Consider the following 55,785-nt stretch of genomic DNA (forward strand, 5'->3'; position numbering starts at 1 on the left):
TCTGTTCACTCATTAGTCGGTCTCCACACCTTTGTTTCTGTTGCCGAAGAGGATCCGCGCCGGATCCGCCTCGACCTGCCGGACTAGCCGGTCAAGATCGTTCATCAACTGGCGTCCCTCGACAAGGAACTCCGTCAGCTCATATAGCCCGGTTTCCGCGAAATCGTTGACCGCCTCGCGGTTCTCGGAAATCAGGGTCGCCGCTTCATCGGATGCCTTGCTGACATTCTGCAGCGTGTCGCGAAGATCGGCCGAGACAATCGCGATTTCCGCATCGACGGCCGAAACCGTGCCCCGCGTTGTTGCCATGGTCTGGGATATTTCCTCGCTCATCACCGAAATATCGCCGCTGACCTGCGCCACGGTCTCGTCCAGCACCAGCATCGTCGTATGGGCGTTCTCGATGATCTCTTCGATCTCGGTGCTGCGGTTGGCGAGAATGGCGGAAACGCTCTCAAGATTCTTCAGCGTATTCTGGATCGACGTTCTGTTCTTTTCGTTCAGTAGCTGGTTTGCCCGGTTCACCAGAACGACGAGCTGCGAGGCAATTTCCGGGGCAGCTTCTGCAACCTCCTGCAGAACCGACGCACGGGATTCCAGCACCGGCACCTCGTCGCCCGGACGTGTCGCCAGAAGCGGCGCGTCGTTCGAACCGCCGGCAAGCTGGATATAGCCAACGCCTGTCAGCCCCTGGCTCTCGAGAATGCCGTAAACGTCCTGCTTGATCGGCACCTTGCTGTCGAGCTCGACGCGTACCCGGATGATCTCGATATTGTCCGGATCGATGGCGATGTCGGTCACCTGACCGACCGGAATTCCCCGGTACCGGACCGGGCTTCCAACCGAAAGACCTGTCACCTGCTCCGCGAACTCGATCTCGTAGATAGAGACGTCCCGGTCGAGCTCGACCTTGCCGAGCCAGACGACGAAGCCCATCCCGGCCGCGAACATCGTGAAGACGAACAATCCGACGACGACATAGCTTGCCCGTGTTTCCATGGCAGTTCCGTCTCCCTCCCCTAGCCCTTGAGGCCCGGGGTTTCGAAAGCGGCCCGCGCGCGGGGCCCGTGAAAATATTCCTGTATCCAGGGGTGCGGGTTGGCAACCAGCTCCTGCATAGTCCCCACCGTCACCTGCTTGTCCAGCAGCACAGCGATCCGGTCGCAGATTGCCACCAGACTGTCGAGATCGTGGGTGACCATGACCACAGTGAGGTTGAGGCTGCTTTGCAGATCCCGGATCAGCATGTCGAAATTGGATGCGCCGATCGGATCGAGACCGGCCGTCGGCTCGTCCAGGAAGACCACCTGCGGGTCCAGCGCCAGCGCCCGGGCCAAGCTCGCCCGCTTGCGCATACCGCCGGAAAGCTGTGAGGGGAACTTGTCCGCCGCGTTCGGCGGCAGACCGACCATATTGATCTTCAGCAGCGCCAGCTCGCGCATCAGCAGCTTCGGAATACCGCCGCGCTCCCGCATCGGCGCCATGATGTTCTGCGCCACAGTGAGCGAGCTGAACAGCGCGCCATCCTGGAACATCATGCCGAACCGGCCTTGCAGCTTGCGCGTCGGCATCTCCCCACGTCCGGCTTCGATCCTCTCGCCCAGAAGCTCGATCTCTCCGGCCGCCGGGATCTGCAGACCGATGATGGTCCGGAGCAGAACGGATTTCCCGGTGCCGGACCCGCCGACAACCCCCAGCACCTCGCCGCGCCGAACGTCCAGATCGAGTTGGTCATGCACGACCTGAGTGCCGAAGGCGTTCCGGATGCCGCGCAACCGGATGGCTGGCTGGCTCGCGACGTCGCCGGAAAAGCTCTCGTCCGTCATCGCTGCCATGGCTCAGATCCCGATTTCGGCAAAGAAAACCGCGAACAGCGCATCCAGCACAATCACGATAAAGATGGACTCCACCACGGCCTTGGTGGTGCGGAAGCCGACACTCTCCGCACTGCCCGAAACTTTCAATCCCTGATGGCAGCCGACAACCGCGATGACATAGGCGAAGACCGGTGCCTTCAGCATACCGGTGCCGAAGTCCCAGAAATCGACTGCGCCCCGGAGCTGGGTCAGGAATTGCTGGATCGTCAGGTCCAAAGTCAGCACCGAGATCATGGCGCCGCCCGCAAGTCCGGCAATATCGCCAATGAAGACCAGGATCGGCAGGGCTATGAACAGCGCGATCAGACGCGGGATCACCAGCACGTCGACCGGCGACAGGCCAAGCGTTTCCAGCGCATCAACTTCCTGGTTCACCTTCATGGTACCGATCTGGGCGGTAAAAGCGCTGCCGGATCGGCCAGCGACGATGATCGCCGTCAGCAACACGCCGATCTCGCGCAACACGGAGACGCCGACAAGGTTGACGGTGAGGATTGCGGCGCCAAACCGTTCGAGCTGTAGCGAGCCCATATAGGCCAGCACCACGCCAACCAGGAAACAGAGCAGCGCGACGATACCGACCGCATTGAGCCCGACATATTCAAGCTGGCTGACCAGCGCCACGAAGCGGAGCTTCGTACGGCCAGTCAGCAGTGCCAGCAGCGAGACAATGGTGAGACCGAAAAATCCGAACAGATCGCGTCCGACATGGGCCATGTCGAACATCGCCTTGCCGGCACGGGCAGTAATCACGATCAGCGGGTTCGGCCGGTCTTCGTCCGTCGGCACGTCCGGGTCGGGGATAAAGGCCTTCTCCAGCAGCGCCTCAAATTCCGACTGCAAGCCGTCCAGCCGCACGTCGATGCCGCGCCCGGAGAAGGCCTCGGACGTCCGTCGGAGGACCCAGGCCCCGGCACTGTCCAGCGCCGTGACCTCGGCAGCGTCGATCACCACCTGACGCGGAGATGCTTTCACAGCCTGCCGGAATTGCCGGTCGAGCCGTGCGGCCGCTTCGACGGTCAGCGGCCCGGCAATGCCGACCCTGAGTTCCCCGCCGGCTTCCGTGATCGAAAGCGAGGTTTCGACTGCAGCCGCCACGTCTTGTTCCCCCCAGTCCAAGGACACCGGAATAAACCGGTCGGCGTGATGATTGTCCCCGGGCACATCCCCTGTGCCCGAAAACCCCAATATTGCACAAGATACTGGAATTCATTGCAACTCTCACCTATCAAGGCCGCTGCTTAACAGATCGCGCTGGAATCCGAGCATGGACCTCAAGAATCATATCCGCGAAGTGCCCGATTTTCCGAAGCCGGGCATCCTGTTCTACGATGTCTCGACCCTGCTGGCGCATCCGGCCGCCTGGAAGGCAACCGTGGACCGGCTGAAAACCGTCGTCGACAGCTACAAGCCCGACGTGCTGGCCGGCATCGAGTCACGCGGCTTCCTGGTCGCCGCTCCGCTCGCCCTGGAACTCGGCCTCGGCTTCCACATGATCCGCAAGAAGGGCAAGCTGCCCGGCAAGACCATTCCTTATACCTACGATCTGGAATACGGCACCGACACCATCGAGGTGCAGGACGGCGCCATCGAACCCGGCCAGCGCGTGGTCATCCTGGACGATCTGTTGGCCACCGGCGGCACGCTTGCCGCCGCCATCGAACTCGTCCGCAAGGTTGGCGGCGAAGTCACCGGCGCCGCCAGCATCATGGAACTCACCTTCCTGAAGGGCCGCGACCGGCTCGACATCCCCTTCACCTCCTTGATCGCCTACGACGACTGAGCGGCACTCACCCTTCCGGCACACTCACCGCACGCACTTCTTCCATAAGCCAATCCCGGAACGCGGCGATCTTTGGTGTATCGGCACGATCCTTCGCACTCAGCAGATAGAAGGAGAAGGTGAGCGGCGTACTGAGGCCGGGCTCGAAGGGGCGCACGAGGCGGCCCGCCGCGACGTGATCCGCCACCAGCAAATCGCCGACCAGAGCCACGCCGCGGCCATCGACTGCGGATTGAACAGCCATGCTTTCCATCGTGAAGCGCGGGCCACGGGCCGGGTCGATATCGTGCAGGCCCGCCGCCAGCAGCCACATACGCCAACTCGCCTCGACTTCAATCCAGTCAATATGCAGCAGGGTATGGTGGCGTAGATCCTCGGGCCGGCGCAAAGGATGCGCGCCCTCCAGAAGCGCCGGACTGCAGACCGGCGTATTGAGCTGGCCGAACAACGGGTCAACCCGAACACCCTCATAGCCGCCGGGGCCATAACGCACTGCCACATCGACATCGTCGCGCATCAGATCGACCAAGCGATCGGTTCCGTCGACGCGTATTTCGATGTCCGGATGCCTGCTGCGGAACCGCTCGAGCCTGGGAAGCAGCCACATGCCGCCGAACGAGGGGCTCACGCTGATGGTCAGAACCCCGCTCTCACAATGGCTGCGTATCTGGTCCACCGCCTGGGCCAGCTTGTCAAAGCCCTGCCCCAATGCTGGCAAGGCAGCCTGGCCCGCCTCGGTAAGACGAAGCGCCCGGGTCAGACGCCGGAACAAGGGCACCTCAAGCAGCTCCTCCAGTGCCTTCACCTGATGGCTGATCGCCGCCGGCGTCACGTTCAGCTCAGCCGCCGCTTTTGTGAAACTGAGATGCCGCCCGGCCGCCTCGAAAGCCCTGAGCGCATTGAGCGGTGGTTGCGGTCGCCCCATCATCTATACCCAAATTTTTCTAATACATAAGTCGAAATATTCTCGTTTGTCAGCATCCACAATTATCAATATTTCTTCAATTAATTCAATGAATACATCTTCACCTTCGGGTGAAACAGGGAACAGAAATATCAAATAATTCTGTTTCATAAAAATCGGCAAACGACAAAACCACGAGCCGTCGGAGGAAGTCATGCACCTACGTCACCACCAAACCGATCTCGCCTACGATTTCAAGCGCCCCCACCCCAAACATCCGTTTCTAAATACCCTGTCACGGCTCACCCGAGCCATGGAAACAGCGGTGCGACAGGGGCTCGGCAAAATCTCCCGCGAGCGACAGCGGCGCGACGGGGTCCGGGAACTTCACAGTCTGAGCGACCGCCAGCTTCTGGATATCGGTGTGGAGCGTTCCCAGATCGCCGAGACGGTCGAGAAAGTCCTCGAACAGAAAGCGCCGAAGTGACCGCTTGAAGTGCAGGCGGCAGGCAAAGCTGCAAGCTCTGCCCCCCTCAAGCCATCATCAAACGATTTCGACCATCTCCGTCTCGATGATGATTTCCGAATGCAAAGTCCGGTGGACCGGGCACTTGTCGGCAATCTCCCGGAGCTTTTGCCGTTGCTCATCATCGAGCGGCCCCTCAATCGTGATCTCCCGGCTGATCTTGTCGATCTTGCCGGCTTTCGTCTCACAGGCGGCACAGTCGTCAGCGTGAACCTTACTGTGCCGGAGCCGGGTCTCGAGACGGTCGATTTGCCAGCCCTTGCGTTCGGCATAGAGCGCCAGCGTCATGTTGGTACAAGCCCCGAGCCCCGCCAACAGAAAGTCATAAGGTGCCGGGCCACTATTATCGCCGCCGACACTTTTAGGCTCGTCCGCCCGCAGCCTGTGCCCCGCCGCAAGGACGGCTTGCGGGAATTTCCCCTCGCCAAGATGCGCGACCACGACCTCTCCCTCGCGTGCGGCGAGCTGCAGCGGCGCCTCTTCCGGAACAAGGCGGCCCGCCCAGGCGGCAATGACCGAGGCAACATAAGCCGCGTCGGCTGGCCGGGTGAGCAGATGGTCCGCCTTGTCGAGAGAGACAAAGCTCTTCGGATGCTTCGCTGCGGCGAAGATCCGGCTCGCATTCTCGATACCGACGCTCATGTCCAGGGGAGCATGGAAAATCAGCAGATCCCGTTTCAGGTTCGCGATCCGCTCTTCCAGGTCATGCGTCTTGAGATCGTCGACAAAGGACTTCCGGATCCGGAAATTCCGGCCGGCGAGCGACACCTCGGCTTCTCCCTCGCGCTCGATAACGTCAAGATCCGCGCCGAAATTATGCACGACATGTTCCGGGTCCGCCGGCGCCCCGATGGTCGCAACCCCCTTGACCTCCGGGATGTGAGCCGCCGCCGATATAACCGCGGCGCCGCCAAGCGAATGCCCGATCAGCAATGTCGGCGCCATCCCTTCCGCGCGCATCCAGTCCGCCGCCGCGACAAGGTCCTCTATATTCGACGCGAAGGTCGTATTCGCGAACTCCCCTTCGCTGTGCCCGAGTCCCGTGAAATCGAACCGCAGCACGGCAAGGCCCTGCGCAGCCAGTCCGCCCGCAATCTGGCGCGCGGCGGCAATGTCCTTCGAGCAGGTGAAGCAATGGGCAAACAACGCATACCCGCGCGGCTTGCCAACCGGTAGATCAAGGCGCGCCGCCAGTGCACTACCATGCGCCCCCGGGAAACTGACTTTTCTGGTCTCGACCGACATGGATACCCCTCACAAATCGACGTCATGGATAGATGGCATAACCGGTCATGGTGACAAGACCATAACCGCCCTGAGTGATATATGCAGAGCTGCAGGAATGAGGCGTCATATCCGCGTGAGCGGGGCGTCCTGAAACACTGAAGCAGCGCCGAGAAAACACGAGACCTGACATGCACCGCAACTGTGACGCACCCTAGCCCCCGAACCGTCATCCTGGCCAGAGAGCCGGGACCTAGATGATTATGGAGCCGCGCCCGCCCTCCGCCGGGTCCCGCATCACGTGCGTGATGACGATGTAGAGATGGGATGCTCGAAATGCGCCCGCGCGGCCGTCACCCACTCGCGCACCACGCACGCTTCCACATGATCGTTGATCAGCCCCGTGGCCTGCATGAAGGCATAGACCGTGGTCGGGCCGACGAATTTCCAGCCACGCTTTTTCAGCTCTTTGGAGAGCGCAATCGACACCGCTGACGTGGACGCCGTCTGCGGGGCGGCAAGATCCGCCGCGCCCGGCTCATGGCTCCAGAAGAAAGCCGCAAGCGAGCCTTCGCGCTGCACCATCTCCACCGCCCGGGCCGCGTTATTGATCACCGCCTCGATCTTGCCCCGATGGCGGACGATGCCCGCGTCGCCGAGCAGCCGCGCGACGTCCTTGTCTGTAAATGCAGCAACTTCCGCGAACGCGAAATTCTTGAAAGCGGCCCGGAAGTTCTCCCGCTTCGCCAGAATGGTTCGCCAGCTCAGCCCGGACTGGAAACTTTCGAGACAGAGTTTCTCGAACAATCGACGGTCGTCGGCGACTGGAATCCCCCATTCAGTGTCGTGATAGGGCAGAAATTCCGGGGCGCCGCCGCACCAGCGACAGCGCGGCTTTCCATCCGGCGCGATGAATAGGTCGCTCATACCGTCTGTCTCCTCAGACGGCGAGAAAATCGAGGCGAGGGTCTGTCATGGCCGTGGCGATTTCGATGATTTCCGGGCGGACCACATCTTCGGCCACGAACGGGTCTTCCGCCAGCCGTGCCTCTAGAGTTTCACGGTCAAGATTATACGCCAGAATGCCCCCGCCCGCTCCGGGAGGCAGGCTTCCAGCCATCAGAAAAACACCGTCCTCGAAGCCGCGTTTCAGCCAGGCCTTATGCCCGTCCATAAACTCACCGGCGCGATCTTTGTGTTCAGAGAATTTAAGCAAGGCGATAAACATCGGATCGATCTCCCGGTCAGTGCTGATGTATGGATGAAGGGGCGGAAGCGCCCGGCTCGGTTTCAGACGCCAGCCAGGCGCACATGGACGCGACTTCACGGTCGACAAAAGCTGCGTCCCGATAGGCGGCGGACAGCGTTGCGACGCCCTGACTGCGTACCAGTAGATGCATGGCGAGCGCATCCGCGTCTGCCGCCCGGCCAAGCCGTTCGAACTGCCGTCGGAGCCAGACCCGGAACAGGGTGAAGATCCGGGCCGCCTCGTCCTGGGCGCTATGGTTCAGCTTGGCGAGCTCAGTGCTGAGAGAGCCGACGGGGCAGCCGAACTGCTCGATCTTGTCCCGGTTGCGGATCAGGATCTGGATGAAGCTGCGAATGCGCTCCGCCGGATCTTCACCGGCACTCTCCCAGTCTTGAAGCATCTCCGAGGTGTTCGCCATACGGCGCGCGATCACGGCCTCCAGCAAATCATCCTTGGCCTTGAAGTGGTAATAGAAGTTACCCCGGGAGATACCGACCGCAGCGGCAATATCGGCGAAGGATGTCGCCTCGAAGCCCTGTCGGTAGAACAGATCGTTTGCACAATCGACGATCAGCGCGCGTGTGTCTTTGTTTTTCACGCCTTCAATCTCCGGGAACCTGAAGCATGCATCACAGAATTAGGGCAAGCGACCTAAAAAATCAACTGGCGCGAGGAGAGACGGGTTTAAGGCGCGCTTCGCGGTACATCAAATAGGCGGAGGAAGAAAAGATAATCGCCGCTCCCGCGAGCGTGTAAGGATCCGGTATCTCAGAAAACAGGATATATCCGAAACCAGCGGCATAGAGCAGTTTCGTATATTCAATATTACCGACCACGCTCGCCTCGCCGAGGCGCAGCGCCTTTACCGCGAGCCATTGCCCTGCGACAGCGACGAGCCCAATGGCAGTGAATACAAGCCCGTCCGCCAGATCTGGCGTCTTCCAAAACCAGAACATGGGAATACCGGAGAGCAACCCAACAAATATGGCCTGATAGGCGAGGATTGTGCCAGTGCTTTCGGTCTGCGCCAATTTGCGCACGGAAACCTGCGCAATTGCCGCGCCGAACGCGCCAGCAACCGGAATCAGGGCATGCAGGTCAAGGAGTCCGGCCACACCTGGCTGCATGACGACGACAACGCCGCAAAATCCGGCGATGATAGCGAAAATGCGATGCCGGTCGACCAGTTCCCCCAGGAAGAAGGCGGCAAGCAATCCGACAAAGAAAACTTTCGCAAAAGACAGGGTGATCGCGGTCGTTAGCGGCAGGACGGCAACCGCCCAGATTGCGGTCGACAGCGCTATAAAGGCGCCGATCAGCCGGGCCGCATGCACGCCCGCACGCTTCGTCTTCAGGCTACCCGGAAAATCGCGCGCCAGCGACGGCAACGACGAGGTAAAGACAAAGAGCTGACGGATAAAAAGAATCTCCAGCACGTGATACTCGGCGACCACGCTCTTCACCAGAGCTGCCTGCCCCGCGAACAGGGCGGCAGCGAGCAGAGCCCACAGAATGCCTTGCAGGTTTCCGGACATGATGTGACTCTTTGTTAGAGATTATTTTGTTACCTTGGTACCAACTTACTAAAGAGTCAATCCGCATGTATCGTTGCGGGGAAAGCGGTCAGCAATGGTGAATAAAACGACAACGATCGAAAGAGTGCAGACCGGGGTGCGGATCGAGAAGCGGATACTCAAGATCCTGAAGGCGGTCGCGGCGCATCACGACATCAGTCTCGGCGATCTGATCGAAGGCATGGTGTTGCATAATTTTGAAGGCAAAACGCCATTCGGACCAGAGACGCTGGCTTTCATCGAGACAATGCGGAAAGCCTACAAGCTAGATCTCACGTCAACCGATGCACACAGCCTGGCGGAGGGCTAGGCGGATCCGAAAAGGCCTGGCATCGACGCCAGGGCCCACCATGCGAAAGCAGCTGGACGTGATCGGCCGGTAGTTTGACGGCTCTGACCATGGAGCAACATTCATGAAGCGCATACTTATCGTGGGCTGCCCTGGTGCCGGTAAATCGACTGCCGCCAGGAGCCTCACGAAAATCACCGGACTGCCAGTCATTCATCTGGACGGGCATTACTGGAAGCCCGGATGGGTACGTCCGGGGCAGGATGAATGGCGCGCGAAAGTTCAGGAACTGGCAAATAGGCCGCGCTGGATTATGGACGGTAATTACGGCGGATCGCTGGACCTTCGTCTACCGGTCGCCGATACCCTTATCCATCTGGATTTCTCCACGGCGGTCTGCGTCACCCGTGCCTTGCGGCGCGCAATAACCGGGCTGGGCTCTCTGCGCGGGGAGGAGTTTGACGAGGGATGTCCTGAGCGCCTGGACTGGGCTTTTTTACGCTTCGTGTTGAATTATAGGCGCGGACAGAGATTGCCGGACCTTGAACGCCTGTCCCATTTCAGAGGGGAACAGCACCGGTTCACCGCACCCCGGCAGCTCAAAATGTACCTGGCGAATCTAGAGGCATCTCGTAGCAAAGAATAAGTCCCATGGACCCAATCCGGCCCCATCCAGATTCGTCATCCCCTCGCACGAGGGGACCCAGGAGAAGATAAGCTCTGCTTCATGATCCTCTGGGTCCCCGATCGGGGTCGGGGATGACGGTGTTGGTTATGGTCAGAACTTCAGCGCATCCACCCGAGCCACGTTCGGCAGCTTCTTCACGGCGGCGAGCAAATCTTCGCTGACAGCGCTGTCGACCTCGACCAGGGCCACCGCCTCGCCGCCCTCTTCCCGTCGTCCGAGATGGAAGGTGGCGATATTAACCCCGGCATCGCCAAGAGCAGAGCCCAGAGCGCCGATGAAGCCCGGCTTGTCGTAGTTTCGGACATAAAGCATGTGCTCGCCGAACTCGGCCTCGATGGCGATGCCCTGCACGTCCACAAGACGCGGCAGGTTCTCGGCGAACAACGTGCCCGCGACGGACCGAGTGCGCTCGTCGGTTTCGACTGTCACCCGCAGCATGGTCTGGTAGTCGCAGGGACGGTCATGCTTGATCGTGGTCACGGCGATCCCGCGCGCGTGCGCTTCCGCCGGGGCGCTGACCATATTGACCGAGGTCAGCGTCGGCTTCAGCACACCGGTGAGTGCGGCGGCCACGACCGGAGCCGGATTGATCTCCGAGGCCAGCCCTTCGAACTCGATGGAGATCGACTTGATCGCACTGCCGATCACCTGACCCGAGAAGGCACCAAGATTTTCTGCCAGCTTCATATAAGGCTTCAGCAACGGCGCCTCTTCCGCCGTGACGGACGGCATGTTGACAGCGTTGGTCACGGCACCTGTCAGCAGATAGTCGGACATCTGCTCCGCCACCTGCAGGGCCACCTTCTCTTGCGCCTCGCTGGTGGAAGCCCCCAGATGCGGCGTGGCGATGAAGTTCGGTGCGCCGAACAGGACGTTCTCCTTGGCCGGCTCCTCGACGAAAACGTCGAAGGCGGCGCCGGCGACGTGACCGGTCTCCAGCGCGCCGCGCAGGGCCACCTCGTCCACCAGACCGCCACGTGCGCAGTTGATGATCCGGACACCCGCTTTCATCTTCTGGATTGCGCCCGCATCGATGATGTTCCGCGTGGCATCGGTCATCGGCGTATGCAGGGTGATGATGTCCGCCTCGGCGAAGAGCTGATCAAGCTCGACCTTGGTAACACCAAGCTGCGCCGCCCGCTCGTCACTGAGATACGGATCATAGGCGGCAACCCGCATTTTCAGGCCGCGTGCCCGCTCGGCAACAATGGCGCCGATATTGCCGCAACCGATCAGTCCCAGGCGCTTACCGGTCAGCTCGACGCCCATGAACTTGGATTTCTCCCACCTGCCTTCCTGGGTGGAGCGGTCGGCGGCGGGAATCTGGCGGGCCAGCGCGAACATCATCGCAATGGCATGTTCCGCTGTCGTGATGGCATTACCGAACGGCGTGTTCATCACCACCACACCGGCAGCCGTGGCTGCGGCGGTATCGACATTGTCGACGCCGATGCCGGCCCGGCCGACAACCTTGAGGTTCGGCGCCTTGGCCAGAACCTCGGCCGTCACCTTGGTCGCGGACCGGATGGCGAGGCCATCGTAATCACCGATGATGTCGAGCAATTCCTCGGCGGAAAGGCCCGGCTTGAAGTCTGTTTCGAGGCCACGCGCGCGGAAGATATCCACGGCGGCAGGGCTCAGCTTGTCTGAAATTAGGACTTTGGGCACGGCATGCTCCTCGTGCGCTCGTATTTCTTCTGCAATCTCGGGAAAGACGCTCCCGGTCGGTTGCCGGGAGCATTCTTCGATCAGGCGGCCTGTGACCTGGCCTGCTTCACCTGACCGTAGGCCCAGTCGAGCCACGGCAGCAGAGCTTCCATATCAGAGGCCTCGACGGTCGCCCCGCCCCAGAGCCGAAGCCCGGCAGGCGCGTCTCGATACCCGTTGATGTCGAAGGCAACACCTTCGGCTTCAAGCAGGCTGTCGATCTGCTTCATGGCCGCCCGCTGGTCATCCTCGGACAGACCGTCGAACCATGGGTCGGAGGCGGAAATACAGATGGAGGTGCTGGAGCGCACGGCCGGATCGGCCGCGAGGAAGCCTGCCCAGTCGCTTTTTTCAACCCAGGCAGAGACCGCCGCGAGGTTGGCTTCGGAGCGGGCGATCATACCCTTCAGGCCGCCGATCCCTTCTGCCCATTTCAGTGCGTCGAGCACATCCTCGACCGCGAGCATGGAGGGCGTGTTGATAGTCTCGCCCTTGAAGATGCCCTCGATCAGCTTGCCGCCCTTGGTCAGGCGGAAGATTTTCGGCATCGGCCAGGCCGGAGCATAGCTTTCCAGCCGCTCAACAGCGCGCGGGCTGAGGATCAGCATGCCGTGCGCCCCCTCGCCGCCCAGCACCTTCTGCCAGGAATAGGTGGTGACATCGAGCTTGTCCCACGGAAGGTCCATGGCGAAGACGGCCGAGGTCGCGTCGCACAGGGTAAGACCTTCGCGGTCATCCGCGATCCAGTCGCCGTTCGGCACCCGGACGCCGGAGGTCGTCCCGTTGAAGGTGAAGACGGTATCGCGCTTGGGGTCGGCAGCGGAAAGATCCGCGATCTGGCCGTAATCGGCCTCTAGCACCCGGACATCCTCAAGCTTGAGTTGCTTGACCACATCCGTGACCCAGCCGGAACCGAAACTTTCCCATGCCAGCAGGTCGACGCCGCGGGCACCGAGCATGGACCACATGGCCATCTCGAAAGCGCCGGTATCGGACGCCGGCACGATGCCGATGCGATAATCGTCCGGCACGCCCAGCAAAGCGCGGGTGCGGTCGATAACTTCCTTGAGTTTGGATTTTCCGATCTTGGATCGGTGAGAACGCCCTAAAGCGGCGTCAGCAAGTGCAGCGGGGCCCCATCCGGGTCGCTTAGCGCAAGGTCCGGACGAGAACTGGGGAGCACACGGGGTTACCGTCGGCTTCATAGTATCATCCTTAACATGTAACCACTCGTTGGGGAGTGGCGGCCCGCCGCAGACGCTATGGATTTCGCCGAAACTGTCAACAGGGGAATTGTTGCCATTTAATGTTGCAGCGCGAAAACTCTGCTCCAACCCCTTCCGAAAATGGAAAAGATCGTTCGAATTCAGAAAGGATCAGAGGCGTTTCAATACGCCCCACGCTCCATTCATTACATTCAAAATTCGCTTAAATTACTTCAAATCGTTGCAAATTAATCACATCGCGGATGAGAAACCGGCTCATTCCAAATCGAGATCAATTTAACGAGATGAATGGGTTGCACCATAGAAATTTGCAGCATATATTGTGCACTGCAATACGGAGTGCCCAGCCGTATTGTTTACTTCTTGGGCGTTTCCTCCCTTAACTCGGGCCGCTGCAAAGCGGCCCTTTTTTCTTGCCTATAGGTCAGTTCTGACCGGCAGAAATCGCCTGTTCCGGCACAATCCCAGCCACCGGACAACCCGCCTTAATATTATTTAACCGTTGTAAATCAGCTAGATACGAACTGCCACCTATCGCCAACACATACTGGCCCGGCTCTTGCTCCTCTTGCTCGGACAATCAACGCAGCACCCGACAGCTGGAGCAAAAAATGGCAGACTTCGATTACCGCACCTGGCCGGCCCACGGCTCGACCATCGAGCATTCCGACGAGAACTGGATGAAACCAGCCGGGCGTTATAACCACGGGTTTTCGTCTGCCGACCAAGTCCACGGCGAAACGACGGCTGCGAACCAGAATTTCGGGATGCCTGCCTTCTCGCTGGCCGATCATCTGCCGGACGTCATCGTCGACGCGGTCGCCGAATGGGCCACTCATCTTCAGCACCAGACCTGGCGTCTGCGCCGGCGCGCCCTCTCACGCTTTGCCGAAGCCTTTGCCGACCAGTTCGTGGCACTCAACCCGGCCCTGAGCGATGAGGAATACGAGAGCCTGACCGACATCGGTTACACCTGCCTGCTTGAAAAGCTGGACAACGGGCAGCCCATTGCCGATCTGGACCAGGCACATTGCTACAAGCGCAGCGTCCATGACGAACACCGGTTCGCCGCCGATCTCTTCATCGAGATCAATGTTCCGACGGCAACCATCCACTGATTTCCCCCGCGCCGTCCCCCCAACGGCGCATCTCCCCTGCTAAGGGCCGCGAAAGCGGCCCTTTTTTTGATGCCGATTGTTCTTTTGGTTCTTTCGGGTCCGGTAACGGGCCTGAAAGCTGTGACGCCATATCCGGAAAATGACGTCAGCGAAGCAGATCTAAGATCGGGAGAGCTTTCGAGGGTGTCCTCACCCGAGCGCGTCGTCGCTTTGTTCAAGCCAGCGGCAAGCGTCATCATAGTCCTCGAACAGTCTTGTCGTCTGACCGTACCGACTTTCAGAGACCACGCGCCAAAGCTTGAGGAGCAGGAAGTCGGCGTCCTTGAGTGCCAGGACCGCAACACGAACAGACTGCCGTTTCGGCGTCTGCTCCATATAATTCAGCACGAACTTCATATCCTCGACCGAAAAGGCTGACAGATCAGCCTCGCGAAAATCCCAGAGTGCGTTCAGTCCGTCGGAATAGCCGTCGACCTGACGCATTTCAGTGATGGCTTCCACCATGGAAGCGCCGGTGACAGCGCCGTGGCAGATTCCTTCGACGAATTTCCCGTCAGGCCGTGTTCTGATTAGAAAGTGCATACTGAATTCACTGCAAGATAATGCCTGCGGCATAGACAGCCGCAGGCTTGGAGAAATTCAGACTCTCTTACTTTTTGCTATGCGTCGAGGTGCTTTTCCGGCACCCGTCAAAAATATCGGGCTAACGACGCTTCGACATGCCTGAAACAGAGATATCGCCCGCCTCGATAGCATCCCGCATGGCTTCGAAGCCCTGCGTCATTTCTTCGTACATTTCACGATAGAACTTGAGCTCGGCAATCTCCGCTTCCTGGAGGAAGCCCTGACGCGGTGCGCCCGCATCGAGCAGCTTGGCGAAATAGCGGCCACGGGCTTTTGCAGCCATCTGGGCGATGCCTTCAAGTTCACCGGAGGCGACCTCCATGACCGTTTCCTGGGTCAGATGCCGGTTCTGCTCATTCCTGTAACGATCAAGCTCACGGGCATATTGCTGCGGATTGACGCGCATCGCGTTGTCTTTGCCGTGCAGCCAGGGAGCATTCTGTTTCGCTGGCGCCGGTCGGGCCTGCTGGGCCTTCTGCGCCTGCTGGGCTGCCCGTTCAGCGGCAGCATTCGCGTTGGCCGGACGTGGCGTCCGTGCAGGAGCTGCAACAGCCGCGCCGGGACGATCCGCTCTTTCGGCGCGAAGCGGCTGTTTCGCCGCCGGAGCCGGCTGCGGCGCAGCCTTCGCGGGAAGCTTGGATGCAGCTGATTTACCGCCCTGACCATCTTCGGGATACGGGTCCCAGTCGGCACCAGTGCCATTGCCCGAAAGATCCTTCAGGCGGGAACCCAGACCCGCTTTCAACGCCGATGTCAGGGACATATGCTGCTCCTCTCATTCGTGGGCCGGTACTGCACCGGCATCTCGAAGAGGGATAAAGCAAAGAGCGTGCCGGTTTCGGATCAGGCAGCCAGAAGACGGGCCCGATCATGCGGTCGGTCGAAATCGAGCACCGGTCCCTTCGGCACGATGCCCTTGGGATTGAGGCTCTTATGACTGCCGAAATAATGCTGCTTGATGTGCCGCAGATTCACTGTTTCAGCCACGCCATCGATCTGGAACAATTCCCGCAAATAATTGGAAAGGTTCGGAAAATCGGAGATCATCTGGCGATTGCACTTGAAATGGGTGAAATAGACCGCGTCGAATCTGACAAGCGTTACGAAGAGCCGCCAATCCGCTTCCGTAATCCGGTCTCCGACCAGATACCGGTTCCGGCCCAGCATTTCCTCTAGCGTATCGAGGCGGGCAAACAATGCATCGTAAGCGTCCTCGTAGGCATCCTGGGTCCCGGCAAATCCGTTCCGGTAGACCCCGTTATTGACGTCACTATAGACGCCTTCGTTCACGGCATCGATTTCCGCCCGAAGACCTTCCGGATAAAGATCCAGAGCAGCATCCACACCGTCTAATCCGTTAAAGGCGCTGTTGAGCATGCGTAGGATCTCGGAGGATTCGTTAGAAACGATCGTGCCTTCCTTCTTGTCCCAGAGTACCGGCACGGTGACGCGACCCGTATAGGACGGATCCGCCTTTACATAGACCTCACGCAGGAACCTGGCGCCATTGACCGGATCTTTAGAGCCGTCCGGATCGTCCCCGAAGAACCAGCCATCCTCGCCCATATGCGGATCGACGACGGAGATACCGATATGCGGCACCAGCCCCTTCAGGGATCGGGCGATCAATGTGCGATGCGCCCATGGGCAGGCATATGACACATAGAGGTGATATCGTCCGGACTCTGGAGCGAAGCGCGCGTCGAGCGTATCTTCAACGGCATTGCGGAAGGCCGACTCCTTCCGCTGGAAGCGGCCGTTTTTCGTTTTCGCGCTCACATCGTCCGGCTGCCATTCGCCATCCACCAGCATACCCATGCCCGGTTCTCCCGCTCTGATTTCTATCTTTGAGATCTGGCGGCTGCAGCCATCACATCAAGGCTCGTATTTGGAAACGGTCCTGTTACCATGCTGGCCAATTACCATGCGGGAAGGGAAATTGGGGCCATGGTTGCGGTCATACGCGGGCTATTGAACAAAGATCAGGTGAAAACCATCGCGGCGAAGCTGTTTTCGGCGCAATTCATCGATGGAAGCTCGAGCGGCGGTCCGCTCGGCAAGGACATCAAGAAAAACACGCAGGTTCCGCCGAACAGCCCCGAGTACCGCGAAATGGCGGAACTGGTGATGGGCGCGATGAAAGCCAACGAGACGGTTGCCATCAAGGCCCTGCCCCGGCGCATCCTGTCGCCGATTTTTGCCTCCTACACCACCGGCAACAAATATGGCGAGCATATCGACGCCGCGCTGATGGGTCCCTATCCCGGCATGCGTACGGACCTCTCGATCACCATTTTCCTGAATAAACCGGATGCCTATAAAGGTGGCGAGCTGGTGCTCAGCACCGATTTCGGCGAACAGGTCTACAAGGAAGAGCCTGGCGACGCAGTGCTCTACCCGACACATTATCTGCATCATGTGAACCCGGTAACGTCCGGGCGCCGCCTCGCCATCGTCACCTGGATGGAAAGCATGGTGCCCGACCCGTTGAAACGGGAAGTGATCGGCGACCTTGCTGAAACGCAGGCGATCCTGACAGGCTCAGACGTGGACAAGCGTGCCGTACTGATGCTCGAGAAAGGCCGGCTCAACCTGCTCCGCATGTGGGCGCAGCCTTGAGCCCGCCGAAATACTAGATGAAATGTCTCGCGAGTCCGGCCGGCAACATGCCGCGCCGGGCGAGCGCATCGGCTTTCAGCAACATGGTCTGGGCAATTGCATCCACGATCTCTCCGCTGAGCGCCATTTCGACCGCCTCGCGCACCGGCAAGCAACGCACTTCAAGCCGCTCGCACGCTTCAGGCTCCGCCATGCCTTCTTCAAGATCCCAGGCGATGAAACCGATTGCCTGCTCGTCTGTGATGGAGTTCGAGAGATCCATCCGCAGAAGTTCCTGCCAACCACCAGCTTTCAGGCCGGTTTCCTCCAGCAGCTCACGTTCGGCGGAGCCTTGCGGGTCTTCGAAGGAGCCACCGCCTTCCGGCAGCTCCCAGCTATAATAGTCGCGTGGAAAACGCTGCTGGCCGACAAGCCAGGTCATTCCCTCGCCATCCACCGGCAGGATGCCGACCGCCAGCCCCTTTACCCGGACGACCCCATAGAGGCCCGGGTTGCCGTTCGGGTCGGTCACATCATGTTCGACAACGCGGATCCACGGATTGTCATACATTTCCCGTGTATCGAGCACCTGCCAGGTAGCCCGGTCCTGCCGTTCCGTCATCGCCGTTCGCTCCCATTTTCACGCGAGCAAACCCTATGCGAGCAGGGACAGGAACAAAAGAGCGATAACCGGTCAGGCACGCTCCGGATCAGCCAATGGGCGAACAGCCGGAGCTGCACGGAGGATAGGCGCAGGCTGGGGCATGCTGATCCGCACGTCCCGCAGCACTTCCGGGACCAGACTTTCCTCGGGAATGGCGCATAGCCCGAACCGGCGGAAAAAGCGGCCAAGCATCGGCATCGCGGTGACGACCGCAAACGGCACGGACAGTAACAGACCGGCAATCACAGGCGTCGCCCATGGCAGGATGTGTGGCGCGACCACTGAAAGCACCACAAGAAAGGCGGCGCCGAGTACCGTCTGCAGCCAAAGACCGCTCAGCGCTTCACCCAGCGTCACCCGCCTGTCGTCACGCTCCTGCGCGTCCCAGCGAATCCGCTTGCCGAAGAACAGCCCGAAAACGAAGACGGTCTGCGCCAAAGCGACAACAGGTGACAGAAGCAGAGAGAAGAGAGTCTCCAGCACGGTTCCGGCGGCAATCCGCAACCCTCCGCCATAAGACCGACGTCCCGCGCGGCGCAATGCGATATCGAGAATGCCGAACAGTTTCGGCGCAAAAGTCATCCCCATAACAGCGGCGAAGAGCGCCAGACCGAAACCGGGCGCTCCCAGCGCGGGAACGCTCCCACCATTGGATGCTGCCGTCAGACACAGATCCGTCAGGCCCAGCCCCATGAAGGCGTACCAGAGCGGCGCGCCGGTATACATCATGATGGCGAGCAGCAATTGCAGCCGCCCCATCGGCCGGACGCCGCGAATCAGAGAGGGATGCCGGAACAGTTTGAGATATTGCATGTTGCCCTGACACCAGCGCAGATCGCGGGTCAGGAAATCCGGCAGCGTCGTCGGGTTCTCCTCGTAACTGCCGTCTTCGAGCGGCAGCACCCGGACTTCATAGCCGCCCCGGCGCATGAACACGGCCTCGACCTGATCGTGGCTCAGGATCTCGCCACCGAGCGGGCGTGTTCCCGGCAGGGCTGGAAGCGCGCAGTTCCGGCGGAAGGCTTGCAGCCGCAAAATGGCGTTATGCCCCCAATAGGGCCCGTCCGGGCCCTGCCACCAGGCGCTGCCCGTCGTATAGGAGCGCATGCCATGACGCATACCGAACTGGAACATGCGGGCGAAGGCACTGCTGGCAGGCATACCAGTCACCAAAGTCTGCAGGATGCCGAGCGCGGGGTTGTGCTGCATAAGCCGAACCAAGCGCAGGATTGCCGGACCGGACATCACGCTGTCCGCATCCAGAACGATCATGAAATCGAAGCCGTCGCCCCAGCGCGTGCAAAAATCCTCGATATTGCCGACTTTCTGACGGATGTTATCCGTCCGGCGACGGTAATGCAGCCGGTCCGGGCGCTCGTTTCCGTCCCGCCACGCTTCGAACAGGCTCTGCTCGCGCAATGCGATGTCCGGATCGGTCGTATCGCTCAAAAGGAATACATCGAAGGTATCGGAGAGGCCGGTCGCATCCAGACTGTCAATCACGGCTTTCAGATTGCCGACGACCAGATCGGGGCTTTCATTATGAACCGGCATAACGATTGCCGTGCGGCCGCCGATCGCGGACGTCTCGTCCTCCAGACCGGAAAGGCCGGTCACAGACCGTAGCCAGTCACGCTTGAAATGCAGCAGGGAGAACCCGATCACCGCATTCCAGAAGCCGATCACCATCCAGGGCGTGTTCAGGGCAAAGACCGTGATCATGGCAATTTCAATGGCCCGCAGGCCGTCCGCCGCGAACACGTAAGTGAGCGCTGACACCAGGGCAAGAATGGTGCTTGAAACCAGCCCCAAAAATAGGATACGCCGCGCTGTCATCCTCCGGCTCGTGACCGAGAGTCCTGCCCCCATGCGGTGTCCTGTATCCATAGCCCCTAGCCCCATCGGCCTGCTGCCACTCAACGCGAGCTCAACGACGGCCGTGCCGCTGCCCGTGCATTACCACCTGATCCATTGGACCAGGACGATGTCTTTTTTATGATTGCGGAAGAAAGGACATCGTTCTTTTGCCCGCCGCAACATTTCAGACATTTGATCCGGAGATGCCTCCGCGTCAGCAAAACAAGCTTCACAAAGACGCGAGACCAAATTGACTGGAGTTCCGCGGCGTTCCACCGCTTATTACCTCTATGGCACGATGATAACGGTATGCGGTTTTCGCTGCCGGTGAGTGGAGACCATGACAGATCAACCGACCAAAACACGGCGGCAACGCGACCCGAGGCTCGATTTCTTTCGCGGAGTCGCGATGCTGATCATCTTCGTGGCTCACATCCCGCAGAATCACTGGTCGAACTTCATTCCGGCGCGCTTCGGGTTTTCCGATGCGGCCGAAATGTTCGTCTTCTGCTCCGGCTTCGCCGCGGCCATTGCCTTTGGCGGCACTTTCATCAAGGCCGGGTTCTGGCACGGAACCGGCCGCGTGCTTTACCGGATATGGCAGCTTTATACGGCTCACATCCTTATCTTTTTCCTGATCGCCGGGCTCATGCTTGCGGGGAATGCGACCTTCGCCGAGCCGGATTATGTCGGCCGGCTGAACCTGCATTTCTTCTTCAATGAGACACCGAAAGCCCTGCTCGGCCTGCTGACGCTGACCTATGTGCCCAACTATTTCGACATCATGCCGATGTATATGGGTGCCTTGCTGATGATCCCGGTCTTCATGGCTTTGGCGCGGGTCGATCCCCGGCTGGCCATTGTCTTCTCCGTCAGCGTCTACTGCCTGAACTGGATCTATGACGGCGGCCTGCCTGCCCATCCGGATCACGCGCACATCGAATGGTTCTTCAATCCGTTCGGCTGGCAACTGGTATTCTTCACCGGTTTCGCCATCTCGCGCGGCTGGCTCACCCCGCCGCCTTTCACCCGCACCCTGATGGCGGCCTGCACGATCTTTGTCGTGGCCGCCGCGCCGGTTTCCCACTGGTGGTTCTTCGTCGGCTATCAGGACAGCCTGCCGTTCCTCGCCGAATGGCGAGAGCTGACCTTGCCGTGGCGAGCCAAGACCGATTACGGCATCCTCCGCTTCATCCACTTCCTGGCGCTGGCCTATATCGTGGTCAACCTGGTGCGTGGCCGCGAACACCTGCTGCTGCACAAAGCCTTCCACCCGGTCCGTACGGTCGGTCAGCAGGCACTTCCGGTCTTCCTGCTGAACATGTGGCTGGCTCAGTTCGGCGGCATGGTGCTGGACCAGCTCGGCCGCAGTCAGGCGACCTGGGCGCTGGTGAACCTCAGCGGTCTCGCCATCGTGGTGCTGTTCGCCTATCTGGTCACGGCGATCAAAAAGGAATGGTGGAGGAAGGCAATAGAAACCCGCGCCACCAGACCGGTGGAGCGAAGCAGCCCGGCAAGCCCGGTCCTCTCCCCGGCAGAATGACGACCCGGCGCTATCTCATTCAGCCAACCGTCGCGCTTGTTGTCTTTCTTCTGACGGCAGCGAACGCTGGCGCCGAGCTCAGGGAAAGCCTCTCTGTCGAGAGTCCGGCGCTCAGCGGGTCGCTGAAATACTCACTGTTCCTGCCTGAAGACCGGAGCCCGTCCTTGCCGGTGCTCTATCTGCTGCACGGGCTCGGCGGCCATGAGCGCGACTGGCAGACGCTCGGTCAGATTGAACAAACGGCAACGCGCCTGATCCGGCAAAAAGCCATTCCGCCCATGGCCATCGTCATGCCGGACGGAGCGAACAGCTGGTATGTGAATTCAAAGAAGCACGGGCTGTATGAAGACGCCCTGCTGAAAGACCTGATACCGGAGACCGAACGGATCCATGGTTTTGGCGGCGACCGCTCCCGAAGGGGCATTGCCGGACTCTCGATGGGAGGATACGGAGCTTTCAGGCTGGCGTTCAGGCACCCGGATCAATTCGCGATGACAGCCGGTCTGAGCGCCGCGATCTTCCCGGATCTTTCCAGCAGGGATGATGTTTCCCGTCAGCAGATCGGCTTTTTCAAGGGGGTATTCGGTGAACCGTTCGACATCGTCGAGTTCAACCGGCAGAATTTCTTCGCGGATATCCGGTCATTGAAAGCAGCCAGCGAGAGACCGGCAATCTGGATCACCGTCGGGGACGATGACGGGTTCGGCCTCTATGAAGGCAATATCGCTCTGTACCAGGCGCTGAAACGGGCCGACATCCCGGTCGAGTTCCGGATGACAGACGGTAATCACACATGGCGGCTCTGGCGTTACGAAATAGAGAACGTCCTGCGCTATTACGGACGTATTCTGACCGCCAGGACCGAGTAGCCGTCTTTAGTTGGCCTGCATCAGATCCAGATCGAGCAACGCATCATCGTCATCGCTCAGCGACCAGTCGTCGCCCAGGACCTCGACCATCTCGCTGCCGTCATTGAACAGAAACGCCGCATCGAAAGCATCGTCGTTGCTGCTCAAACCGTAATCGTCTGCGTGTTTCGGAATGTAACGCATCATCTTCTCCTGCTTTTGACCGTTAGGCGTACGCTTCACTCACTCCCAAACTGATAATTCAGTCACAGCAATTGCCATGCCAGTTTTGGCTTAATTTTAGTGGTGATTACGAGCGGCGCTCTGGTCAGTCGACGCGACCTGCTGCTAGATTTCCCGCGGCCGACGCAAGATCGGCGGGGAGGACTTGGATGAATCAGGCAGCATTACTGGCGCAGGTCGCGCGGATCCATGGCGATCGACCGGCGATTTCCTATGGGCAGCGGGTCTGCCGGACCTATGCGGAACTCGGCGACCGTGTGTCCCGCCTTGCCGGCGCCCTGCGGGGTGAGCTCGACCTGATGCCCGGCGACCGGGTTGCGCTGGCGATGAAGAACGATCCGCTCTATCTGGAAATTCTCTATGCCATCTGGCATGCCGGGCTCGCCGCTGTGCCGATCAATGCCAAGCTGCATCCGAAGGAATTTGCCTTCATCCTCTATAACAGCGGCGCCAAGGCCTGTTTCGCGACGCCGGACGTCGCCGGGACGCTGGCTGACGTGAAGGCGGAAGCCCCTGACCTTGAGCACCTGATTGCCATCGATGATCCTGATTTCGAGGACTTGTTTGCGGCACCACCGGTCCCAGCCGCGACTGTCGACCCGGACGGGCTCTGCTGGCTGTTTTACACCTCCGGCACCACCGGTCGGCCGAAAGGCGCGATGATCACCCATCGCAGCCTGATGTTCGCCACCACGAACTATCTTGCCGACGTAGACCAGATCAGCGAGCAGGACTGCATGATCCACGCGGCGCCGATGAGCCACGGGTCCGGCCTCTACGCCATGCCGCATGTGGCACGCGGCGCGAACAACGTGGTGCCGCAGAGTGGCGGCTACGATGTCGAGGAATGCCTGGAGCTGATCCGGCACTGGCCCGGCGTCAGCTTCTTCTTCGCGCCGACCATGGTCAGCCGCCTGCTGAACCATCCGGGCACGGCCACCGCCGACCTCGCGAACCTTAAGACCGTCGTCTATGGCGGCGGACCTATGTATCTGGAGGATACGCTGAAGGCGCTGGAGATACTCGGCCCGAAGCTGACGCAGATCTACGGCCTCGGCGAAGCGCCGATGACCATCACCGGCCTGCCGAAATCCGCCTATCTGGACAGGGATCACCCGCGCTATCTCGCCCGCCTCGCTTCCGCCGGCTTTGCCCGCACCGGTGTCGAGGTCCGGGTGGTGGACGCGGACGGCAAGGAGGTGCCATACGGCGAGACTGGAGAGATCATCTGCCGGGGCGATATCGTCATGGGAGGCTACTGGCTCAACCCGGATGCGACGGCGAACACGCTGCGGGACGGCTGGCTCTGGACCGGCGATCTCGGCGCCATGGACGCAGACGGTTACGTCACCCTGAAAGACCGCTCCAAGGACATGATCATCTCAGGCGGCACGAACATCTATCCGCGCGAAATCGAGGAAGTGCTGCTGCGCCATCCGGATGTCTATGAATGCGCCGTGGTCGGCCGCCCGCATGCGGATTGGGGTGAGGAAGTCGTCGCTTTTGTCGTGCCCCAACCGGGACAGGAAATCGACACGGCCGAGCTGGACAAGCTTTGCCTCGACAATATCGCCCGCTTCAAGCGGCCGAAGGAGTACCGGCTGGTCACCGCCCTGACGAAGAACAATTACGGCAAAATCCTGAAGACAGAGCTTCGCGACTTGCTGGCGGCGGAAGCAGAAGGCTAAGCTGCCTTCTCCTTTCTCGACCTTCTTTCCGGATATTCAGATGACTTCTGGCTCGAACGCCTTTGCCGTTGCTTCCGAGTATGGCGTCCTCAAGGACGTCTATCTCTGCCGCCCCGATAATTTCCAGTGGTCCGACGTTGCCAAGGAAGACACCACCGCCAATGCCGTGGTCCGGGCGACCCTGCGCGACGGCGTTCCGTTCGACAAGGCGGCCGCCCTCTCCGGCTATCAGGAATTTATCGCCGCCTATGAAGGCGCCGGTGTCACTTGCCATTTCGTCGATACCGATCCGACTTTGAGCTACCAGATCTATACCCGCGATCCGTCCGTGATGACGCCGTGGGGCGTGTTCCTCGGCCAGATGTACCGCCAGCAGCGCCGGGGCGAAATCGCCACCACCTACCGGTTCTACGAAAAGCTCGGCATCCCGGTCTGGAACTGGGCGACAGCAGGACCAATCGAGGGCGGCGATATCCACCTGATCAAGCCGGGCGTTGCGGTCATCGGCTATACCGGCCAGCGCACCTGCGAGCCGGCGGCAAAACAGCTTCAGGCCTGGCTTCAGGCCGAGGGCTGGGAATGCCGCATCCAGAAATTCGCCGAACATTTCCTGCATCTCGACCTGCTCTACGCCACGGTGAACGACCGCCTCGCCCTGATGTGCCTTGAGGTGCTGCCGGATGATTTCGTCGAATGGCTGGCCGGACACGGCATCAAGCCGGTGCCGGTGACCTACAAGGAGGCGATGCTGCTGCAATGCAACTGCATGTCTCTCGGCAATGACCGGGTGATTTCCTCGAAGAGCGCCACGCGCGTGAACGAGGCCCTGCGCGCGGAAGGCATCACCGTGCTCGACCCTGATTTGTCGATGTTTACCCAGGCAGGCGGCGGGCCTCGGTGCCTGTCTATGTCGCTGCTGCGGGAAGCTGTTTAACGCGGAAAAGTCACCGCCTCGATCTTGTTGCCGTCCTGGTCACGGATGAAGGCGCCGTAATAGGTGGTCATCTGAGCCTGCCTATCCGCTGGCGCTCCGGCGTCGCGACCGCCTTGCGTTAGCGCTGCCGCGTGGAAAGCGTCCACGGCGTCCCGGGAGCTGGCACGCAGGCAGATATGGATTCCGGTTCCGTCTGGAACCGCTTCCATACCGGGGCGGAGATTGAGCCAGAATTCCGGGTACTGCTTGCCGAAACCGATGGTCCCCTCCCGCTCGGCCAGACGGGTGAAGTCTAGCGGCGCCAGGACCGCGTCATAGAAGATCGCACTGCGCGCGAGATCGGAAACGGCGATGGAGACATGGTCGATCATGGCCCGAGCCTAACCGGGCCCGGCCACTTGCGTCACGCAAGAAACCAAGGATTGAGCCCGGCCCAGCTAGCCGAAAGCGTGCCCATGTTATGAGCGTAGGCATAGACGTCGTTGCCTTGGAAACGGGCGATTTCATTGTCCCGGATCTGGTCTTCGTAGCTCTTGCTCATCGCGACGAACCGCGCGTTGGTCCCGTCATCCGGCACAGCCCCACCGTTGAGCCCTGCGTGCATTTCCTCTACCGCCGCCAGTACATCGTCCGGGGAACAATCCGTGGCCCGGAAGCCGTGTTCCGTATACCAGTCCTGGTCCGGAAGCGGCCCTGACACCAAGCGGTTCGGCAACATGCAGGAAAGCTGTTCCTCATAGGAAAGCGGTGATGCGCTGTCTCCACGATAGAGCGGCTTGAAGAGGAAAAGATCGCAGTCGAGATGGTGGCTCATCACCGTCGGCAGGAGGTTGGTGTTGACGCTCGGACGACCGAACGCGCGGGCCAGGGCTTCCGGGCCGGACTGACAGTTCAACGAGAAACTGCATGTGGCCATCAGATATATGTCGAGGAAATCCTCGGCGCGCGGATCATGGGCCAGATCAATCACCATCCCGGAGGGATGGGCGAACGGCTCCGAGTTCGCACCTCCCAAACGGAAAACCGTGTAACCGGCCTCGACCAGCCAATCGACGGCCGGACGGAAGTTTGCGGGGTCAACCGTGCGCAGCTTCCCGTAGGGCGCGCTGCCGGCATCATGCGCGTAGCCTTCCTCCCGCATATGCAGGGTGACGTAAGGGCTGCCCGGCTCCAGACCGATTCTTGAGAGCCAGCGTTCCCCCGCCGCACGCATTTCATCGTCGAGCTTGAGATGCACCAGCGGCTTCCGCGCCGCCCGATGCTGCGTATAGGCACGGTAGAATTTATGGGTATGCACAAGACAGAGATCGAACGGCCCCATCCGGACGATTCCCCGGTCGAGATCCCGCAGCAACAGCAAGGGCGCATGCTGGGTTTCCGCCATGCCGAAATCCCGGGCCAGCAGATCGTAGAGCGGGCGCTTCATCGTCGGCACAGCGCGGGGCGGTGTCAGCAGCACGATCCGGTCGTATTCAGGACCATAGAGCGAGGCGAGATAGTGCGGCTCCGGCGCCAGGTGGCCGATCGCGTCCGCATAGGGCATCGGGTAGACCAGCGTCCGGGCACCGTTCTTCAGATGCGGCTCCAGCGCGCGGCCAAGGAGTGTCAGCGTCTCCGGCTTGCGCAACTCGGCAAGCAGGGTTTCTGTATCCATCCGGTCAGGCAGCCCGTTCCATCAGATTTCCAAGGTATCCGTCCAGCGCCTCGCGGAACGGCAGCAGGCTCTTGTAGCGCTGCATACCCTCCGGCATGTCCGCGACGGCGCCGCGCAGGCCCATGGCGAGATCCGGCCGCGCCTCAAGCGAGGAAAGCGGATCGACGAAGGTCCGGATGGTGAACAGGATATCGCCGGATTCCGGCAGCCGACGCAAAGTCTGCCGTTCGACCCGGAGCCAGAGCCGGTCACCCGCATTCTCCGCCGTGATCTCAACCTGATCATCATTCCGGAACTTGCCACTGGTCTGAAACAAGGCCGGATCGTCGATAACGGACCAATTGAGCCGCACCACCGGTTTGTCCGCCTTAAGGTGGGTAAAGAACCGGTCGACCGGCTTTCCCAGCTTTTCGGCATAGCCGGAGACATGTTCATGGATGCCCATCATCGGCTGGCCGAGTTTCTCACCGAGCACCCAGCGCGCAGGGAAGCAAAGCGAGGCCGCATGCAGCACGTAGCCCTCCTCTCCCGGCGTCATCAGGCATAGATCCTCCTGCACCAGACGGCCGGCAAGATCGAGGGCATGATCGGTAAAATCACTGAGAGAATAGGACTTTCCGGTCTCTGGCACCCGGACCGTCCCCTCATCAAAGGTGATCAGACCGGGATGACAGCGCTCCAGATTATCCAGCAGCAGCATCAGCACTTCGCGCTGGGCAGGCTCGCTCCCCGGCAAATCTCCAAATACCGCGTCGTGCTGGCTGGCCAGCAACCGCTCTTTCTCTCGCAACTCCACCGCGCGGTTATGATCGACATCGAACCAGTCATTCAGGTCGAGCGCGACCAGCCCCATGGCCATCTGGAACTTACCGCTGGCATAAGGCGCAAACCGTGGCGCCTTGGTCTCCGTGATCGCATTCATCGCAGCTTACTTTTCCACCGGGTTACCGGCTTCTATCCAGTTATTCATGCCGGTCGCGTGATTGTAGACCTTCGCGTAACCGGCCTGGTCGGCCATGGCGCGTGCCAGCGCGAGGGAGCGCCGACCGCTGCGGCAGATCAGCACGACTTCGGCATCCTTGTCGATCAGCGCGCCGAGCGCATCCGGGAAGCTCGGGACAAACTGTCCGTTTCTGTCGAACGCCGTCAGCCGTTTCACACCTTTGATCGTTCCCGTCTCCGCCCATTCTTCGGGCCGTCTGATATCGAGAACGCTCACGCCCCTCTGCATCAGGCTCTTCAGCTCGTCATTTCCGATCGCCTTGAACTTCGGTGCCGAGACCGAGATCAGCTCCACCTCAAACCTCAGGGGTGCGTTCGGCGGGATCACACCGCCTGCCCCGCGTGTGCCATAAGCAAGCTTGGAAGGAATGACCAGTTCACGCTTGCCGCCGACCTTCATGCCGACAACACCTTGGTCCCACCCCTGAATCACACGACCGGCGCCGAGGGTGAAGGTGAAGGGTTGATTGCGATCGTGACTGGAGTCGAACTTGGTCCCGTCCAGCAGCCACCCCGTATAATGCACCGTCACCGATGCGTTCTCGGTTGCTGTCGTTCCAGTTCCCGGGACCATATCGAGAACTGTCAATCTATCCGGAGGGGATTCGTCATTCGCTTGCGCTGGCTGCCAGCTCAAGGCAAATGCCGCAATGGCGACTGCAATGAATTTCATCATCGGATCGATCCTCATACAACAAAGGTCGGGCATCAGGGTAATGGGACCTGCGGGCGAGTCCAACCGAAGCCGGGCAGATTTTTATTCGGGCAGTGTCATGCGCCAGGCTTCGGCGCGTTTCAGGGCTTCCGCCTGGCCCTTGTCTTCGAGCGCGCCACGGACGGCATGCATGGCCGGCGCAACACTTTCGGCATCCGCACGCTCCGCCAGGATGAGCCATTTCAAGGACTCAACGAGATCCTGTTCCACCCCGTCACCCCGGGCATAGAGAATGCCGAGCGGCAGGAAGGCCTGCCGGACGCCCTTGCCTGCGGAGATTTCATAGAGCCGGGCCGCTTCCTCGGGGTCGCGCGCGCCGCCCGCCCCGGTTTCCAGCATGACCGCATAATTGAATTCGGCTTCGCGAAGCCCGGCTTCGGCAGCAGTACCGAACCATTTCCGTGCCTCGGCGAGAGATCGTTCAACGCCCTGGCCTATCTGGTAGAGCACCCCAAGACGATATTGAGCGAGCGCGTAACCACCTTCAGCCGCTTTCTTGTAAAGCTCGACGGCCTGCGCCTTGTCCGCATCGCGCCGGCTGCCCTGCGCACCGCGCTCCAGGGCCAGCCCATAATAGAACTGCGCCTTGGCGTCGCCAGCTTCCGCCTGCGCGCGGTACCAGTCCATGGCTTCGCCATAGGTCTGACGCTTGCTGTCCGCCGCGAGGGACGGAGCGGAACACAGACAGAGGAACGCGCATGCTGCGAGGAGAGGCGGGAGTACCCGTTTCAAGGAATTTTCCGTCAAATCAGGGGATGCGAACGCCGTTACGGCGAAAGGGGCCCGGTCCCGGCGTTCGGACGCGGCGCCGGCCCCTCATATCCTACAAGGCGGTTCGCTTCCGAGCCATCAAGGGGCTGAGTGTAGCAATTAACCTTCCCGATTGTCCTGTAGCAGTAGCGGGGTTCCGGCGCAGGAGCCAGTTCCGGTTGCGCGCGCGCACTGGTTTCGAACGGCAAGTTGGCACATGCCGAAACAAAGAAACAAACCAGCAGTATCAGCGTTCGTACCGCCACCAAAGTATCCAATGGTTGGTCAAGTCACTCTGAATGTGACTTTTTTACCCGTATTTGGCAATTGAAAAGCGGAAAAGGCGAAGATGTGTCGCATCCCGCTTGCTCAACTATTTCAGAAGGGTCCGTGAATTGTCGCCGGAACGCTGCGGAGGATATCAATTATGAAGCCGGACTGGCCTCGCTCGCAAAAGGGCGTCGGTGATCGGTCAACACCCGGACGGCGGGATTTTTAGTGCCTGTGAGGACCCGATGCCTGAAAACATTTCCATGAACTTCCGGGATGCCCAGCCCGAGGACGTGAAGACGATCCTCGCATTGGTGAGCGCCGCCTATGCTAAATGGATCCCCGTCATCGGCCGGGAGCCGAAACCGATGAACGCCGACTATGAAAAAGCCTTACGGGAGCATGATTTTGCGTTGCTCTGTATCGGAGAGGAGATCGCCGGGCTGATCGAGACAATGACACGCGACGATCATATCTGGATCGAAAACGTCGCGGTGTCCCCGGCGCAACAGGGAATGGGGCTGGGCCGGCGGCTTCTCCAACATGCCGAAGAGATCGCCAAACGGTCAGGCCGAACCAAACTCTCCCTGCTGACAAACGCGGATTTCAAAGCGAACGTCACGTTCTACGAGAAGGTTGGATACGTCACCACTTCGACGGAACCCTTCATGGGCGGCACGACGGTCTACATGACCAAGACACTTGAAGGCGACGCTCAAAGCCCGACAGAGACCGACTAACCATTGCACCGCGGGGCATAATCGCCTGCAATGCCCTCACCGCTCATCGCCTCAACCCGCCGGGAACATCTCATGTCATCGCACGGATACGAAACGGGCCGCCTCAACCTGCCTTTCGTCGGCATCGCAACCTTCGGCAAATATCCCTACCAGCAGGACTGGGACGCCATCGAGGCGGATGTCGCGGTGCTTGGCGCGCCGTTCGACTTCGGGACCCAGTTCCGCGCCGGCGCCCGCTTTGGCCCGCGCAGCATCCGTGAGGCATCTACCCTCTTCTCCTTCGGGCACGGCGGCGCCTACGACCACGAGGATGACATCACCTATCTGCCGGCGGAGACCACCCGGATTGTCGATCTGGGCGATGCGGACATCATCCATACGGACACGGAGCAGAGCCACGCCAATATCGAGTTCGGCGTGCGCAAGATCCTGAAAGCCGGCGCCATTCCGGTGGTGCTGGGAGGCGATCACTCGGTGAACATCCCCTGCATCAACGCCTTTTCCGACGAAGAACCTGTGCACCTGGTGCAGATCGACGCCCATCTCGATTTCGTCGACGAGCGGCACGGCGTGCGCAGCGGCCACGGCAACCCGATGCGCCGGGCGGCGGAGAAGCCCTACGTCACCGGGCTCAGCCAGATCGGCATTCGCAACGTGTCATCGACCGCGCGAGAGGGATACGAAGACGCCCGCTCCATGGGCTCCGATATCCTCTCCGTCCGCCAGTTCCGCAAACTCGGTGTCGAGGGCGTGCTGGAACGCATCCCTGCCGGTAAACGCTATTACGTCACCATCGATATCGACGGCTTCGACCCCTCCATCGCCCCCGGCACCGGCACCCCGAGCCACGGCGGTTTTACCTATTACGAAGGGCTGGAACTGCTGGACGGGCTGACAAAGCGCGGGTCAGTGGTCGGCGTCGATCTGGTTGAGGTCGCTCCTGATTACGATCACTCCGGCAGTACAACGACCCTGGCGGCGCAGTTGCTGCTGAATTTCATCGGCCGGATTTTGCATCACCGTAAGTGAATTCCGAACCTAGTCGGCCAAAACACTCTCAAAACCGCTCATATACCGAATAGCGATACAGGCAATAACGCCAATCGCATTTAACGATATCGGTCATGAGCAAAGTCCAGTACACTGCCACCGCGCTGAAGCAAATGAGGAAACTGGCGCCGGAAACCCGAGAGCGGCTCCGGTCCAAAATCTCCGAATTTGCCGAAACAGGAAAAGGCGACGTCACGGCAATGCAGGGCGAGCCCGTATTCCGGCTCAGGGTTGGCGATTACCGTGTTGTCTTCAGCGATGGCCCAGCCGGCATTTCAATTTTGCGAGCCGGGCATCGCCGCGAAATTTATCGGTAGGACATCGTCAATATGAGCACAATCCAGATCATCACCTCACCGTCCGGCGAGCAAATGGTCGTCCTCTCCAAGGAGGAATTCGACCTGATGGCTGCCAATCAATTCGATGAGGATGCGGAAACCTTGCGCATCTATCGGGAATCCATGGCCGCCATCGAACGCGGCGACGATATCGCCTTGCCGGAAGCTGTCTGGGACCGGCTGGAAACGCACGAAAGCCCTGTCCGCGTGCTGCGGGAATTCCGCTCCATGACCCAGAAGAAACTGGCCGAGACCGCTGGCATTTCCCAGAGCTATCTTTCCGAAATCGAACGCGGCACGCGCGAGGGAACGCTCAGCACGATCAAGGCGCTCGCCAAGGCACTTGCCGTACCGCTGACGGTACTGACCGAGGATTACTAACCGCAAAAGGAAAAAGGGCGAGCCCGAAAGCTCGCCCCTTCCCTATTCATTATTCGTTCAACCCGTCAGATCGACTGCTTGAACAGTTCCGTCAGGTTTTTGACAGTCAGCTCGACCGGGTTGCCGCCGCAGCTCGGGTCCTCGATGGCCATGGCGGCCAGCTCGTCGATCCGGTCGGTGCCGACGCCGAGGGCGGACATCTTGTCGGGGATCGCGAGGTCCTCGCGCAGCTTCAGGACATACTCGAAGAAGCCGTCAAAGCCGCCGGAGATACCGAGATAGGCAGACGCTTGGGTCAGCCTGTCCTCGATGGCCGGACGGTTGAAGCGCAGCACCGGAGGCATGACCACGGCGTTGGTGGTGCCGTGGTGGGTATTGTAGACGGCGCCCAGCGGGTGGGACAAAGCGTGGATGGCACCGAGGCCCTTCTGGAAAGCCGTGGCGCCCATGGCGGCCGCACTCATCATGTGTGCGCGGGCTTCAAGGTCGGAGCCGTCCGCATAAGCGCGCGGCAGATACTCATTCACCAGCCGCAGGCCTTCGAGCGCGATGCCCTGGCTCATCGGGTGGTAATGCGGGCTGCAGAAAGCTTCCAGGCAATGGGCGAAGGCGTCCATGCCGGTGCCGGCCGTGATCGGCTTCGGCATGCCGACGGTCAGCTCCGGATCGCAGATCACCACGCTCGGCAGAACCTTCGGATGGAAGATGATCTTCTTCACGTGGGTTTCCGAATTGGTCAGCACACTGGCGCGGCCAACTTCGGAGCCGGTGCCCGCCGTGGTCGGCACGGCGACGTTCGGATAGATCGCGTCGGCGTTGGCGCGGGTCCACCAGTCGCCAATATCCTCATAATCCCAGACCGAGCCTTTCTGGTCCGCCATGAAGGCAACCATCTTGCCAAGGTCAAGGCCGGAGCCGCCACCGAAGGCGATGACACCGTCATGATTGCCCGCTTTGAAAACCTTGATACCGGCTTCGAGATTTTTCTCGTTCGGGTTCGGATCGACCGCCGAGAACATGGCGCGGCCGAGCCCGGCTGCTTCCATCAGATCGAGCGTCTTCGTGGTGATCGGCAGGCTGGCCAGCCCCTTGTCCGTCACCAGCAGCGGACGCTTGATGCCGGCGGCGGCACAGGCCTCACCGATTTCGGCAATACGTCCGGCACCGAAGCGGATCGCGGTCGGGTAGCTCCAGTTGGCTTTGATGCTCATTGCACTCAGGCTTTCTTAAGATGGTATGATTTTGGACGGGTCAGGTTCTGGAAACCGATGACGGACAGCGCGCCGCCACGGCCGGTATCCTTGCAGCCGGTCCAGCACAGGCCGGGATCGAGATAGTCGGCGCGGTTCATGAAGACGGTGCCGGTCTCGAGCTGCGCGCCAATGGCGGCCGCCCGGTCGGTGTCTTTTGTCCAGAGCGATGCGGTCAGGCCGAAATCGCTGTCGTTCATCAGCCGGATCGCTTCCGCGTCGTCCTTGACCTTCATGATGCCGACGACCGGGCCGAAGCTCTCCTCCCGCATCACCCGCATCTCGTGGTTCACGCCGGTCAGGATCTGCGGCATCAGATAGGCGCCGCCGTCATCTTCCGGGAACTGTTTCGGGTCGATCAACGGTGTCGCGCCGAGGGCGACCGCCTCCTTGGTTTGCTCACGGACCAGAGCGGCAAAGCGCTTGTGCGCCATCGGGCCGAGCGTAGTTGCCTCTTCCATCGGGTTGCCGAGCTTGTAGCCTGAGACGATGGCGACCGCTTTCTCGATGAAAGCGTCATAGAGGCTCTCATGCACATAGATGCGCTCGATGCCGCAGCAGCACTGGCCGGAATTGAACATGGCGCCGTCGATCAGCGTATCGACCGCCGCGTCGAGATCGGCGTCTTCCATCACATAGCCTGGATCCTTGCCGCCAAGCTCAAGACCAAGCCCGGTGAAAGTTCCCGCCGCCGCCCGTTCGATGGCACGGCCGCCACCGACGGAGCCGGTGAAATTGATGAAATCGAACTCGCGGGTACCGATCAGTGCCTCGGTCGTGCCGTGATCAAGGAAGAGATTGACGAAGAGCCCCTTCGGCAGCCCCGCTTCCTCGAAGGCGCGGACCATACGCTCACCGACCAGCAGAGTCTGCGTTGCATGCTTCAGCGCCACCGCGTTACCGGCAATCAATGCCGGAGCGACGGTGTTGATGGCCGTCATGTAGGGATAGTTCCAGGGCGCAATGACGAAGACCAGTCCATGCGGCTCCCGCATGATGCGGCGCTCGAACTTGTCCGAAGCCTCCACCACGATCGGCGCCAGCGCCGTTTCCGCAATATCGGCCATGTAGGAGGCACGCTCGTCGGTGCCGCCGAACTCGCCGCCATAGCGCACCGGGCGGCCCATCATGTGGGCCAGCTCCGGCACCATCTCGGCCTGCATCTCGCCGAGCCGGGCAACCCCGGCGCGGACGGTTGCGACCCGGTCGGCCAGCGGCCGTGCCGCCCAATCGCGCTGAGCGTCACGCGCCGCCGAGAGGATCTCGCGCGCCGCCGCCGGCTCGATCACCGGACGTTCCGCGAAGACGGAGCCGTCGATCGGCGAAATACACTGAAGCATCTTGGTCATTGAAGTGTCAGGCCCTTTCAAACCCGCGATTGACTTCCCAGTCAGTGACGCGGCGGTCATATTCCACCTGCTCCCAGCGGGCGGCATGGAGATAATGGTCGATCACTTCGTCGCCGAAGGCCGACCGCAGCATTTTCGATCCTTCGAGCGCGTCGGTTGCGGCACGCAGCGTCGCGGGGACCTCTGGGACGTTCGTGCCGCCATAAGCGTCACCCTTGAATTCGGGCTCCAGTGCCATCTTCTTCTCGATCCCGTCAATGCCCGCCGCGAGCAGCGCAGCCATGGCAAGATAGGGATTGAGGTCGGAACCACCGATCCGGCACTCGACGCGCACCGCCTTGGTGCCGTCGCCGCAAACCCGGAAACCGGCCGTGCGGTTATCCATGGACCAGACGGATTTGGTTGGCGCGAAGGTGCCCGCCACGAAGCGCTTGTAGGAATTGATGTAGGGCGCGAGGAAATAAGTCATCTCCTCGGCATGCGCCAGCAGACCTGCGACATAGTTCTGCATCAGCTCCGACATGCCGTATTTGGCATCCGGGTCGAAGAACAGCGGCGTGCCGTCGAGCGACCAGAGAGACTGGTGCACGTGCGAGGAATTGCCCGCATAGTCGTAGTGCCATTTCGCAAGGAAGCTGATCGCGTGGCCCTTGGCCCAGGCGATTTCCTTGCAGCCGTTTTTGATCAGCACATGCCGGTCCGCCATGGTCAGCGCCTCGGCATAGCGGACATTGATCTCTTCCTGGCCGGCGTCGGCCTCACCCTTGGAATTCTCCACCGGGATGTCGGCGCCGTGAAGACCGTTGCGGATGGCCCGCATCACCCCCTCTTCCTTGGTTGTCTGGAAGATGTGGTAATCCTCGTTATAAGGGCTGATGACATCGAGGTTGCGATAGCCTTGGGCGTGCGCTTCCTCGAAGCTCTGTTTGAACAGAAAGAATTCCAGCTCGGTGGCCATGAAGGCCTTCATACCCATCGCTTCCAGCCGGGCGACCTGCTTCTTCAAGATCGCGCGCGGCGAATGCGGAACTTCCTCGTGCGTGTGATGGTCGAGCATGTCGCAGAGCACCAGCGCCGTGCCTTCCAGCCAGGGAATGCGGCGCAGCGTGGAGAGGTCCGGCTTCATCGTGTAATCGCCGTAGCCCGCTTCCCAGCTGGTCGATTTGAAACCCTCGACCGTATTCATCTCCATGTCAGTCGCCTGGAGATAGTTGCAGCTGTGGGTTTCCTTGTAAGCACTTTCGCAGAAGAACTCGGCATGGAAGCGCTTGCCCATAAGCCGGCCCTGCATGTCGATCTGTGCCGCGAGTACGGTGTCGATTTCGCCGCTCGCGACCGCCGCGCGCAGTTCCTCAAGGGTGAGTTTGCCTGCCATGCCGATACCCATCATTCCTGTGTTCGGGGATGATCCCGGTGAGTGTCATCTGTCAGCGTCCAGGCCCGAAGGCCCGGGACGAGATCCGGCCGCCGTCTTCCCTTTCCAGGGCATCAGGCGGCCGGTATTCGTAACTCCCGAAAAGGGAGTCAGGTCTTAGCTATACCGGTACGGCTTGCCGGCCTTTTTCATATCCGCCGCATATTGCTTGAAGATCTCGACCACCTTCTTCGTCCGCGGCGTCCGGTCGGCAATTTCCTCCCAGAACTTCTCGGCCTCGTTCTCGACGGTCTTCCACTCGGCATCGTCGATGGAGGTGAGCTTCAGCTTGGTGCCATGGACACGCAGCTTGGCTTCACCGCCCCAATACCAGTGCTGGCGGTAATAGTGCGAGCTGTCCATGCAAAGACGGAACAGCGTCTTCAGATGCTCCGGCAGCTCGTCCCAGCGTTCGGAATTGGCGAAATAGGAACCGCACCAGGCGCCGGAAATGTTGTTGGTCAGGAAGTAGTTGGTCACATCCGCCCAGCCGACGGTGTAATCCTCGGTGATGCCTGACCAGGCGATACCGTCCAGCTCGCCGGTCTGCACTGCGACCTCGATGTCTTCCCACGGCAGGGTGACCGGCACCACGCCGAAGCGGGACAGGAACTTGCCTGCGGTCGGGAAGGTGAAGATCCGCTTGCCCTTCAGGTCGTCCAGCTTGTTGATCGGGTCGACCGTGTTGAAATGGCACGGGTCCCAGGCACCGGCACTGAGCCAGGTCACGCCGTCGACCTCGCCATAGGCTTCTTCCCAGATCTCCTTCAGGCCGTACTGCTCGAACAGCACAGGCACGTCGAGGCTGTAGCGGGTGGCGAACGGGAAATAACCGCCGAACACCGAGATATCGACCGGAGCCGCGATGGAATCGTCATCGCTCTGCACCGCGTCGATGGTGCCGCGCTGCATGGCACGGAAAAGCTCGCCTGTCGGGACCAGCTGGTCGGCGAAGTAGAGCTCGATTTCCATCTCACCGTTGGCGACTTTGTTGAAGGCGTCGATGGACGGCTTGATCACGTGCTCGGCAAGGGCCGGGCCCGCATAGGTCTGCAGGCGCCACTTGATGGTCTTGTTGGTGGCGGCCTGAACGTAAGGCGCACTCAGTGTCGTTGCGCCGGCCCCCGCCGTCGCGACGGCAGCCGTCTTCAGAAAATCGCGTCTGTTCTTCATCTCACCAATTTCCCTCTTTGATGGGGTTCATTTGAACCCGTTGCCCCGATGCGGCGGCTGAAAACAACCGTCGCATCTCCCTGTTGCGGCGCATCGCGCCTTCCTTCCCCGTTTTATTTCTTTTGCATCACGGCCTGGCTGCTAACGACCATAGAAGGTCTTTGGCAACCAAAGCGCGATCTCAGGGAAGATCATGACCAGAATGAGCGCCAATGTCATGACCAGCACGAAGGGGCCGATGGACCGGTAGATGTCCGACAGCGTTACCTCCGGCGGCGCCATGGCGCGCATCAGGAAGAGATTGTAGCCAAAAGGCGGCGTCATGTAGGCGATCTGGCAGGTGATCGTGTAGAGCACGCCATACCAGACCAGATCGAAGCCCAGCAGCTTCACCAGCGGCACATAGAGCGGCGCGACGATGACCAGCATTGCGGTGTCGTCCAGAAACATGCCCATCAGGATGAAAGAGAGCTGCATCAGGATCAGGACTTCCCAAGGGCTGAGGCCGAGCTTGCCGATAAAGAAACCTTCGATGGCTTTCACCGCGCCCAAACCGTCGAACACCGACCCGAAACAGAGCGCGGCCAGGATAATCCACATGAACATGCAGCTGATGCCCAGCGTCTTGCGCAGGGTCTCTTCCATGACATGTGCGGTCAGGCGGCGCTTTACCAAAGCAGCCACGGTCGCGGCGGTGGCGCCGACGGCGGCGCTCTCGACCAGAGACGTGACTCCCATCAGGAACAGGCCGGTCATGGAGAAGAAGATGAACAGCGGCAGGATGCCGGCCTGCAACAGCCGGAATTTCTCCGCCCAGCTGATCTCTTCGCGCTCTTCCTTGCTGAGGGACGGGCCGAGGTTCGGCTGAAACCAGCAGCGGATGACGATATAGGCGATGAACATACCCGCCATCATCAGCCCCGGGAGCGCACCGGCGAGCCAGAGCTGGCTGACCGGCTGACGGGCGATCATGCCATAGAGCACGAGCACAACACTTGGCGGCACCAGAATGCCGAGCGAACTGCCCGCCTGGATCACCCCAGTCACCATGATCTTGTCATAACCGCGCCGGAGCAACTCCGGCAGCGCGATGCTGGCGCCGATGGCCATGCCGGCGACCGACAGACCGTTCATGGCGGAGACCGCAACCATCAGCAGGATTGTGCCTATGGCGAGGCCACCGTTCAGTGGCCCCATCCAGACATGGAACATCCGGTAGAGATCGTCGGCAATCCGCGACTCCGACAGCATGTAGCCCATATAGACGAACAGCGGCAGGGTCAGCAGCGGGTACCATTTCATCAGCTTCATGGCCGCACTGAAGGCCAATTCCGAACCGCCATCGCCCCACATCAAAAGCGCTGCGGCAGAGGCGACGAAACCGATAGCCCCGAAGACCCGCTGCCCCGTCAGGAGCAGCAGCATCATCGAGGAGAACATCAGGAGGGCGATCAGCTCATAGCTCATCAGAGCTCCTCCCCGCGTGCGGCGGCAATGTCCTTGAAGAGTGTCGCCAGTGCCTGCAACAGCATCATGAAAACGCCGAAGGTCATGACGATTTTCACCGGCGCCATATAGGGCGCCCAGGCCGAGTAGCTCTGCTCGCCATACTGGATTGCGTAGGAGGTCGAGGAATAGCCGCCATAGAGCAACAGGCAGAGATAGAAGATCAGGAAAAGAACCGTAATCGAGTCGACCAGAGACCGGGTGCGCGGCTTCCAGGTCGAGTAAAGCAGATCCATCCGCACATGATCGCCAAGCTGCATGGAATAGCTGCCGCCGAGCAGATAATAGGCCACCATCAGGAACTGGGCAGTCTCAAGGGTCCAGTGCGCGGGCAGGAATACGGTTTTTGAGAAGGACGAATAGAGCAGCACGCCCAGCATCGCGAAGATCAGATACATCGCGCACCGGCCAATGGCCCGGTTCACCTTCTCCACATACCTGACATAGAGCCGTATCGCTTTAGGCATCCCCGACCTCTTGCGTCTTGTGAAGGACTGGATCCCCGCCTGCAATTCCGGCAGACCCGGTGCAGCGGCCAATCGCATCCCCGATCACGTCCGAAAAAACCTGCGCCATCGCCGTCTGCTCAGACGGCCCGCGGATCACATCGTTGCGGATTTCGATCATCACATTGAGCAGGCCGCGCGGCAGCGCATGCCTCTGCAATGTGTGCGTTACCCCATCCACCGGACCGTAAGGCTCGTTCCGCCGCACATCCAGACCTCCGAAAGCCTCGGCCCTTTCGAGCATGGCTTCAGCAAGCCTGGCATCCTCGTCATGCAGGATGCCGATCTCGAACGGGCGCCGGGCACCGTGATAGGTCGGCGTAAAGGAATGAATGGTGACGATTACCGGCGCAGCACCGGCCGCAAGCCGCCGCTCTATGACGGAGCTGACCGCAGCATGGAAAGGGTTGTAGATCCGCTCCACCCGTTCCCACCGCGCTTCATCCGAAAGGTCCTGATTGCCTGGGATCGGGAAGATCTCACTGACGGCCGGCATTGCACTTTCCGCGCTCGGCGGCCGATTGCAGTCATAGACCAGTCGCGAAATGGAGGCGGCTACTAACGGGCAATCCAGTGTCGTCGCGATTACGCTCGCTACCGCCAGAGCACCCGGATCCCAGGCCACATGGCTTTCGCAAACATCCGCTTCGAGGCCGAGATCGTTCAATTCAGGCGGGATAAAATTCGTGGCGTGCTCGCAGACAATGATGGCGGGCCCACGCCCGTTCTCATTGGTTACCCGCACCGGATTACCCCAAGCGGATGCACCGGACATTGGCTGAGCCGTCGTCGCCACTCGTATTCTCCCTGCCTCTTGCAGGCATCTTTTTCAGCTTTGACCAGCCAGTCAAGATTATTTCTGAAAATTCTTCTTCTCTGATTTTCAGAATGTAGCATTATTTTCAGAGCAAAGAATGGCGCTCAAGTGCCGACCGGGAGGATCAAGTGTCGGAAACCTCATCAGGAACCGTCGCGGAACGCATCAGCCGCCTGTTTGAAACGCTGACGCATGCGGAGCGCAAACTGAGCAATGTGATGCTGGAGAACTATCCGGTCTCCGGTCTCGGCACGATCACAGCGCTGGCCGAAACGGCGGAGGTATCGGCGCCCACCGTGGCCCGGATGGCCCGGAAGCTGGGATATGGCGGCTTCCCGGAATTGCAAACAGCACTCCGGACAGAGCTGGAAGCAACACTCTCCAGCCCGATCGCCAAGCATGACAGCTGGGCTGCGAACGCACCGGACACCCACATCCTGAACCGCTTCGCCGAGGCGGTAACGGACAACCTGCGCCAGACGCTACAGCAACTGGATCTGGAGGATTTCGATGCGGTGGTCGATCTGCTTTCCGATCCATCCCGCAATATCTATGTCGTCGGCGGCCGTATCAGCCGCTCCATGGCGGACTACCTCTTCACGCATATGCAGGTCATTCGCGACCGGGTGACGCTGATCCCGCCGAATTCGAACACCTGGCCGCACTATGTCCTGAACATGACGGAAGGCGACGTGCTGGTTGCGTTCGATATCCGGCGCTATGAACACGACACACACCGGCTCGCCGAGATGGCAACCGAACAGGGGGCCCAGCTCGTCCTGTTTACGGATCAGTGGGGCTCGCCCGCGGCAAGACATGCCAGCCACGGTTTCCGCGCCCGGATCGAGGCGCCATCCGCCTGGGACAGCTCCGTCGTTATCATGTTCATACTGGAAGCCCTGATCGCAGCGGTGGAGACAGAGCGCTGGGAAGAAACCCGGGACCGGATGAAAACACTCGAACAATTGTTCGACCGGACGAAACTGTTCCGCAAATTTACCTGAAGCGGCCCGTGCTATCGCCGGAAAGACGCGAGCAGTTCCAGATACTGACGGACCACGGTGTCCTCGCTGAATTTCGCTTCATATTCGGCCCGTCCGGCAGCAACCATCGACGTGGCCAGCGCTTTGTCGGCAATCGCTGTTCTCAATTGAGCCGCCAATCCTTCCGCATCTTCAAGATCGGCCAGCAGACCAGTCTCGCCATGGCGGATCAGGTGCACCGGCCCCTCGCTCCGGGCCGCGACCACAGGGCGCCCCCGTGCCCAGGCTTCGATGACGACATTGCCCAGCCCCTCAACTCTGCTGGAACAGACCAGAATGTCTGCCGTCTCCAGAAGGTCCGCCGTATCGTCCCACCAGCCAAGAAAGACAACGCGCGACCCGACACCGGTCTCCGCCGCCAGCGCCTTCAGCGCCTCCTCTTCCGGCCCCGTTCCGGCGATCCAGAGATATGCATCGGGCACATTCGCGAGGGCGCGGATCAGAACGTCAAACGCCTTGTTCCGGTGCAACCGGCCGAGCGCCAGCAACAACGGTGCGTCCTTTGGCGTCCCGAAGACGCCACGGTCAAGAACCGCCCCCGGCTTAGCATCGACGAAATTCGGCAGGTAATGCGCCCGCTCGGACGGCCAGCCCTGGCCGATTATATGGTCGATCAGCCCCGGTGCATTACAGATCAGCTGATCGAAACCGCGATAATACTTGATGTCGTAATAACCACCGATCCGGCCGGCGCGGACATAGTCTCCCGGCGGGGTTTTCGACGCAGCCCGGTTCATCCAGGCGAGCACGACATCAGGCGCGAAAGCCCGAATGTCCTTTCGCAATTGCCAGGGCGTCAGAAAGTCGAGCGCGCCACCAAAGCTCAGTTCTGTGAAATCGACACCGCCTGCCCGCAAAATCTCGGCACGGCGACTATCCCGGCGGATCGCCACGCGCTGCGCCACAGCCATGCTACGCTCAGGCTTCGCCATGGCGGAGGCCAGCCGTTCGAAAAACACTTCGGCGCCGCCGTGGCGCGCGCCCGCCATGGTCTGATAAAGACGGATCATTCAAATATCGGAAAAGCTTGTGACAACGAGGCGCATTGTGGTGTAGCCGGGACCTGACCGCAAGCGCAGCCACTTCGGGAGCCGTGAGACGTGGAAGCTGAAACCGCCGGAGCTAACCCACGCCATATCGGTGGCACGCTCGTCATCCAGCCCCTGCCCGGCATCGGCGATGCGATCTGGCTTTTGCCGCATCTGAAAAGCATCGCCGCGCAAACCAAGGAAAAAACGGTCACCCTGCTGACAAAGAAACGCTCTCTCGCGGATTCCCTGTTCGAGCATATGGAGTGCGTCCGGGACGTACTTTGGCTTGATGACCGCCGGGATCGCGGGCCTTTCGGAGGCTTTCGCCTCGGTGCGGCACTCAAGCCCTACGGTTTCGACACTGTCTGGATCCTGCACTCGTCCCCCCGATACGGGCTGGCGACCTGGCGTGCCGGCATTGGTGAGCGGATCGGGTATGGCATCGGCTGGCAGGACGCGTTTCTGACATCGCAACACAGCCTCTCTCGCCTGGCTCGGAAATTCACCGCGATCGAAAAAGCGAACCAGCTTCTGCTGAACCACTCCGTCCCGAAGCTGGAATCGATGCCCGATCTTCCCGTCCCGGAGTTCATGCGCGAGGAGAACTTGCGTCGATTTGCCGATCTGCCCCGCCCCTGGATCAGCTTCATCATCGGAGCCAGTGAGCCCTTCAAACAGTGGGGCGTCGAGAATTTCGGAGCCCTTGCCGACCGCCTGCACCGGGAAACCGGCGGCAGCATTTTTCTGATCGGCGGGCCGGGCGAATCCGATCTTGCGGACAGACTGCACACCCGCTTTGGGAGGCCAGCCTGGATGGTGCCCATGGTCACACAGCCGATTCTGGAAACCGCCGCCATCATGTCGGTCACGGACATCGCGGTTGGGAATGACACCGGAGCCCTTAATCTGGCCGCAGCGACTGGAATCCGTTCTGTCGGTCTGTTCGGCGGTTCCCCACCGATGATGGAAGACACCAGAATCGACGCCATCGTGCCGTTCGGAGACGTCAGCTATGGCACCGACCGGATGGCGGATATTGCCCCGGACAGGGTTGCCGACAGGATCGTCTCAACTCTCTCCGCGGACTAGGCGTGCGCCGCAAAGACGGCTCATTCGCGGCATCGTAATCGGGTCACTCCGCGTGCGGCTCGCCGCTCTGCTGCTCGTGCATCATCCGAAGCCAGACAGACACTACCGCGCCCGCCTCCGACGAATTGAAGCTGACGCGCGAACCTCCGGTATCGTTGCCGATCAGCTGGCCGTTCAGATTGAGCCCTGAAGCCGGATGCTTGATCGTCAAATCGGTTCCGGGCACCGCATCCACCGGCGGCTCGAGCCGAAGACCGCCGACCGAAACGTTATCAATGATGCAATTATGCGCCATACCGTCCACCGTCACCTCAATCGGCGAGGTGACAGGATAGCGCTCGAACTGACGTCTTTCATCTTTCGAGGAAAGGCCGATGGCCTGCAGGATCGCGTTTAACATGGCTCAGGACTCCTCCGGCAAGAACGCCGAACGTTCAACCAATGATACGCACTCCATTCGATATTTGGAACGTGGTCTGTGCGAAAACATACACCGGAGACATTATTTTCCGTCAACCGGTTAACGGTCGATTTCGAATAAAGCATTCTCTGGCAGAGTACCAATCCAAAAGGACGGATCGAGCATTGTGACGAAACTTAGACTGGAAAACGTCCGGCACCAGTTTGTCGCAAAGGCAGCAGCGGACGCCTTACATGCGGTCGGACCAGCCAGTTTCTCTCTGTCGGATGGCGAATTCCTGACAATTGTCGGACCGTCGGGATGCGGGAAGTCGACCCTGCTGCGCCTGGTGGCCGGCCTGATAACGTTGCGCGACGGGCATATTACGTTCGATGGCGAATTAGTGACCGGCCCGAGTCCCGGGCGCGGCATGGTTTTCCAGCAACCCGCTCTTTTCCCCTGGCTCACGGTGGAACGGAATATCGCGTTCGGAGCCCGTTTCCGGTCCCTCTCCCGCGCCCAGGCGTTCGATGTGACCGCGGAGCTGATAAGCGCCGTCGGTCTGGAGGGATTCGAAACCTTCTATCCATCGGCCCTCTCCGGCGGCATGCAGCAACGGGCAGCATTGGCACGCACGCTTGCAGGCGGACCGGATCTGTTGCTGCTGGACGAGCCGTTCGGCGCACTTGACCAGCAAACCCGGGCAAAAATGCAGGTCTGGCTGGCCGGACTTCTGGCGGAACGCGGCATCTCGGCTCTGCTGGTAACGCACGATATCGAGGAAGCCGTGTTCCTTTCCGACCGGGTGCTCGTGATGAGCAACCGGCCGGGGCGCATTCTCAAGGAGATCGACATAGATCTCCCGCGCCCGCGTGCCCCCCGCATCAGAACCGAACCCGGTTTTGTCGCCGTGAAGGCCGAGATCGGCGCCGCTCTGGAAACTGAAAGTGGCGACGAAACAACAGCCGAAACATCGTCCCGCTAAATCATTAGAACCACTACAAACTAGTCATGGCCTCACTGCATACTTTTCTGTTATTAAAGATGGAATCGTTCGGGTGGTTGTGTCTGCTGTCATCCGGTATCTGGTTTATCCCTGACCGTCCCCGCGGGGCCCATGTACATCTACCTGCCCATCGCAGAGATGTCGGTAAACGTCCTCACCATTCTGGCTATGGGCGGCGCCGTCGGCTTCCTCTCCGGCCTTTTTGGTGTCGGCGGCGGGTTCCTCATGACTCCCATTCTGATTTTCATCGGCGTTCCGGCGCCGGTGGCGGTCAGCACCGGCGCCAATCAAATTGTCGCCAGTTCGATCTCCGGAGTCATCGCGCACTGGCGACGCGGCAATCTCGATTTCACCATGGGGTTCGTCCTTCTGGCCGGCGGTATCGTCGGCTCGACCCTGGGCGTCCTGCTGTTCAAGTTTCTGGAGAGTCTCGGCCAGATCGATCTGGTGATTAAGCTCTGCTACGTGGTCTTTCTCGGCGTGATCGGCGGCCTGATGCTGCTGGAAAGCGTCCGCACCATCCTGCAGGTCCGGCAGAGCGGCGGGCGCCGCCGGAAACTGCATCAGCACACCTGGATGCACGGCCTGCCGTTCAAGATCCGCTTCCGCAAATCCAAGCTCTATATCAGCGCCCTGCTACCGCTCGGGATCGGCTGTTTTGTCGGTATCCTTTCCGCCATCATGGGCGTCGGCGGCGGCTTTATCATGGTGCCGGCAATGATCTATATGCTCGGCATGCGCACCTCCATGGTCGTTGGCACATCGCTGCTGCAGATCATTTTCGTAACCGCCAACGTGACCTTTCTGCAGGCCATCTCAACGCAGACCGTCGATGTCGTGCTCGCCATCCTGCTGCTGGTAGGCGCAGTTGTCGGGGCCCAGTTCGGCAGCCAGTTCGCCGTCAAATTGAAAGGTGAACAGCTCCGCGGGTTGCTTGCGCTGATGGTTGTTGCCGTCTGCCTGAAGCTCGCATTCGATCTGGTGGTAACACCGGACGACCTCTATTCCATCGTGGTGTCCCAGGGTGGCTAGGCGCATGAACAGGCTCACAAAGTTAAGCATGCTGCTGCTTGCCGCCCTCGCATTGAATTGTGAAGCCGCCGGCAAGGCCAATGCGCAGGATCTGATCGCCGACCTTTCCAGCCACCGGGTCGATATCACCACGGGTTTTACGGGCGCCGACCTCCTGCTTTTCGGCTCGGTCGACGACGATGGCGATATTGTCGTCACGGTCTCGGGCCCGCGCGAATCGGTCACGGTACGACGCAAGGAGCGGGTCGCCGGTATCTGGATGAACACCCGCAGCATGCAGTTCAACAGCGCTCCGAACTTCTACGCTGTCGCAGCCAGCCGGCCACTGGAAGAAATCGCACCGCTCGAAGTCCTGGAACGCCAGCAGATCGGTGCCAGCCATCTGCGGCTGCGCGCGGCCGCGGGTGGCAAAAAACTGCTGCCCGAGGACGAAAACACTTTCCGCACGGCCCTGGTGCGGCGGAAACAGGCACAGGGCCTCTATGCGAGCGAGCCCGGGCGGGTCACGATCATTGCGGGCAAACTGTTTCGCACCCAGGTCCATTTCCCGGCCAATCTGGCAACCGGAACCTACACTGCAGTCGTCTACCTGATCCGCGGGGGCCGTGTCGTCCACGCCCAGACAACACCGTTGCTGGTCGAAAAAGTCGGCGTCGGCGCAGAGGTTTATACTTTCGCGCACGAGCGCTCCGCAATCTACGGACTGGTCGCAATCCTGATCGCCGTCGCCGCGGGCTGGCTTGCCGCCGCAGTTTTCCGTAAAGTCTGAACCCAGTGTCGGCAGAACGGACAGCACGCGTATGAGTCAATTGACGGACGGATCGAAGCCCCGGGTTTTCCTCGTCGTTGTCGACGACAGCGAAGAGATGCAGATCGCCCTGCGTTTTGCCTGCCGCAGAGCACGCCACAGTGGCGGCCATGTGGCCCTGTTCCGTGCTATTGAACCGCAGGAATTCCAGCATTGGATGGGCGTTGGCGAGCTGATGCGCGAGGAAGCCCGGGAGGATGCGGAAGCACTTCTCGGCGAACTCTCCAAGCAGGTGGTCGATATCTCCGGACAGATCCCGATCATCTATGTCCGCGAAGGCTCGACCCGTGATGAACTGCTCAATCTGATCGATGAGGAGCCGAGCATTTCCGTGCTGGTGCTCGGTGCGAACACCCAGGGTGAAAGCCCCGGACCGCTGGTCACCTATATGACTGGCAAGGGCGCCGCCCGGATGCGTGTTCCGGTCACCATCGTGCCCGGCAACCTCTCCGACGAGCAGATCGACGCGGTCACCTGACACCCGCACCCCTGCCGCCCAAAGATGCCTGCTGGCGGCGACTTAAAGTCAAATCGTGCACCAATTCCGGATCGAAGAAAAAGTCTTGTTTCGATCCTGACTTTTTCGGACCGGCCCTGCTATTGTCATCGGCAATTAACAAGCCGATGAGCCGTTCAGGCCTTCCCGCTCCGGAGAGATAATGAGCATCAACCCGTTCGAGACGGTGGTTGAAACAGTCGATACGTCACCGCCCGTATCCGACGAGACCAAATTCACAACCTGCTACATGTGTGCCTGTCGCTGCGGCATCAAAGTGCATCTGCGCGACGGTACGATCAGGTACATCGAAGGCAACAAGAACCACCCGGTGAACAAGGGCGTGCTCTGCGCCAAGGGTTCCGCCGGGATCATGCAGCATTACTCACCGGCGCGGCTGACCAAACCGATGAAACGGGTCGGCGAACGCGGCAGTGGCGAGTTCAAGGAGATCGAGTGGGACGAAGCCCTTGCGACTGCCGCTGAATGGCTCGGCGACATCCGCAAGAGCGATCCGCGCAAGCTCGCCTTTTTCACCGGCCGGGACCAGTCCCAGTCGCTGACCGGCTGGTGGGCCAGCCAGTTCGGGACGCCTAACCATGCGGCCCATGGCGGCTTCTGCTCCGTCAACATGGCGGCGGCGGGGCTATATTCCATCGGTGGCTCTTTCTGGGAGTTCGGTGAACCGGACTGGGAACACACCAAATTTTTCATGATGTTCGGCGTCGCCGAGGATCACGATTCGAACCCGATCAAGATGGGCCTCGGGCACATCAAGACCCGCGGTGCCAAGTTCGTTTCCGTCAATCCCGTGAAAACCGGCTATTCCGCCATCGCGGATGAATGGGTCGGCATCCGTCCCGGCACGGACGGGCTGTTCATTCTGGCGCTGGTGCATGAGCTACTGCGGGCCGGCAAAGTCGATCTGCAATATCTGGTGCGTTATACGAACGCGCCCTGGCTGGTAATCCAGGACCCCGGCGCCGCCGATCACGGCCTGTTTGCACGCGATGATGAAGGCCGCCCGCTCGCCTTCGACAAGAGCTCCGGCAAGGTGGTCTCCGCACTGGAAGCCGATATCACGCCGGATCTCTCCGGCGAGCATGTTCTGCCGAACGGCCGCAAGGCTGTACCGTCCTTCAAACTGCTGGCCGAGCGCTATCTCGATCCGTCCTATGCACCGGACGCCGTTGCCGCGCAGACCGGCCTCGACGCCGCGACGATCAAGCGGCTGGCTGCCGAGATCGCCCATGCCGCGTTCGAGCAGGAAATCACCCTCGACGTGCCCTGGACCGACTGGGCCGGACGGCGGCACGAGAAGATGATCGGCCGCCCTGTCGCCATGCATGCCATGCGCGGTATCTCCGCCCATTCCAACGGCTTCCATACCTGCCGCGCCCTGCATGTCCTGCAAATGCTGCTCGGCAGCATCGATTGCCCGGGTGGCTTCCGCTACAAGCCGCCCTTCCCGCGCCCGGCGCCGCCGCCGCTGAAACCTGTCGGTCGCGCGGAACAGATCAAGCCCGGCACCCCGATGGCGGGGCCGCCGCTCGGCTTCCCGATGGGCCCCGATGACCTGCTCGTGGACGATGCCGGCAACCCGGCCCGGATCGACAAGGCTTTCTCCTGGGATGCGCCGATGGCCGTGCATGGCATGATGCACATGGTCATCCATAACGCCTGGGCACAGGACCCATACCCCATCGACACCCTGTTCATGTACATGGCGAACATGAGCTGGAATTCGACGATGAATTCCAAGGGCACGATGGAGAAGCTGACGGACAAGGACCCGGAGACGGGCGAATACCGAATCCCGAAGATCATCTATTCAGACGCCTATGCCTCCGAGATGGTGGCCTATGCGGATCTAGTCCTGCCGGACACCACGTATCTGGAGCGCTGGGACTGCATCTCCCTGCTGGACCGGCCGATCTGCGACGCGGACGGCGCGGCGGACTCTATTCGCCAGCCTGTCGTGGCACCGGACCGGGACGTGCGGCCCTTCCAGGAAGTGCTGATCGATCTCGGCGTCCGTCTCGGCCTGCCGGGCCTGACGCATGAGGATGGCTCTGCGAAATATCCGGGCGGCTATCCCGATTATATCGCCAACCACGAACGCGCACCCGGCATCGGCCCGCTGGCGGGCTGGCGCGGCGCGGACGGTACCGAGGGCGGCAAGGGCGCGCCGAACCCGGACCAGCTTAAGCGTTACGTGGAAAACGAGTGCTTCTGGCGCCATGAGTTCAAGCCGGAAGAGCGCTACTACAAGCACGCAAACAAAACCTATCTGGAAACAGCAACACGCCTCGGCTTCATCGGTGCGCCCAACCAGATCATCATGCAGCTCTATGTCGAGCCGTTGCAGCAATTCCGGCTGGCAGCCGAAGGCCACGGCGCCAATCAGCCGCCGGAGAAAGACCGGGAGCGGATCAAACGCTATTTTGACCCGCTGCCGATCTGGTACCAGCCGTTCGAGGAAAGCCAGGTCGATACCGACAGCTTCCCGATGCATGCGATCACCCAGCGCCCGGCTGCGATGTATCATTCCTGGGGCGGCCAGAATGCCTGGTTGCGCCAGTTGCACGGCAAGAACCCGCTGTTCATGAACCGGAAGCAGGGCGAAAAACTCGGCATCGCGGACGGGGACTGGGTCTATGTCACCTCCCATCACGGTCAGATCAAGGTGCCGGTAAAGCTGATGGAAGGTGTGAATCCAGACACCGCCTGGACCTGGAACGCCATCGGCAAGCGCCGGGGCGCCTGGAATCTCGGCAAGGACGCGCCGGAAGCGACCAAGGGCTTCCTGCTGAACCACGTGATCTCCGAGCTTCTGCCCGCGCGCAAGGACGGCTATCGCTATGCCAATGCGGATCCGGTTACCGGTCAGGCCGCCTGGTACGATCTCCGGGTCAGAATCGAGAAAGCGGCGGACGATCGGCCGGAGACGGTTTCGGAACCACAATTCCCCGTGCTGAAGACCGCGCCGACTGCGGAGCGCCCGAAAGGACCGCTCCAGTATAAAGGGAGGCGCGGCCAATGACCTGCCTGCCCACAACAGCCGGAAGCAAGAAGCTCGGCCTCGTCATCGATCTCGATATCTGCGTCGGCTGCCATGCCTGTGCGGTGAACTGCAAGGAATGGAACACCAGCGGCCATTCGGCGCCGCTGACGGACTGGAACGCCTATAGCGACGACGCCGAAGAAGACGGTGACGAAGGCGCCTGGGGTGTCTGGTTCAACCGCATCCACACCTATGAAGCAGGTGAAGGCGAAGACGCCCGCACGGTGCATTTCCCGCGCTCTTGCCTGCATTGCGAGACACCCGACTGTGTCACAGTCTGCCCGACCGGAGCCTCCTACAAACGGGTCGAGGACGGCATTGTTCTGGTCAATGCGGATCTCTGCATCGGCTGCAAGCTCTGCTCCTGGGCCTGCCCCTATGGCGCCCGGGAATACGACAAGACCGAGGGCGTGATGAAGAAATGCACCCTCTGCGTCGACAAGATCTACAACGAGAACCTGGAAGAGCAAGACCGGGTGCCGGCCTGCGTTTCCACCTGTCCGGCAGGCGCCCGGCATTTCGGAGATCTCGGAGATCCGGACTCCGATGTCTCGCAACTGGTTGCCGAACGCCAGGGTTATGAGCTGATGCCGGAGATGGGCTACAAGCCGGTAAACCGCTACCTGCCGCCGCGCCCACGCCGGACCAAGGCCGAGGATTTCGGCGCGCCAGAACGGCTCGCGGACCTTGCCCTGCGGGTTCCCGCCGGCGAGACGACTTCCGACGCCAGCGGCCTGCTCGGCTGGCTCGACACCATGCTTTCCCGCTGAGGCCCGCCGATGCATCCCGCTCTCTCAGTCATCTTCTTCACCACCGCTTCCGGTGCCGGCTACGGCCTGCTGGTCTGGCTTGCCCTCCATGCGGCTCTTACCGGTGATGCCAATCCGCTGATCGGCTGGATCGGCTTCCCGCTGGCCCTCGGCCTCGTCACCGCCGGGCTGCTCAGTTCCACCTTCCATCTCGGGCATCCGGAACGGGCCTGGCGCGCGATGAGCCAGTGGCGCAGCTCATGGCTTTCCCGCGAGGGCTTGCTGGCCGTGTTGACCTATATCCCGGCGCTTCTGTTTGCCGTTGGCTGGGTGCTGCTGGGCCGCAACGATGGCCTCTGGATGCTGGCCGGAGCGGTGGCCGCTGTGCTGGCCATGGTCACGGTCTATTGCACGGCGATGATCTATCAGAGCCTGAAGACCATCCCGCGCTGGCACAATGGTTTCACCGTGCCGGGCTATCTCGCCATGGCCATGGCCACGGGCGGGCTCTGGATACTGCCGCTGCTCGCACTGTCCGGTAGCGACCTGCAGACAATGGCCTTACCGACAATGGGCTTCGTGCTGCTTTCAGCCGCGATCAAATGGCGCTATTGGACCGCGACAGACAATGCGGCACCGACCGCGACTTCCGGCACCGCGACCGGGCTCGCCAACCTTGGTACAGTGCGGTTGCTTGAGGGACCGACAACGTCGGAAACCTACGTGATGCGCGAGATGGGCTACAGGATCGGCCGCAAACACGCCGTGAAGCTCCGGCGCCTTGCCGGTTTCTTCGGCCTGGTGATCCCGATTGCCGTGCTGGCTGCCGTGCTCGCCATGCCCGGCTCCGGCACCATGGCTGGCGGATTGGTGTTGCTCGCAGCCATCTCGGGCAGCGTCGGCGTTGTTGTGGAACGCTGGCTCTATTTCGCCGAAGCGAAACACGTCTCGACGCTGTATTACGGTGAAGAGTTCGCCTGAACCCATTCCTCTGCCTCGCCCTCCACTGCGGATTCAATGAGCTCATCGTAGGAGAAATCCTTAGGCAGGTTCTCGTCCATGACGTTCGGCTCGACCTCCTCGATGAACTCGCCGCGCGGGTCAAGTTCGGCAACGATGGCCGACGTCCGGGCATAGGCGACATATGGCCCCTGCTCTTCCCGGGCCGGCGCCGCGCTGCGGAGCATCCGGTAGACAGCGAAGATGCCAACGGAAAAACCGACAAAGGCAGTGAACTGGAACAGGCCACCAGGTCCGACACGATCCATCGCAAAGGCACCGATAATCGGACCGATGGACGATCCCAAGCTCGCCGCGATCAGGATGCCGGCCGCTGCCGGCACCAGGTCGGAGGCTTCGACGTGGTCGTTGACGTGAGAAATGGCCAGAGGATAGAGCGCGAAGTTCAGCCCGCCAAAGACCACCATCAGCCCCAGGAACATGAATGTCCCGCCATCGAAAAGCATCGCAATGGCGAACGACACCCCGCCCACGGCAAAGAGCACGACCGCGATCACGGTACGGCGATCGAAAAAGTCCGAGAGCTTTCCGATCGGATATTGCAGCAACAGCCCGCCGAACATGGTGACGGTCATCATGGTGGCAATCTGGGCAACCGAGAACCCGATCTGGTTACCGAAGATCGGCCCAAGCCCCATGACGACCGCGCCGAGCACGCCGCTGGCGAAGCTGCAGATCATGCCGAGCGGCGAGACCTTGAACAGTTCGGCCATGCTGAGGCGCGATGGCGCCAGCTCGCCCGCCGTCGCCCGGCTGGCCAGCGACAGTGGCACCAGGGCGAGCGAGAACAGGATAGAGGCCACGCTGTAGAGAATGAAGCTGGTCGGCGGCGAAAGATTGAGGATCTGCTGACCAGCCGCCATGCCGAAATAGATCACCACAACATAGATGGAGAGCATGCCTCCGCGATGCTTGTTCGAAACCGCGCCGTTCAGCCAACTTTCCGCCACCATCAGGGCACCGGCGATACAGATGCCGGTGGCGAAACGCAACAGCGACCAGAAATATGGATCGACGAAGATCGCGTGGGAAATGGCGCAGGCAGAGATAATCGACGCGAAGGCCGCGAACGAACGGACATGGCCGACACTCTCGATAATTCGGCCACAGAATGCGGCGCCGGTGAGCTGACCGACAAAGTATGCGGAGGTGACCAGACCGGCAACCGTGGTGTCGAACCCTTCCTGGCTCATGCGCAGGCCGATCAGACTGTGAAACAGCCCGTTGGCCGTCCAAAGAAACCCGACGGAGATCATCAACGCGACAATGGGGTGACCAAGCATGCTCATCGGAAAAACCGTTTCGGTTGCACGTGTCCTTTATGAGGCAGCCCTTAGAGCGGGAGAGGCATCAAAGTCTCGCTTCCCCGCGACGGAAGAGGCGCAAACAGGATGATTACGCAGACTGTCTCAACAATTTCATGTGTGCGCTGTCTTTCCGCAACGGTTGACACTATCCCCGTCCGGCGCATATCGATGCCGACCGAACGAAACGGAGTCCCCCATGCGCTGGCGCACTGCCCTCGGCGGCATCATCATGATTGTCGGCCTGATCGCCTATATCGCCGGAGTCGTGACCGTCGCGAACCACATGCTGCCGCAGCACTGGCTGGCCGAGCTGCTTTTTTATCCGGTCGCCGGTTTCCTCTGGATATTCCCTGCAATCCGCCTGATCGGATGGACCAAGAAAGACAAGGAACCTGAGTTGAACCTCTAGGTGCCGGGCCGGTTACCGCCAGACTGCCTCTCGATCAGTGGCGCCTTGTTCTCGTTCAGCCGTCCCTGAAATCCTTGGCAGACAGTCCGAAACGCGCCAGCCGATCATAGAACGTGTTGCGCGGCACCCCCAGTATCCTGGCCGCTTCAGCAGCTTTCCCATTGGTGCGCTTCAGCGTCTCTGTCAGAACCATTTTCTCGAACGCTTCGACCTGCTCCGCCAGGGTTCCCTGCCCGACATTGTCGCTCTGGACCCGCGCGCCCAGCGCATAGGTCATCGCATAGCTGCGCAGCTCCGGCAGGCTGCCCGGCCAGGGGCGGGTCATGATGTCCGTCAGAGTGGCGGTTGATACCTCCGGCATGTCGGTGTCCAGGCTACGTATCGCCTGGCGCAGGAAGTTCTCGAAAATCTCCGGCAAATCGTCCCGGCGCTCGTCAAGCGACGGAACCCGGATTTCCACCACCGTTGTGCCTTCCGCGCCCGGCTCCAGGTGCTCCAGCTCTGCCAGCGACGCGACGGACGACGATATGACGCGCAGCTCCGGACAACGATGAATCAGTGCGCGTACATCCTCGACCTGTTCCGGTGTGGCGCATTCGACGCTTTTCAATGAGAGGTCCGCCGCGCCCTCGGGCGGGTGCAGGCGGCGTACGGAGTCTGCCGCTGCGTGCAGCAGGTTCAGTGTCAGAAATGCGCGTGGCTCCGGCGAAAGAGCATTGATCGCAAAAGCTGCCTCTTTCTTGCCCGTCCCCTTCGGACCATGCAGATGAACATGACAGTCGCTGGCGGCAACCCTGCGGAGCGCCGTGCGAAGTGCCGTCGAGACCGGTCCCGAGCCGGGGAAACTCCGGGCCGCCGCGTCGCTACGCTCAAGCGCGCGCTCGATCCGGCGGGATTTCAGCACAAGGTCTCTGTGCTCGATCGCCCGGAGCACCACATCGACCAGACGCTCCGTGCCGACCGGTTTTTCCAGGTATTCGTAGGCGCCCTCTTTCATTGCCCGCATGGCCGTCGGCACATCGCTGTGTCCCGTCAGCAGGATCACCGGCAATTCCGGGTCGGCCCCCTGCGCCGCCGACAGCACGGAGAAGCCGTCCTGATGCGGCATCCGGATATCGGACAGGATGATGCCCGGGAAATTCGCCCGGATGCTCCGCTTCGCCTGCACATAACTGCTCGCCGATATCACGGTCAGATCGGCCAGCTCCAGCGTCTGCGCCAGCGAGTTGCGCAGGGCATCGTCATCCTCAATCAGCAGCACCTGTCCGGTCATTGCACCGCCCTGTCGGTCAATGGAAGTCGAATGGTGAAAATCGCCCCGCCATGCGCACTGTTCTGGCAGGAGAGCGTCCCGCCCAAGCTGCGAATGATCCCGTAGGAAATCGACAGCCCTAGGCCAAGGCCTTTCGAGGCTCCCAGTTCCTTGGTTGTGTAAAACGGCTCGAACACACGGGTCGGATCTGGAATACCAGGTCCCGTATCTGCGATTTCCAGAACAGCTTCACCCGTGTCCGTTTTCAGCATCACGTCGATCCGCTTTATATCCGACGACACCATCGCATCCTGTGCGTTGCTCAGGATATTGACCACGACCTGCTGCAGACGGACCTCACCGCCATCGACCAGCATCTGCCGCTCGGGCGCGGACCAGGACAAGGCGATGCCGTCCTTTTCGAGCGATGGCAATGTCAGTGTGATCGCATAATCGACAGCGGCAACGAGATCTACGGGCTCTCCCCCTTCGCCTTCGTTCCGGGCGAAGGCACGCAGATTGCGGATGATCTTGTCGATCCGCTGCACCTGGCCCGCTATCTGGCCGAGATTTTCGCCCGCCTCGTCGAACCTCTTTCGGTCGAGCAGCTTCCGCCCGTTCTCCGACAGATTCAGAATGGCCGCGAGCGGCTGATTGAGCTCGTGGCTGATCCCCGCGGACATTTCTCCAAGGGCGGTCAACTTGGAAGCCTGGACGAGCTGGTCCTGCGCCACTTTCAATTGCGACGTACGCCGTTCGACACGTTCCTCGAGACGCGCATTGACCGCCGCCTCGATCGCCAGACGGTCCGCCATGCGCCGCCTCCAAAGCGCCGCGATCAACATCGCAAGCCCCAGCGCGCCCAGCACGGTCGTGGTCAGCAGCCCACGCAGAATGGCGGCGGTCCGCGCCGGCGCCGTATCGAGAAAGCCGCGCGCGGTCATATTCACCTGTGGCAGCGCCCGGGTCACCACAAGAGCGCGTTGCGGCAGGTCGAAAG

58 protein-coding genes (1 of these 58 only partly in view) are annotated in these 55,785 nt (G+C 60.8%); 24 read left to right on the forward strand and 34 right to left on the reverse strand.

Features of this window, described 5'->3' with window-relative positions; genetic code table 11:
* Positions 1 to 12: 12 nt before the first annotated feature.
* The 3 genes from IG629_RS07440 to IG629_RS07450 are packed head-to-tail and all read right to left on the reverse strand — an operon-like array spanning position 13 to position 2,975.
* The gene (locus tag IG629_RS07440; protein WP_193171343.1) at positions 13 to 999 is read right to left on the reverse strand and encodes an MlaD family protein; all 987 of its coding nucleotides are present in this window, start codon (positions 997 to 999) and stop codon (positions 13 to 15) included.
* A 20-nt stretch (positions 1,000 to 1,019) separates the two neighbouring features.
* Positions 1,020 to 1,835, reverse strand: a complete 816-nt coding sequence (locus IG629_RS07445; protein WP_226886532.1) for an ABC transporter ATP-binding protein — start codon at positions 1,833 to 1,835, stop codon at positions 1,020 to 1,022.
* Positions 1,836 to 1,838: 3 nt separating this feature from the next.
* Positions 1,839 to 2,975, reverse strand: coding sequence for an MlaE family lipid ABC transporter permease subunit (locus IG629_RS07450; RefSeq protein WP_193171344.1), 1,137 nt, complete (start codon positions 2,973 to 2,975; stop codon positions 1,839 to 1,841).
* Positions 2,976 to 3,144: 169 nt separating this feature from the next.
* Here IG629_RS07450 and IG629_RS07455 point away from each other — a divergent pair, with 169 nt between their 5' ends.
* A complete protein-coding gene (locus tag IG629_RS07455; protein ID WP_193171345.1) occupies positions 3,145 to 3,660 on the forward strand; it encodes an adenine phosphoribosyltransferase in 516 nt (171 codons plus the stop codon).
* 7 nt (positions 3,661 to 3,667) lie between these two features.
* Here IG629_RS07455 and IG629_RS07460 read toward each other — a convergent pair whose 3' ends face one another.
* Entirely contained in the window at positions 3,668 to 4,585 is a 918-nt protein-coding gene (locus IG629_RS07460; RefSeq protein WP_193171346.1) for a transcriptional regulator GcvA, read from the reverse strand.
* A gap of 193 nt (positions 4,586 to 4,778) precedes the next feature.
* On the opposite strand from IG629_RS07460, the gene IG629_RS07465 reads away from it, so the two are divergent.
* A complete protein-coding gene (locus IG629_RS07465; RefSeq protein ID WP_193171347.1) occupies positions 4,779 to 5,051 on the forward strand; it encodes a DUF1127 domain-containing protein in 273 nt (90 codons plus the stop codon).
* A gap of 57 nt (positions 5,052 to 5,108) precedes the next feature.
* Here IG629_RS07465 and IG629_RS07470 read toward each other — a convergent pair whose 3' ends face one another.
* The 5 genes from IG629_RS07470 to IG629_RS07490 form a co-directional block, all read right to left on the reverse strand.
* The gene (locus tag IG629_RS07470) at positions 5,109 to 6,335 is read right to left on the reverse strand and encodes a bifunctional alpha/beta hydrolase/OsmC family protein (RefSeq protein WP_193171348.1); all 1,227 of its coding nucleotides are present in this window, start codon (positions 6,333 to 6,335) and stop codon (positions 5,109 to 5,111) included.
* Positions 6,336 to 6,611: 276 nt separating this feature from the next.
* Entirely contained in the window at positions 6,612 to 7,241 is a 630-nt protein-coding gene (locus IG629_RS07475) for a DNA-3-methyladenine glycosylase I (protein WP_193171349.1), read from the reverse strand.
* Between the two features lie 13 nt (positions 7,242 to 7,254).
* Complete coding sequence (locus IG629_RS07480) at positions 7,255 to 7,542, reverse strand: YciI family protein (protein ID WP_193171350.1); 288 nt, start codon at positions 7,540 to 7,542, stop codon at positions 7,255 to 7,257.
* A 16-nt stretch (positions 7,543 to 7,558) separates the two neighbouring features.
* Positions 7,559 to 8,161: a TetR/AcrR family transcriptional regulator gene (locus IG629_RS07485; RefSeq protein ID WP_193171351.1), complete on the reverse strand. Its 603-nt coding sequence runs from the start codon at positions 8,159 to 8,161 to the stop codon at positions 7,559 to 7,561.
* Between the two features lie 61 nt (positions 8,162 to 8,222).
* On the reverse strand, positions 8,223 to 9,098 hold the full coding sequence (locus IG629_RS07490; protein WP_193171352.1) for a DMT family transporter: 876 nt from the start codon (positions 9,096 to 9,098) through the stop codon (positions 8,223 to 8,225).
* Positions 9,099 to 9,192: 94 nt separating this feature from the next.
* Here IG629_RS07490 and IG629_RS07495 point away from each other — a divergent pair, with 94 nt between their 5' ends.
* Both IG629_RS07495 and IG629_RS07500 read left to right on the forward strand, forming a co-directional pair.
* The gene (locus IG629_RS07495; RefSeq protein ID WP_193171353.1) at positions 9,193 to 9,447 is read left to right on the forward strand and encodes a hypothetical protein; all 255 of its coding nucleotides are present in this window, start codon (positions 9,193 to 9,195) and stop codon (positions 9,445 to 9,447) included.
* Positions 9,448 to 9,550: 103 nt separating this feature from the next.
* Positions 9,551 to 10,072: a P-loop NTPase family protein gene (locus IG629_RS07500; protein WP_193171354.1), complete on the forward strand. Its 522-nt coding sequence runs from the start codon at positions 9,551 to 9,553 to the stop codon at positions 10,070 to 10,072.
* Between the two features lie 132 nt (positions 10,073 to 10,204).
* Here the strand turns inward: IG629_RS07500 and serA are convergent, their stop codons facing one another.
* Positions 10,205 to 11,782, reverse strand: a complete 1,578-nt coding sequence (serA, locus tag IG629_RS07505) for a phosphoglycerate dehydrogenase (protein WP_193171355.1) — start codon at positions 11,780 to 11,782, stop codon at positions 10,205 to 10,207.
* Between the two features lie 80 nt (positions 11,783 to 11,862).
* The gene (locus IG629_RS07510; RefSeq protein WP_193171356.1) at positions 11,863 to 13,026 is read right to left on the reverse strand and encodes a phosphoserine transaminase; all 1,164 of its coding nucleotides are present in this window, start codon (positions 13,024 to 13,026) and stop codon (positions 11,863 to 11,865) included.
* Positions 13,027 to 13,658: 632 nt separating this feature from the next.
* Between IG629_RS07510 and IG629_RS07515 the strand changes: the two genes are divergently transcribed.
* The gene (locus IG629_RS07515) at positions 13,659 to 14,165 is read left to right on the forward strand and encodes a hypothetical protein (protein WP_193171357.1); all 507 of its coding nucleotides are present in this window, start codon (positions 13,659 to 13,661) and stop codon (positions 14,163 to 14,165) included.
* Between the two features lie 189 nt (positions 14,166 to 14,354).
* On the opposite strand, the gene IG629_RS07520 is transcribed toward IG629_RS07515, so the two are convergent.
* The 3 genes from IG629_RS07520 to IG629_RS07530 all read right to left on the reverse strand — a co-directional run bounded on the left by IG629_RS07520 (position 14,355) and on the right by IG629_RS07530 (position 16,607).
* On the reverse strand, positions 14,355 to 14,747 hold the full coding sequence (locus IG629_RS07520) for a hypothetical protein (RefSeq protein ID WP_193171358.1): 393 nt from the start codon (positions 14,745 to 14,747) through the stop codon (positions 14,355 to 14,357).
* Positions 14,748 to 14,868: 121 nt separating this feature from the next.
* Positions 14,869 to 15,552, reverse strand: coding sequence for a hypothetical protein (locus tag IG629_RS07525; RefSeq protein ID WP_193171359.1), 684 nt, complete (start codon positions 15,550 to 15,552; stop codon positions 14,869 to 14,871).
* A gap of 80 nt (positions 15,553 to 15,632) precedes the next feature.
* Positions 15,633 to 16,607 carry a glutathione S-transferase family protein gene (locus IG629_RS07530; RefSeq protein WP_193171360.1) on the reverse strand — a complete coding sequence of 325 codons (975 nt, stop codon included), beginning with the start codon at positions 16,605 to 16,607 and terminating at the stop codon, positions 15,633 to 15,635.
* A gap of 129 nt (positions 16,608 to 16,736) precedes the next feature.
* Between IG629_RS07530 and IG629_RS07535 the strand changes: the two genes are divergently transcribed.
* Positions 16,737 to 17,408 (forward strand): Fe2+-dependent dioxygenase, encoded by a 672-nt coding sequence (locus IG629_RS07535; RefSeq protein WP_193171361.1) that lies wholly within the window; start codon positions 16,737 to 16,739, stop codon positions 17,406 to 17,408.
* A gap of 13 nt (positions 17,409 to 17,421) precedes the next feature.
* Here the strand turns inward: IG629_RS07535 and IG629_RS07540 are convergent, their stop codons facing one another.
* Both IG629_RS07540 and mdoH read right to left on the reverse strand, forming a co-directional pair.
* Positions 17,422 to 18,009 (reverse strand): NUDIX domain-containing protein, encoded by a 588-nt coding sequence (locus tag IG629_RS07540; RefSeq protein WP_193171362.1) that lies wholly within the window; start codon positions 18,007 to 18,009, stop codon positions 17,422 to 17,424.
* A 72-nt stretch (positions 18,010 to 18,081) separates the two neighbouring features.
* Complete coding sequence (gene mdoH / locus IG629_RS07545) at positions 18,082 to 19,953, reverse strand: glucans biosynthesis glucosyltransferase MdoH (protein ID WP_319025044.1); 1,872 nt, start codon at positions 19,951 to 19,953, stop codon at positions 18,082 to 18,084.
* 295 nt (positions 19,954 to 20,248) lie between these two features.
* Here mdoH and IG629_RS07550 point away from each other — a divergent pair, with 295 nt between their 5' ends.
* Complete coding sequence (locus IG629_RS07550; protein WP_193171364.1) at positions 20,249 to 21,451, forward strand: OpgC family protein; 1,203 nt, start codon at positions 20,249 to 20,251, stop codon at positions 21,449 to 21,451.
* Positions 21,448 to 22,320 (forward strand): alpha/beta hydrolase, encoded by an 873-nt coding sequence (locus IG629_RS07555; RefSeq protein WP_193171365.1) that lies wholly within the window; start codon positions 21,448 to 21,450, stop codon positions 22,318 to 22,320. The genes IG629_RS07550 and IG629_RS07555 overlap by 4 nt, the downstream gene beginning before the upstream one ends.
* A gap of 6 nt (positions 22,321 to 22,326) precedes the next feature.
* Here the strand turns inward: IG629_RS07555 and IG629_RS07560 are convergent, their stop codons facing one another.
* Positions 22,327 to 22,503 (reverse strand): hypothetical protein, encoded by a 177-nt coding sequence (locus IG629_RS07560; RefSeq protein ID WP_156901202.1) that lies wholly within the window; start codon positions 22,501 to 22,503, stop codon positions 22,327 to 22,329.
* A gap of 188 nt (positions 22,504 to 22,691) precedes the next feature.
* Between IG629_RS07560 and IG629_RS07565 the strand changes: the two genes are divergently transcribed.
* The gene (locus tag IG629_RS07565; RefSeq protein ID WP_193171366.1) at positions 22,692 to 24,230 is read left to right on the forward strand and encodes an acyl-CoA synthetase; all 1,539 of its coding nucleotides are present in this window, start codon (positions 22,692 to 22,694) and stop codon (positions 24,228 to 24,230) included.
* A gap of 40 nt (positions 24,231 to 24,270) precedes the next feature.
* Positions 24,271 to 25,164, forward strand: a complete 894-nt coding sequence (locus tag IG629_RS07570; protein WP_193171367.1) for a dimethylarginine dimethylaminohydrolase family protein — start codon at positions 24,271 to 24,273, stop codon at positions 25,162 to 25,164.
* Here the strand turns inward: IG629_RS07570 and IG629_RS07575 are convergent.
* The 5 genes from IG629_RS07575 to IG629_RS07595 all read right to left on the reverse strand — a co-directional run bounded on the left by IG629_RS07575 (position 25,161) and on the right by IG629_RS07595 (position 29,267).
* Positions 25,161 to 25,535 carry a VOC family protein gene (locus tag IG629_RS07575; protein WP_193171368.1) on the reverse strand — a complete coding sequence of 125 codons (375 nt, stop codon included), beginning with the start codon at positions 25,533 to 25,535 and terminating at the stop codon, positions 25,161 to 25,163. The genes IG629_RS07570 and IG629_RS07575 overlap by 4 nt on opposite strands.
* Before the next feature lie 32 nt (positions 25,536 to 25,567).
* Complete coding sequence (locus IG629_RS07580; protein ID WP_193171369.1) at positions 25,568 to 26,818, reverse strand: TIGR04372 family glycosyltransferase; 1,251 nt, start codon at positions 26,816 to 26,818, stop codon at positions 25,568 to 25,570.
* A 4-nt stretch (positions 26,819 to 26,822) separates the two neighbouring features.
* Positions 26,823 to 27,740: a heme-dependent oxidative N-demethylase family protein gene (locus tag IG629_RS07585; RefSeq protein WP_193171370.1), complete on the reverse strand. Its 918-nt coding sequence runs from the start codon at positions 27,738 to 27,740 to the stop codon at positions 26,823 to 26,825.
* A gap of 6 nt (positions 27,741 to 27,746) precedes the next feature.
* Positions 27,747 to 28,496, reverse strand: a complete 750-nt coding sequence (locus tag IG629_RS07590; RefSeq protein WP_193171371.1) for an FKBP-type peptidyl-prolyl cis-trans isomerase — start codon at positions 28,494 to 28,496, stop codon at positions 27,747 to 27,749.
* A gap of 81 nt (positions 28,497 to 28,577) precedes the next feature.
* Positions 28,578 to 29,267, reverse strand: coding sequence for a tetratricopeptide repeat protein (locus IG629_RS07595; RefSeq protein WP_193171372.1), 690 nt, complete (start codon positions 29,265 to 29,267; stop codon positions 28,578 to 28,580).
* 533 nt (positions 29,268 to 29,800) lie between these two features.
* Between IG629_RS07595 and IG629_RS07600 the strand changes: the two genes are divergently transcribed.
* From IG629_RS07600 to IG629_RS07615, 4 genes are all read left to right on the forward strand, one after another.
* On the forward strand, positions 29,801 to 30,295 hold the full coding sequence (locus IG629_RS07600) for a GNAT family N-acetyltransferase (protein ID WP_193171373.1): 495 nt from the start codon (positions 29,801 to 29,803) through the stop codon (positions 30,293 to 30,295).
* Positions 30,296 to 30,367: 72 nt separating this feature from the next.
* Positions 30,368 to 31,324 carry an agmatinase gene (gene speB / locus IG629_RS07605; protein ID WP_193171374.1) on the forward strand — a complete coding sequence of 319 codons (957 nt, stop codon included), beginning with the start codon at positions 30,368 to 30,370 and terminating at the stop codon, positions 31,322 to 31,324.
* A gap of 95 nt (positions 31,325 to 31,419) precedes the next feature.
* Positions 31,420 to 31,662, forward strand: a complete 243-nt coding sequence (locus IG629_RS23010; RefSeq protein WP_193171375.1) for a type II toxin-antitoxin system RelE family toxin — start codon at positions 31,420 to 31,422, stop codon at positions 31,660 to 31,662.
* Between the two features lie 12 nt (positions 31,663 to 31,674).
* On the forward strand, positions 31,675 to 32,064 hold the full coding sequence (locus IG629_RS07615) for a helix-turn-helix domain-containing protein (protein ID WP_193171376.1): 390 nt from the start codon (positions 31,675 to 31,677) through the stop codon (positions 32,062 to 32,064).
* Between the two features lie 65 nt (positions 32,065 to 32,129).
* Here the strand turns inward: IG629_RS07615 and IG629_RS07620 are convergent, their stop codons facing one another.
* From IG629_RS07620 to IG629_RS07650, 7 genes are all read right to left on the reverse strand, one after another.
* Positions 32,130 to 33,275 carry an iron-containing alcohol dehydrogenase gene (locus IG629_RS07620; protein WP_193171377.1) on the reverse strand — a complete coding sequence of 382 codons (1,146 nt, stop codon included), beginning with the start codon at positions 33,273 to 33,275 and terminating at the stop codon, positions 32,130 to 32,132.
* 5 nt (positions 33,276 to 33,280) lie between these two features.
* Positions 33,281 to 34,663 carry an aldehyde dehydrogenase family protein gene (locus IG629_RS07625; RefSeq protein ID WP_193171378.1) on the reverse strand — a complete coding sequence of 461 codons (1,383 nt, stop codon included), beginning with the start codon at positions 34,661 to 34,663 and terminating at the stop codon, positions 33,281 to 33,283.
* 7 nt (positions 34,664 to 34,670) lie between these two features.
* Positions 34,671 to 36,038, reverse strand: coding sequence for a glutamine synthetase family protein (locus IG629_RS07630; protein ID WP_193171379.1), 1,368 nt, complete (start codon positions 36,036 to 36,038; stop codon positions 34,671 to 34,673).
* Between the two features lie 156 nt (positions 36,039 to 36,194).
* On the reverse strand, positions 36,195 to 37,250 hold the full coding sequence (locus IG629_RS07635) for a TRAP transporter substrate-binding protein (RefSeq protein ID WP_028465556.1): 1,056 nt from the start codon (positions 37,248 to 37,250) through the stop codon (positions 36,195 to 36,197).
* 141 nt (positions 37,251 to 37,391) lie between these two features.
* The gene (locus tag IG629_RS07640) at positions 37,392 to 38,717 is read right to left on the reverse strand and encodes a TRAP transporter large permease (RefSeq protein WP_193171380.1); all 1,326 of its coding nucleotides are present in this window, start codon (positions 38,715 to 38,717) and stop codon (positions 37,392 to 37,394) included.
* Complete coding sequence (locus tag IG629_RS07645) at positions 38,717 to 39,223, reverse strand: TRAP transporter small permease subunit (RefSeq protein WP_028465558.1); 507 nt, start codon at positions 39,221 to 39,223, stop codon at positions 38,717 to 38,719. Before IG629_RS07645 ends, IG629_RS07640 begins: the two co-directional genes overlap by 1 nt.
* The gene (locus IG629_RS07650; protein WP_205620595.1) at positions 39,216 to 40,058 is read right to left on the reverse strand and encodes an N-formylglutamate amidohydrolase; all 843 of its coding nucleotides are present in this window, start codon (positions 40,056 to 40,058) and stop codon (positions 39,216 to 39,218) included. The genes IG629_RS07645 and IG629_RS07650 overlap by 8 nt, the downstream gene beginning before the upstream one ends.
* A gap of 149 nt (positions 40,059 to 40,207) precedes the next feature.
* Here IG629_RS07650 and IG629_RS07655 point away from each other — a divergent pair, with 149 nt between their 5' ends.
* Complete coding sequence (locus tag IG629_RS07655) at positions 40,208 to 41,083, forward strand: MurR/RpiR family transcriptional regulator (RefSeq protein ID WP_319025036.1); 876 nt, start codon at positions 40,208 to 40,210, stop codon at positions 41,081 to 41,083.
* Between the two features lie 11 nt (positions 41,084 to 41,094).
* Here IG629_RS07655 and IG629_RS07660 read toward each other — a convergent pair whose 3' ends face one another.
* Entirely contained in the window at positions 41,095 to 42,132 is a 1,038-nt protein-coding gene (locus IG629_RS07660) for a glycosyltransferase (protein WP_193171381.1), read from the reverse strand.
* A 90-nt stretch (positions 42,133 to 42,222) separates the two neighbouring features.
* Here IG629_RS07660 and IG629_RS07665 point away from each other — a divergent pair, with 90 nt between their 5' ends.
* Positions 42,223 to 43,242, forward strand: coding sequence for a glycosyltransferase family 9 protein (locus tag IG629_RS07665; RefSeq protein ID WP_193171382.1), 1,020 nt, complete (start codon positions 42,223 to 42,225; stop codon positions 43,240 to 43,242).
* A gap of 43 nt (positions 43,243 to 43,285) precedes the next feature.
* Here IG629_RS07665 and IG629_RS07670 read toward each other — a convergent pair whose 3' ends face one another.
* Positions 43,286 to 43,642 (reverse strand): PilZ domain-containing protein, encoded by a 357-nt coding sequence (locus IG629_RS07670; protein WP_193171383.1) that lies wholly within the window; start codon positions 43,640 to 43,642, stop codon positions 43,286 to 43,288.
* Between the two features lie 187 nt (positions 43,643 to 43,829).
* On the opposite strand from IG629_RS07670, the gene IG629_RS07675 reads away from it, so the two are divergent.
* The 7 genes from IG629_RS07675 (at position 43,830) to IG629_RS07705 (ending at position 51,778) form a co-directional block, all read left to right on the forward strand.
* On the forward strand, positions 43,830 to 44,627 hold the full coding sequence (locus IG629_RS07675; RefSeq protein WP_193171384.1) for an ABC transporter ATP-binding protein: 798 nt from the start codon (positions 43,830 to 43,832) through the stop codon (positions 44,625 to 44,627).
* Positions 44,628 to 44,759: 132 nt separating this feature from the next.
* Positions 44,760 to 45,680, forward strand: coding sequence for a sulfite exporter TauE/SafE family protein (locus IG629_RS07680; protein ID WP_028465562.1), 921 nt, complete (start codon positions 44,760 to 44,762; stop codon positions 45,678 to 45,680).
* A 4-nt stretch (positions 45,681 to 45,684) separates the two neighbouring features.
* On the forward strand, positions 45,685 to 46,449 hold the full coding sequence (locus IG629_RS07685) for a TIGR02186 family protein (protein WP_193171385.1): 765 nt from the start codon (positions 45,685 to 45,687) through the stop codon (positions 46,447 to 46,449).
* Positions 46,450 to 46,480: 31 nt separating this feature from the next.
* Positions 46,481 to 46,966 (forward strand): universal stress protein, encoded by a 486-nt coding sequence (locus IG629_RS07690; protein WP_028465564.1) that lies wholly within the window; start codon positions 46,481 to 46,483, stop codon positions 46,964 to 46,966.
* Positions 46,967 to 47,147: 181 nt separating this feature from the next.
* A complete protein-coding gene (locus IG629_RS07695) occupies positions 47,148 to 50,027 on the forward strand; it encodes a molybdopterin oxidoreductase family protein (protein WP_193171386.1) in 2,880 nt (959 codons plus the stop codon).
* Positions 50,024 to 50,818, forward strand: coding sequence for a 4Fe-4S dicluster domain-containing protein (locus IG629_RS07700; protein WP_193171387.1), 795 nt, complete (start codon positions 50,024 to 50,026; stop codon positions 50,816 to 50,818). The genes IG629_RS07695 and IG629_RS07700 overlap by 4 nt, the downstream gene beginning before the upstream one ends.
* A 9-nt stretch (positions 50,819 to 50,827) precedes the next feature.
* Positions 50,828 to 51,778, forward strand: a complete 951-nt coding sequence (locus IG629_RS07705) for a dimethyl sulfoxide reductase anchor subunit family protein (RefSeq protein WP_193171388.1) — start codon at positions 50,828 to 50,830, stop codon at positions 51,776 to 51,778.
* Here IG629_RS07705 and IG629_RS07710 read toward each other — a convergent pair.
* Positions 51,757 to 53,106, reverse strand: a complete 1,350-nt coding sequence (locus IG629_RS07710) for an MFS transporter (protein ID WP_051284640.1) — start codon at positions 53,104 to 53,106, stop codon at positions 51,757 to 51,759. The genes IG629_RS07705 and IG629_RS07710 overlap by 22 nt on opposite strands.
* 214 nt (positions 53,107 to 53,320) lie before the next feature.
* On the opposite strand from IG629_RS07710, the gene IG629_RS07715 reads away from it, so the two are divergent.
* Positions 53,321 to 53,533 carry a DUF2842 domain-containing protein gene (locus IG629_RS07715; RefSeq protein ID WP_028465567.1) on the forward strand — a complete coding sequence of 71 codons (213 nt, stop codon included), beginning with the start codon at positions 53,321 to 53,323 and terminating at the stop codon, positions 53,531 to 53,533.
* Positions 53,534 to 53,588: 55 nt separating this feature from the next.
* Here IG629_RS07715 and IG629_RS07720 read toward each other — a convergent pair whose 3' ends face one another.
* Positions 53,589 to 54,806 carry a sigma-54-dependent transcriptional regulator gene (locus tag IG629_RS07720; RefSeq protein ID WP_193171389.1) on the reverse strand — a complete coding sequence of 406 codons (1,218 nt, stop codon included), beginning with the start codon at positions 54,804 to 54,806 and terminating at the stop codon, positions 53,589 to 53,591.
* On the reverse strand, positions 54,803 to 55,785 hold the 3' portion of the coding sequence (locus tag IG629_RS07725) for a sensor histidine kinase (RefSeq protein WP_193171390.1). 736 nt of this gene lie beyond the right edge of the window; the window shows 983 of its 1,719 coding nt (coding positions 737-1,719); its start codon lies off the right edge, out of view; it ends in the stop codon at positions 54,803 to 54,805. The genes IG629_RS07720 and IG629_RS07725 overlap by 4 nt, the downstream gene beginning before the upstream one ends.

The sequence above is a fragment of the Nisaea nitritireducens genome (genome assembly GCF_014904795.1).
Taxonomy (GTDB): Bacteria; Pseudomonadota; Alphaproteobacteria; order Thalassobaculales; family Thalassobaculaceae; genus Nisaea; species Nisaea nitritireducens.

Coding starts and splice junctions, on each gene's coding strand:
- IG629_RS07710 (WP_051284640.1), bottom strand. CDS start 53,106: ATGAGCATGCTTGGTCACCCCATTGTCGCGTTGATGATCTCCGTCGGG.
- IG629_RS07575 (WP_193171368.1), bottom strand. CDS start 25,535: ATGATCGACCATGTCTCCATCGCCGTTTCCGATCTCGCGCGCAGTGCG.
- mdoH (WP_319025044.1), bottom strand. CDS start 19,953: ATGGGGCTAGGGGCTATGGATACAGGACACCGCATGGGGGCAGGACTC.
- IG629_RS07455 (WP_193171345.1), top strand. CDS start 3,145: ATGGACCTCAAGAATCATATCCGCGAAGTGCCCGATTTTCCGAAGCCG.
- IG629_RS07705 (WP_193171388.1), top strand. CDS start 50,828: ATGCATCCCGCTCTCTCAGTCATCTTCTTCACCACCGCTTCCGGTGCC.
- IG629_RS07620 (WP_193171377.1), bottom strand. CDS start 33,275: ATGAGCATCAAAGCCAACTGGAGCTACCCGACCGCGATCCGCTTCGGT.
- IG629_RS07695 (WP_193171386.1), top strand. CDS start 47,148: ATGAGCATCAACCCGTTCGAGACGGTGGTTGAAACAGTCGATACGTCA.
- IG629_RS07540 (WP_193171362.1), bottom strand. CDS start 18,009: ATGACGGAACGGCAGGACCGGGCTACCTGGCAGGTGCTCGATACACGG.
- IG629_RS07585 (WP_193171370.1), bottom strand. CDS start 27,740: ATGAATGCGATCACGGAGACCAAGGCGCCACGGTTTGCGCCTTATGCC.
- IG629_RS07690 (WP_028465564.1), top strand. CDS start 46,481: ATGAGTCAATTGACGGACGGATCGAAGCCCCGGGTTTTCCTCGTCGTT.
- IG629_RS07570 (WP_193171367.1), top strand. CDS start 24,271: ATGACTTCTGGCTCGAACGCCTTTGCCGTTGCTTCCGAGTATGGCGTC.
- IG629_RS07510 (WP_193171356.1), bottom strand. CDS start 13,026: ATGAAGCCGACGGTAACCCCGTGTGCTCCCCAGTTCTCGTCCGGACCT.
- IG629_RS07445 (WP_226886532.1), bottom strand. CDS start 1,835: ATGGCAGCGATGACGGACGAGAGCTTTTCCGGCGACGTCGCGAGCCAG.
- IG629_RS07680 (WP_028465562.1), top strand. CDS start 44,760: ATGTACATCTACCTGCCCATCGCAGAGATGTCGGTAAACGTCCTCACC.
- IG629_RS07515 (WP_193171357.1), top strand. CDS start 13,659: ATGGCAGACTTCGATTACCGCACCTGGCCGGCCCACGGCTCGACCATC.
- IG629_RS07460 (WP_193171346.1), bottom strand. CDS start 4,585: ATGGGGCGACCGCAACCACCGCTCAATGCGCTCAGGGCTTTCGAGGCG.
- IG629_RS07615 (WP_193171376.1), top strand. CDS start 31,675: ATGAGCACAATCCAGATCATCACCTCACCGTCCGGCGAGCAAATGGTC.
- IG629_RS07635 (WP_028465556.1), bottom strand. CDS start 37,250: ATGAAGAACAGACGCGATTTTCTGAAGACGGCTGCCGTCGCGACGGCG.
- speB (WP_193171374.1), top strand. CDS start 30,368: ATGTCATCGCACGGATACGAAACGGGCCGCCTCAACCTGCCTTTCGTC.
- IG629_RS07670 (WP_193171383.1), bottom strand. CDS start 43,642: ATGTTAAACGCGATCCTGCAGGCCATCGGCCTTTCCTCGAAAGATGAA.
- IG629_RS23010 (WP_193171375.1), top strand. CDS start 31,420: ATGAGCAAAGTCCAGTACACTGCCACCGCGCTGAAGCAAATGAGGAAA.
- IG629_RS07700 (WP_193171387.1), top strand. CDS start 50,024: ATGACCTGCCTGCCCACAACAGCCGGAAGCAAGAAGCTCGGCCTCGTC.
- IG629_RS07480 (WP_193171350.1), bottom strand. CDS start 7,542: ATGTTTATCGCCTTGCTTAAATTCTCTGAACACAAAGATCGCGCCGGT.
- IG629_RS07470 (WP_193171348.1), bottom strand. CDS start 6,335: ATGTCGGTCGAGACCAGAAAAGTCAGTTTCCCGGGGGCGCATGGTAGT.
- IG629_RS07555 (WP_193171365.1), top strand. CDS start 21,448: ATGACGACCCGGCGCTATCTCATTCAGCCAACCGTCGCGCTTGTTGTC.
- IG629_RS07465 (WP_193171347.1), top strand. CDS start 4,779: ATGCACCTACGTCACCACCAAACCGATCTCGCCTACGATTTCAAGCGC.
- IG629_RS07440 (WP_193171343.1), bottom strand. CDS start 999: ATGGAAACACGGGCAAGCTATGTCGTCGTCGGATTGTTCGTCTTCACG.
- IG629_RS07525 (WP_193171359.1), bottom strand. CDS start 15,552: ATGTCCCTGACATCGGCGTTGAAAGCGGGTCTGGGTTCCCGCCTGAAG.
- IG629_RS07590 (WP_193171371.1), bottom strand. CDS start 28,496: ATGATGAAATTCATTGCAGTCGCCATTGCGGCATTTGCCTTGAGCTGG.
- IG629_RS07500 (WP_193171354.1), top strand. CDS start 9,551: ATGAAGCGCATACTTATCGTGGGCTGCCCTGGTGCCGGTAAATCGACT.
- IG629_RS07580 (WP_193171369.1), bottom strand. CDS start 26,818: ATGGATACAGAAACCCTGCTTGCCGAGTTGCGCAAGCCGGAGACGCTG.
- IG629_RS07475 (WP_193171349.1), bottom strand. CDS start 7,241: ATGAGCGACCTATTCATCGCGCCGGATGGAAAGCCGCGCTGTCGCTGG.
- IG629_RS07640 (WP_193171380.1), bottom strand. CDS start 38,717: ATGAGCTATGAGCTGATCGCCCTCCTGATGTTCTCCTCGATGATGCTG.
- IG629_RS07565 (WP_193171366.1), top strand. CDS start 22,692: ATGAATCAGGCAGCATTACTGGCGCAGGTCGCGCGGATCCATGGCGAT.
- IG629_RS07550 (WP_193171364.1), top strand. CDS start 20,249: ATGACAGATCAACCGACCAAAACACGGCGGCAACGCGACCCGAGGCTC.
- IG629_RS07645 (WP_028465558.1), bottom strand. CDS start 39,223: ATGCCTAAAGCGATACGGCTCTATGTCAGGTATGTGGAGAAGGTGAAC.
- IG629_RS07600 (WP_193171373.1), top strand. CDS start 29,801: ATGCCTGAAAACATTTCCATGAACTTCCGGGATGCCCAGCCCGAGGAC.
- IG629_RS07490 (WP_193171352.1), bottom strand. CDS start 9,098: ATGTCCGGAAACCTGCAAGGCATTCTGTGGGCTCTGCTCGCTGCCGCC.
- IG629_RS07685 (WP_193171385.1), top strand. CDS start 45,685: ATGAACAGGCTCACAAAGTTAAGCATGCTGCTGCTTGCCGCCCTCGCA.
- IG629_RS07715 (WP_028465567.1), top strand. CDS start 53,321: ATGCGCTGGCGCACTGCCCTCGGCGGCATCATCATGATTGTCGGCCTG.
- IG629_RS07495 (WP_193171353.1), top strand. CDS start 9,193: ATGGTGAATAAAACGACAACGATCGAAAGAGTGCAGACCGGGGTGCGG.
- IG629_RS07520 (WP_193171358.1), bottom strand. CDS start 14,747: ATGCACTTTCTAATCAGAACACGGCCTGACGGGAAATTCGTCGAAGGA.
- IG629_RS07530 (WP_193171360.1), bottom strand. CDS start 16,607: ATGGGTATGCTGGTGGATGGCGAATGGCAGCCGGACGATGTGAGCGCG.
- IG629_RS07660 (WP_193171381.1), bottom strand. CDS start 42,132: ATGATCCGTCTTTATCAGACCATGGCGGGCGCGCGCCACGGCGGCGCC.
- IG629_RS07720 (WP_193171389.1), bottom strand. CDS start 54,806: ATGACCGGACAGGTGCTGCTGATTGAGGATGACGATGCCCTGCGCAAC.
- IG629_RS07535 (WP_193171361.1), top strand. CDS start 16,737: ATGGTTGCGGTCATACGCGGGCTATTGAACAAAGATCAGGTGAAAACC.
- IG629_RS07560 (WP_156901202.1), bottom strand. CDS start 22,503: ATGCGTTACATTCCGAAACACGCAGACGATTACGGTTTGAGCAGCAAC.
- IG629_RS07625 (WP_193171378.1), bottom strand. CDS start 34,663: ATGACCAAGATGCTTCAGTGTATTTCGCCGATCGACGGCTCCGTCTTC.
- IG629_RS07630 (WP_193171379.1), bottom strand. CDS start 36,038: ATGGCAGGCAAACTCACCCTTGAGGAACTGCGCGCGGCGGTCGCGAGC.